The 55,260-nt window shown below is 60.4% G+C and carries 56 protein-coding genes, 1 other RNA gene, 1 pseudogene and 1 riboswitch (2 of these 59 cut by a window edge); of the genes and pseudogenes, 23 read left to right on the forward strand and 35 right to left on the reverse strand.

What is annotated here, in order from left to right; translation table 11 throughout:
• From ACYSTU_RS03575 to rsmI, 6 genes are all read right to left on the reverse strand, one after another.
• A protein-coding gene (locus ACYSTU_RS03575; RefSeq protein WP_174823877.1) for a peptidoglycan D,D-transpeptidase FtsI family protein crosses the window boundary here: on the reverse strand, positions 1-1,068 show its 5' portion. It extends 672 nt beyond the left edge of the window; only the first 1,068 of its 1,740 coding nucleotides appear in the window; it begins with the start codon at positions 1,066-1,068; its stop codon lies off the left edge, out of view.
• A complete protein-coding gene (gene ftsL, locus ACYSTU_RS03580) occupies positions 1,068-1,361 on the reverse strand; it encodes a cell division protein FtsL (RefSeq protein ID WP_016773269.1) in 294 nt (97 codons plus the stop codon). The genes ACYSTU_RS03575 and ftsL overlap by 1 nt, the downstream gene beginning before the upstream one ends.
• Positions 1,358-2,305: a 16S rRNA (cytosine(1402)-N(4))-methyltransferase RsmH gene (gene rsmH, locus ACYSTU_RS03585; RefSeq protein WP_016773268.1), complete on the reverse strand. Its 948-nt coding sequence runs from the start codon at positions 2,303-2,305 to the stop codon at positions 1,358-1,360. Before rsmH ends, ftsL begins: the two co-directional genes overlap by 4 nt.
• Positions 2,302-2,757, reverse strand: a complete 456-nt coding sequence (gene mraZ / locus ACYSTU_RS03590; protein WP_007917012.1) for a division/cell wall cluster transcriptional repressor MraZ — start codon at positions 2,755-2,757, stop codon at positions 2,302-2,304. Before mraZ ends, rsmH begins: the two co-directional genes overlap by 4 nt.
• Before the next feature lie 402 nt (positions 2,758-3,159).
• Positions 3,160-3,513, reverse strand: an RNA gene (gene rnpB, locus ACYSTU_RS03595) — RNase P RNA component class A.
• 73 nt (positions 3,514-3,586) lie between these two features.
• The gene (gene rsmI / locus ACYSTU_RS03600) at positions 3,587-4,492 is read right to left on the reverse strand and encodes a 16S rRNA (cytidine(1402)-2'-O)-methyltransferase (RefSeq protein WP_016773267.1); all 906 of its coding nucleotides are present in this window, start codon (positions 4,490-4,492) and stop codon (positions 3,587-3,589) included.
• A 177-nt stretch (positions 4,493-4,669) separates the two neighbouring features.
• Here rsmI and ACYSTU_RS03605 point away from each other — a divergent pair, with 177 nt between their 5' ends.
• From ACYSTU_RS03605 to ACYSTU_RS03620, 4 genes are all read left to right on the forward strand, one after another.
• Positions 4,670-6,481, forward strand: a complete 1,812-nt coding sequence (locus tag ACYSTU_RS03605) for a penicillin-binding protein activator (protein ID WP_122603712.1) — start codon at positions 4,670-4,672, stop codon at positions 6,479-6,481.
• The gene (locus ACYSTU_RS03610) at positions 6,481-6,843 is read left to right on the forward strand and encodes a YraN family protein (RefSeq protein WP_016773265.1); all 363 of its coding nucleotides are present in this window, start codon (positions 6,481-6,483) and stop codon (positions 6,841-6,843) included. The genes ACYSTU_RS03605 and ACYSTU_RS03610 overlap by 1 nt, the downstream gene beginning before the upstream one ends.
• A gap of 101 nt (positions 6,844-6,944) precedes the next feature.
• Positions 6,945-7,538, forward strand: a complete 594-nt coding sequence (locus ACYSTU_RS03615) for a phosphoheptose isomerase (protein ID WP_008082788.1) — start codon at positions 6,945-6,947, stop codon at positions 7,536-7,538.
• Positions 7,535-8,113, forward strand: coding sequence for a BON domain-containing protein (locus ACYSTU_RS03620; RefSeq protein WP_024014250.1), 579 nt, complete (start codon positions 7,535-7,537; stop codon positions 8,111-8,113). Before ACYSTU_RS03615 ends, ACYSTU_RS03620 begins: the two co-directional genes overlap by 4 nt.
• 47 nt (positions 8,114-8,160) lie before the next feature.
• Here ACYSTU_RS03620 and ACYSTU_RS03625 read toward each other — a convergent pair whose 3' ends face one another.
• From ACYSTU_RS03625 to rplM, 7 genes are all read right to left on the reverse strand, one after another.
• Positions 8,161-8,574: a ClpXP protease specificity-enhancing factor gene (locus ACYSTU_RS03625; RefSeq protein WP_016773263.1), complete on the reverse strand. Its 414-nt coding sequence runs from the start codon at positions 8,572-8,574 to the stop codon at positions 8,161-8,163.
• 16 nt (positions 8,575-8,590) lie between these two features.
• A complete protein-coding gene (locus ACYSTU_RS03630) occupies positions 8,591-9,208 on the reverse strand; it encodes a glutathione S-transferase N-terminal domain-containing protein (RefSeq protein WP_007961620.1) in 618 nt (205 codons plus the stop codon).
• Positions 9,209-9,354: 146 nt separating this feature from the next.
• On the reverse strand, positions 9,355-10,137 hold the full coding sequence (locus ACYSTU_RS03635; RefSeq protein ID WP_024014251.1) for a cytochrome c1: 783 nt from the start codon (positions 10,135-10,137) through the stop codon (positions 9,355-9,357).
• Positions 10,137-11,348: a cytochrome b gene (locus ACYSTU_RS03640; RefSeq protein ID WP_024014252.1), complete on the reverse strand. Its 1,212-nt coding sequence runs from the start codon at positions 11,346-11,348 to the stop codon at positions 10,137-10,139. Before ACYSTU_RS03640 ends, ACYSTU_RS03635 begins: the two co-directional genes overlap by 1 nt.
• Positions 11,348-11,941, reverse strand: coding sequence for a ubiquinol-cytochrome c reductase iron-sulfur subunit (petA, locus tag ACYSTU_RS03645; RefSeq protein WP_007917031.1), 594 nt, complete (start codon positions 11,939-11,941; stop codon positions 11,348-11,350). The genes ACYSTU_RS03640 and petA overlap by 1 nt, the downstream gene beginning before the upstream one ends.
• Before the next feature lie 273 nt (positions 11,942-12,214).
• Positions 12,215-12,607: a 30S ribosomal protein S9 gene (gene rpsI, locus ACYSTU_RS03650; RefSeq protein ID WP_003228056.1), complete on the reverse strand. Its 393-nt coding sequence runs from the start codon at positions 12,605-12,607 to the stop codon at positions 12,215-12,217.
• Positions 12,608-12,621: 14 nt separating this feature from the next.
• Positions 12,622-13,050, reverse strand: a complete 429-nt coding sequence (gene rplM, locus ACYSTU_RS03655) for a 50S ribosomal protein L13 (RefSeq protein WP_003228062.1) — start codon at positions 13,048-13,050, stop codon at positions 12,622-12,624.
• Between the two features lie 244 nt (positions 13,051-13,294).
• On the opposite strand from rplM, the gene ACYSTU_RS03660 reads away from it, so the two are divergent.
• The gene (locus ACYSTU_RS03660) at positions 13,295-14,335 is read left to right on the forward strand and encodes an NADP(H)-dependent aldo-keto reductase (RefSeq protein WP_024014253.1); all 1,041 of its coding nucleotides are present in this window, start codon (positions 13,295-13,297) and stop codon (positions 14,333-14,335) included.
• Positions 14,336-14,491: 156 nt separating this feature from the next.
• Here ACYSTU_RS03660 and ACYSTU_RS03665 read toward each other — a convergent pair whose 3' ends face one another.
• Positions 14,492-15,628, reverse strand: coding sequence for an acyl-CoA dehydrogenase family protein (locus ACYSTU_RS03665; protein ID WP_498996048.1), 1,137 nt, complete (start codon positions 15,626-15,628; stop codon positions 14,492-14,494).
• Between the two features lie 250 nt (positions 15,629-15,878).
• On the opposite strand from ACYSTU_RS03665, the gene ACYSTU_RS03670 reads away from it, so the two are divergent.
• Positions 15,879-16,775 carry a GlxA family transcriptional regulator gene (locus ACYSTU_RS03670; protein WP_162999820.1) on the forward strand — a complete coding sequence of 299 codons (897 nt, stop codon included), beginning with the start codon at positions 15,879-15,881 and terminating at the stop codon, positions 16,773-16,775.
• 196 nt (positions 16,776-16,971) lie between these two features.
• On the opposite strand, the gene zapE is transcribed toward ACYSTU_RS03670, so the two are convergent.
• The 3 genes from zapE to ACYSTU_RS03685 all read right to left on the reverse strand — a co-directional run bounded on the left by zapE (position 16,972) and on the right by ACYSTU_RS03685 (position 20,166).
• Positions 16,972-18,066, reverse strand: a complete 1,095-nt coding sequence (gene zapE, locus ACYSTU_RS03675) for a cell division protein ZapE (protein WP_136492731.1) — start codon at positions 18,064-18,066, stop codon at positions 16,972-16,974.
• A 90-nt stretch (positions 18,067-18,156) separates the two neighbouring features.
• Positions 18,157-19,512, reverse strand: coding sequence for a tryptophan--tRNA ligase (locus ACYSTU_RS03680; protein WP_136492730.1), 1,356 nt, complete (start codon positions 19,510-19,512; stop codon positions 18,157-18,159).
• 24 nt (positions 19,513-19,536) lie between these two features.
• Entirely contained in the window at positions 19,537-20,166 is a 630-nt protein-coding gene (locus ACYSTU_RS03685) for an alpha/beta hydrolase (protein ID WP_498996052.1), read from the reverse strand.
• A gap of 144 nt (positions 20,167-20,310) precedes the next feature.
• On the opposite strand from ACYSTU_RS03685, the gene ACYSTU_RS03690 reads away from it, so the two are divergent.
• Positions 20,311-20,745, forward strand: coding sequence for a Z-ring associated ZapG family protein (locus tag ACYSTU_RS03690; RefSeq protein ID WP_016773251.1), 435 nt, complete (start codon positions 20,311-20,313; stop codon positions 20,743-20,745).
• 192 nt (positions 20,746-20,937) lie between these two features.
• Here the strand turns inward: ACYSTU_RS03690 and ACYSTU_RS03695 are convergent, their stop codons facing one another.
• The 7 genes from ACYSTU_RS03695 to ACYSTU_RS03725 all read right to left on the reverse strand — a co-directional run bounded on the left by ACYSTU_RS03695 (position 20,938) and on the right by ACYSTU_RS03725 (position 31,606).
• Entirely contained in the window at positions 20,938-21,672 is a 735-nt protein-coding gene (locus ACYSTU_RS03695) for a YiaD family glycine zipper/OmpA-like lipoprotein (protein WP_016773250.1), read from the reverse strand.
• Between the two features lie 120 nt (positions 21,673-21,792).
• Entirely contained in the window at positions 21,793-22,437 is a 645-nt protein-coding gene (locus ACYSTU_RS03700; protein WP_024014263.1) for an MBL fold metallo-hydrolase, read from the reverse strand.
• A 60-nt stretch (positions 22,438-22,497) separates the two neighbouring features.
• Positions 22,498-25,233 carry a winged helix-turn-helix domain-containing protein gene (locus tag ACYSTU_RS03705; RefSeq protein WP_498996057.1) on the reverse strand — a complete coding sequence of 912 codons (2,736 nt, stop codon included), beginning with the start codon at positions 25,231-25,233 and terminating at the stop codon, positions 22,498-22,500.
• Positions 25,234-25,408: 175 nt separating this feature from the next.
• Complete coding sequence (locus ACYSTU_RS03710; protein WP_024014265.1) at positions 25,409-26,773, reverse strand: DUF1329 domain-containing protein; 1,365 nt, start codon at positions 26,771-26,773, stop codon at positions 25,409-25,411.
• A gap of 27 nt (positions 26,774-26,800) precedes the next feature.
• Positions 26,801-28,690, reverse strand: coding sequence for a DUF1302 domain-containing protein (locus ACYSTU_RS03715; protein ID WP_110603014.1), 1,890 nt, complete (start codon positions 28,688-28,690; stop codon positions 26,801-26,803).
• Between the two features lie 337 nt (positions 28,691-29,027).
• Positions 29,028-30,710: a fatty acid--CoA ligase gene (locus tag ACYSTU_RS03720; protein WP_073473480.1), complete on the reverse strand. Its 1,683-nt coding sequence runs from the start codon at positions 30,708-30,710 to the stop codon at positions 29,028-29,030.
• Positions 30,711-30,976: 266 nt separating this feature from the next.
• Positions 30,977-31,606: a LysE family translocator gene (locus ACYSTU_RS03725; RefSeq protein ID WP_110603010.1), complete on the reverse strand. Its 630-nt coding sequence runs from the start codon at positions 31,604-31,606 to the stop codon at positions 30,977-30,979.
• A 285-nt stretch (positions 31,607-31,891) separates the two neighbouring features.
• Here ACYSTU_RS03725 and ACYSTU_RS03730 point away from each other — a divergent pair, with 285 nt between their 5' ends.
• From ACYSTU_RS03730 to ACYSTU_RS03740, 3 genes are all read left to right on the forward strand, one after another.
• Positions 31,892-32,857 carry a 2-hydroxyacid dehydrogenase gene (locus ACYSTU_RS03730; RefSeq protein WP_498996063.1) on the forward strand — a complete coding sequence of 322 codons (966 nt, stop codon included), beginning with the start codon at positions 31,892-31,894 and terminating at the stop codon, positions 32,855-32,857.
• Between the two features lie 32 nt (positions 32,858-32,889).
• Complete coding sequence (locus ACYSTU_RS03735; RefSeq protein WP_498996067.1) at positions 32,890-33,888, forward strand: methyltransferase; 999 nt, start codon at positions 32,890-32,892, stop codon at positions 33,886-33,888.
• 39 nt (positions 33,889-33,927) lie between these two features.
• Positions 33,928-34,052, forward strand: a riboswitch (yybP-ykoY riboswitch).
• Between the two features lie 88 nt (positions 34,053-34,140).
• Entirely contained in the window at positions 34,141-34,725 is a 585-nt protein-coding gene (locus tag ACYSTU_RS03740; protein WP_016773243.1) for a TMEM165/GDT1 family protein, read from the forward strand.
• A gap of 157 nt (positions 34,726-34,882) precedes the next feature.
• On the opposite strand, the gene ACYSTU_RS03745 is transcribed toward ACYSTU_RS03740, so the two are convergent.
• Entirely contained in the window at positions 34,883-35,701 is an 819-nt protein-coding gene (locus ACYSTU_RS03745; protein WP_016773242.1) for a M48 family metallopeptidase, read from the reverse strand.
• Between the two features lie 1,339 nt (positions 35,702-37,040).
• Here ACYSTU_RS03745 and ACYSTU_RS03750 point away from each other — a divergent pair.
• Positions 37,041-37,238 (forward strand): annotated as a pseudogene (locus ACYSTU_RS03750) (HAMP domain-containing protein); the annotation flags it as partial.
• A gap of 111 nt (positions 37,239-37,349) precedes the next feature.
• Positions 37,350-38,093, forward strand: coding sequence for a methyl-accepting chemotaxis protein (locus tag ACYSTU_RS03755; protein WP_498996202.1), 744 nt, complete (start codon positions 37,350-37,352; stop codon positions 38,091-38,093).
• Positions 38,094-38,300: 207 nt separating this feature from the next.
• Here the strand turns inward: ACYSTU_RS03755 and ACYSTU_RS03760 are convergent, their stop codons facing one another.
• The 3 genes from ACYSTU_RS03760 to ACYSTU_RS03770 are packed head-to-tail and all read right to left on the reverse strand — an operon-like array spanning position 38,301 to position 39,412.
• The gene (locus tag ACYSTU_RS03760; protein ID WP_024014271.1) at positions 38,301-38,924 is read right to left on the reverse strand and encodes an SOS response-associated peptidase; all 624 of its coding nucleotides are present in this window, start codon (positions 38,922-38,924) and stop codon (positions 38,301-38,303) included.
• A gap of 35 nt (positions 38,925-38,959) precedes the next feature.
• Positions 38,960-39,220 carry a putative signal transducing protein gene (locus ACYSTU_RS03765; RefSeq protein WP_024014272.1) on the reverse strand — a complete coding sequence of 87 codons (261 nt, stop codon included), beginning with the start codon at positions 39,218-39,220 and terminating at the stop codon, positions 38,960-38,962.
• Between the two features lie 9 nt (positions 39,221-39,229).
• The gene (locus tag ACYSTU_RS03770) at positions 39,230-39,412 is read right to left on the reverse strand and encodes a CPXCG motif-containing cysteine-rich protein (protein WP_024014273.1); all 183 of its coding nucleotides are present in this window, start codon (positions 39,410-39,412) and stop codon (positions 39,230-39,232) included.
• Positions 39,413-39,550: 138 nt separating this feature from the next.
• Here ACYSTU_RS03770 and ACYSTU_RS03775 point away from each other — a divergent pair, with 138 nt between their 5' ends.
• Positions 39,551-40,717 carry a 1-acyl-sn-glycerol-3-phosphate acyltransferase gene (locus ACYSTU_RS03775; RefSeq protein ID WP_041479984.1) on the forward strand — a complete coding sequence of 389 codons (1,167 nt, stop codon included), beginning with the start codon at positions 39,551-39,553 and terminating at the stop codon, positions 40,715-40,717.
• A 130-nt stretch (positions 40,718-40,847) separates the two neighbouring features.
• Here the strand turns inward: ACYSTU_RS03775 and ACYSTU_RS03780 are convergent, their stop codons facing one another.
• A complete protein-coding gene (locus ACYSTU_RS03780; protein WP_016770663.1) occupies positions 40,848-41,126 on the reverse strand; it encodes a hypothetical protein in 279 nt (92 codons plus the stop codon).
• Positions 41,127-41,319: 193 nt separating this feature from the next.
• Here ACYSTU_RS03780 and ACYSTU_RS03785 point away from each other — a divergent pair, with 193 nt between their 5' ends.
• Positions 41,320-41,526: a hypothetical protein gene (locus ACYSTU_RS03785; RefSeq protein ID WP_016770662.1), complete on the forward strand. Its 207-nt coding sequence runs from the start codon at positions 41,320-41,322 to the stop codon at positions 41,524-41,526.
• A gap of 349 nt (positions 41,527-41,875) precedes the next feature.
• On the opposite strand, the gene ACYSTU_RS03790 is transcribed toward ACYSTU_RS03785, so the two are convergent.
• Complete coding sequence (locus tag ACYSTU_RS03790) at positions 41,876-42,460, reverse strand: YajG family lipoprotein (protein ID WP_024014276.1); 585 nt, start codon at positions 42,458-42,460, stop codon at positions 41,876-41,878.
• Between the two features lie 205 nt (positions 42,461-42,665).
• Here ACYSTU_RS03790 and ACYSTU_RS03795 point away from each other — a divergent pair, with 205 nt between their 5' ends.
• Both ACYSTU_RS03795 and mqo read left to right on the forward strand, forming a co-directional pair.
• On the forward strand, positions 42,666-42,899 hold the full coding sequence (locus ACYSTU_RS03795) for a hypothetical protein (RefSeq protein WP_016773235.1): 234 nt from the start codon (positions 42,666-42,668) through the stop codon (positions 42,897-42,899).
• Between the two features lie 704 nt (positions 42,900-43,603).
• Positions 43,604-45,112 (forward strand): malate dehydrogenase (quinone), encoded by a 1,509-nt coding sequence (mqo, locus tag ACYSTU_RS03800; protein ID WP_024014277.1) that lies wholly within the window; start codon positions 43,604-43,606, stop codon positions 45,110-45,112.
• Positions 45,113-45,218: 106 nt separating this feature from the next.
• Here mqo and ACYSTU_RS03805 read toward each other — a convergent pair whose 3' ends face one another.
• The 3 genes from ACYSTU_RS03805 to ACYSTU_RS03815 all read right to left on the reverse strand — a co-directional run bounded on the left by ACYSTU_RS03805 (position 45,219) and on the right by ACYSTU_RS03815 (position 46,786).
• A complete protein-coding gene (locus ACYSTU_RS03805) occupies positions 45,219-45,506 on the reverse strand; it encodes a PA4642 family protein (RefSeq protein WP_498996077.1) in 288 nt (95 codons plus the stop codon).
• A gap of 63 nt (positions 45,507-45,569) precedes the next feature.
• Positions 45,570-46,049, reverse strand: coding sequence for a hypothetical protein (locus ACYSTU_RS03810; RefSeq protein ID WP_016773232.1), 480 nt, complete (start codon positions 46,047-46,049; stop codon positions 45,570-45,572).
• 179 nt (positions 46,050-46,228) lie between these two features.
• A complete protein-coding gene (locus ACYSTU_RS03815; protein WP_016773231.1) occupies positions 46,229-46,786 on the reverse strand; it encodes a hypoxanthine-guanine phosphoribosyltransferase in 558 nt (185 codons plus the stop codon).
• Between the two features lie 165 nt (positions 46,787-46,951).
• Between ACYSTU_RS03815 and upp the strand changes: the two genes are divergently transcribed.
• Entirely contained in the window at positions 46,952-47,590 is a 639-nt protein-coding gene (gene upp, locus ACYSTU_RS03820) for a uracil phosphoribosyltransferase (protein ID WP_090286199.1), read from the forward strand.
• Between the two features lie 2 nt (positions 47,591-47,592).
• Positions 47,593-48,867 (forward strand): uracil-xanthine permease family protein, encoded by a 1,275-nt coding sequence (locus tag ACYSTU_RS03825; RefSeq protein WP_027612217.1) that lies wholly within the window; start codon positions 47,593-47,595, stop codon positions 48,865-48,867.
• Between the two features lie 132 nt (positions 48,868-48,999).
• Here ACYSTU_RS03825 and hemH read toward each other — a convergent pair whose 3' ends face one another.
• Positions 49,000-50,025, reverse strand: coding sequence for a ferrochelatase (hemH, locus tag ACYSTU_RS03830; protein ID WP_122507857.1), 1,026 nt, complete (start codon positions 50,023-50,025; stop codon positions 49,000-49,002).
• A 13-nt stretch (positions 50,026-50,038) separates the two neighbouring features.
• Positions 50,039-50,941 carry a TIGR01777 family oxidoreductase gene (locus ACYSTU_RS03835; RefSeq protein WP_498996083.1) on the reverse strand — a complete coding sequence of 301 codons (903 nt, stop codon included), beginning with the start codon at positions 50,939-50,941 and terminating at the stop codon, positions 50,039-50,041.
• A gap of 197 nt (positions 50,942-51,138) precedes the next feature.
• Between ACYSTU_RS03835 and ACYSTU_RS03840 the strand changes: the two genes are divergently transcribed.
• The 5 genes from ACYSTU_RS03840 to phrB all read left to right on the forward strand — a co-directional run.
• Positions 51,139-52,125: an NAD(P)/FAD-dependent oxidoreductase gene (locus ACYSTU_RS03840; protein ID WP_024014282.1), complete on the forward strand. Its 987-nt coding sequence runs from the start codon at positions 51,139-51,141 to the stop codon at positions 52,123-52,125.
• A complete protein-coding gene (locus tag ACYSTU_RS03845) occupies positions 52,122-52,337 on the forward strand; it encodes a TIGR02450 family Trp-rich protein (RefSeq protein WP_016773224.1) in 216 nt (71 codons plus the stop codon). The genes ACYSTU_RS03840 and ACYSTU_RS03845 overlap by 4 nt, the downstream gene beginning before the upstream one ends.
• Before the next feature lie 213 nt (positions 52,338-52,550).
• Positions 52,551-53,513, forward strand: coding sequence for a YbgA family protein (locus ACYSTU_RS03850; protein ID WP_125925720.1), 963 nt, complete (start codon positions 52,551-52,553; stop codon positions 53,511-53,513).
• The gene (locus ACYSTU_RS03855; RefSeq protein ID WP_073473496.1) at positions 53,513-54,454 is read left to right on the forward strand and encodes a MerR family transcriptional regulator; all 942 of its coding nucleotides are present in this window, start codon (positions 53,513-53,515) and stop codon (positions 54,452-54,454) included. Before ACYSTU_RS03850 ends, ACYSTU_RS03855 begins: the two co-directional genes overlap by 1 nt.
• 16 nt (positions 54,455-54,470) lie before the next feature.
• A protein-coding gene (phrB, locus tag ACYSTU_RS03860) for a deoxyribodipyrimidine photo-lyase (RefSeq protein ID WP_136492720.1) crosses the window boundary here: on the forward strand, positions 54,471-55,260 show its 5' portion. It continues 656 nt past the right edge of the window; only the first 790 of its 1,446 coding nucleotides appear in the window; the start codon lies at positions 54,471-54,473; its stop codon lies off the right edge, out of view.

The raw sequence follows: 55,260 nt of genomic DNA on the forward strand, positions 1-55,260 counted from the left end.
GGCGACTTTACTCATGCCGACGTTACTGGAATTGATCAGGATGCCGGTCAGATCGAGCACCGGCCCTTCGGTCTTCGACACGTCTTTGATGGTGTATTTGCCGATCTGCAACGAGCCCGGATACACCTCGACGGTGTCGCTCGGTTTCCAGCGGCCGGTTTCGATCGCCGCGCTCATGGAAATGGCTTTCATGGTCGAACCCGGTTCGAACACGTCGATCATGGCGCGGTTGCGCATCATCGCCGGTTGCAGGTTGCGACGGTTGTTCGGGTTGTAGGTCGGCTGGTTGACCATGGCCAGGATCTCGCCGGTCTTCACGTCCATGATCACCAGACTGCCGGCCTTGGCGCCGTTCTCGATGATCGCGTTACGCAGTTCGCGGTTGGCCAGGTATTGCAGACGCAGATCAATCGACAACGCCAAGGGCTTGCCGGCCTTGGCGTTTTTGGTGACCTGAACATCCTTGATCAGCCGGCCACGGCGATCCTTGATGACTTGTCGTTTGCCCGGCACCCCGGCCAGCCATTCGTCATAGGCCAGCTCGACGCCTTCGCGACCGTGATCGTCGATGTCGGTAAAGCCGACCATGTGCGCGGTGACTTCACCGGCCGGATAGAAACGACGGAATTCTTCGATGCCATAGACGCCCGGCACTTTCAGATCGAGCACAGCCTGGCCCTGCTCGGGGGTCAGCCCGCGCACCAGATAAATGAATTCTTTGTTGGCCTGGGCTTCGAGGCGCTCGCTCAGGGCTTTCGGGTTCTGGCCCAACGCGGCGGCAAGTGCCGGCCACTTCTCTTTGGCCGACTGCATTTCCTTGGCGTTGGCCCACAGCGTGGTCACTGGCGTACTGACGGCCAGAGGCTCGCCGTTACGGTCGGTGATCAGGCCACGGTGCGCCGGAATCGGAATGTGGCGCAGGCTGCGCGCGTCGCCCTGGCCTTTGAGGAAGTCACGGTCGACCACTTGCAGGTCGATGATGCGCCAGCAGATCGCCGCGACCATCAGACCGAGCAGCGCCACCATCAGGCGGAAGCGCCATGGGAACAGTGCGCCTTCGAGTTTCATCATGGCGCCACCATCTTCACGTCAGCCGCGCCAGGGATGTGCATTTTCAGTTGTTCGGTGGCCAGCACTTCGATGCGACTGTGCGCAGTCCAGGTGCTCTGCTCGAGAATCAGCCGCCCCCACTCGGCCTGCGCCTTGTCGCGCACGCTGAGTTCGTTATAAAGGGTGTTGAGCAACTGCCGGTTCCAGTGCGCGCTGTACGACACGGCAATGGCCGAAAACAGCACGCCGATAAACAGCAGCAGCATCAGAAAGCTGCCGCCGGGCAGTGGTTTGGCGAAAAGCTTGCTCACCGCAACTTCTCCGCGACACGCATGACGGCGCTACGGGAACGTGGGTTGGCTTTGAGTTCGGCGTCGGAGGCCGTCTGCGCTTTGCCGTGGATTTTGATTTTCGGTTCGAAGGCGACGTGGCGAACCGGCAGGTTGCGCGGCAGGTTGTCGGCCTCGCCTTTCACCAGCTTGCGCATGAACAGTTTGACGATGCGGTCTTCCAGCGAGTGGAAGCTGATGACCACCAGACGGCCGCCAACTTCCAGCGCTTGAAGCGCGGCGTCGAGGCCGGCTTCCAGATCGCCGAGTTCGTTATTGACGTGAATGCGCAAACCCTGGAACGCGCGGGTAGCCGGGTTCTTGCCCTTTTCCCACGCCGGGTTGGCGACTTTCAGCACTTCGGCCAGATCGGCGGTGCGCTCGAACGGCTTGATGTCTCGGCGCTCGGCGACGGCACGGGCCATACGCCCGGAAAAACGTTCTTCGCCGTATTCCTTGAACACCCGGGCGATTTCTTCCACTGGCGCGGTGTTGACGAATTCAGCAGCGCTGATGCCGCGGGACGGGTCCATGCGCATGTCCAGCGGCCCGTCATTGAGGAAACTGAAGCCGCGCTCGGCGTCATCGAGCTGCGGCGACGACACGCCGAGGTCGAGCAGAATGCCGCTGACCTTGCCGGTCAGGCCTTGCTCGGCAACCACCGAACCGAGCTCGGCAAAGCTGCGCTGCACAACGACAAAGCGGCCGTCTTCGGCCGCTAGCGTTTGCCCGGTGGCAATCGCTTGAGGATCCTTGTCGAATCCGATGAGTCGACCGTCCGGCCCGAGCTGGCTGAGGATCAACCGACTGTGCCCGCCGCGCCCGAACGTGCCATCCAGATAGCAGCCATCAGGACGTACGGCGAGAGCCTCGACGGCTTCGTCAAGCAGTACGGTGATGTGGTTAAAGCCGCTATCAATAGTCACAGGATCAAATCACGCAGTTCATCAGGCATCGCGCCCGGTTGTTGAATAGCAGCAAGGTCAGCGGCAGATACCGCGTTCCATGCATCCTCGTCCCACAATTGGAACTTGTTCAGTTGGCCGACCAGCATCGCGCGCTTATCGAGCTTGGCGTATTCGCGCAAACGCGGCGGAACCAGGAAACGACCACTGCCATCGAGTTCGAGGTCGACGGCATTACCAATCAATAAACGTTGCAGGCGACGGTTCTCTTCGCGAAGCGAAGGGAGTGCGCGCAACTTGGTTTCAATAATTTCCCACTCATCGAGCGGATAGACACACAGGCATGGATCAACGGCATCAATGGTCACGATCAATTGGCCGGAACTGCGCGAATCGAGCTCGTCACGGTACCGGCTCGGCATGGCGAGACGGCCCTTTGCATCGAGACTGATAGCGTTAGCTCCGCGAAACACGTCAGCGTTTCTCCAATTTTTATCGTTTTGAGCTCAAAAAACCCACTTCATGCCACTTTCCGCCACTTGCGCACACTATAGGAATGCGCCCACCACACCGTCAAGGCGCGGATTAAAGGAAAAGCCTTACAGAACGGAGATTTAGCGACGTAAAAGGAGGCTCAACGAGAATCTGACGTGAAGTTTTGGTCAATAACTTGATGCAGCACTGAAAGCTGCGCTCGAAAGTTAAAGTAGTTTGTTAAGAGTAAGATTTTTTCGGTATTACAAAGGCGCTTCGGCTGTTGATTGAAGCAGGGTGGGAAAAGGCTATTACCGCATTTGCCGCTGCCGGAATTTCAGACCAGGCCAGCTGATATTACACAGCCGCGTCTTCTTTGTTTCAAGCAGGGAAAGAAAAAGGTGGAGAGTCGATCTGTAAGCCGGGTTCTGTCTTGAACAGTCATTCGTCTACGATGGCCATCACTGGACATCTTTAGCAACCTACCCGGTCCCAGCGCGGGCCACGCCTTGGGACCCTATTTGGTCTTGCTCCAAGTGGGGTTTACCTAGCCACGAACTGTTGCCAGACGTGCGGTGCGCTCTTACCGCACCTTTTCACCCTTACCGGCGCTTGCGCGCTTAGGCGGTTATTTTCTGTGGCACTTTCCGTAGGCTCACGCCTCCCAGGCATTACCTGGCACTTCGCCCTATGGAGCCCGGACTTTCCTCCCCCCCCTAATTTTCATAGAGGGCAGCGACTGTCCGATCGACTCTCCGCCGCGAAGGTTAACGGCAGAGCGCCGGAAGAACAAGCGCTAAAACCCTCAAGAACGCCATGGGCGACGGCTTACACGCCTTTCTGTTTATCCAGCGCCACCTGATACAGCACGTTTTTGCGCTCGCCGGTGATTTGCGCTGCCAGTGCGGCGGCGCGCTTGAGCGGCATTTCCTCCAGAAGCAGATCGAGGATGCGCATGGCTTCGCTGCTGACCGCGTCCTCCGACTCCGGCGCGGTCCAGCCGGCCACCAGCACTACGCACTCGCCGCGCTGCTGATTGCTGTCGGACTCGACGAACGCACGCAGCTCGCTGAGCGGCAGGCCTTTGAGGGTTTCGAAGGTTTTGGTGATTTCCCGCGCCAGCAGAGCCTGACGCTCGCCGCCAAACACTGCTTCCATATCCTGCAGGCATTCGAGAATGCGATGCGGCGCTTCATAGAAAATCAATGTGCGCGGCTCTTCTTTAACCGCTTCCAGACGCGCCTTGCGTCCGACCGACTTGGCCGGCAGAAAGCCTTCGAAGATAAAACGGTCGGACGGCAAGCCCGCCGCCGACAGCGCCGCGATCAACGCGCAGGCACCCGGCACCGGCACCACGTTGATGCCGGCCGCACGGGCCTGACGCACCAGGTGATAACCCGGATCGGAGATAAGCGGCGTGCCGGCATCAGAGATCAGCGCGACGTTGTCGCCCGCCAGCAACCGCGTAATAAAGCGGCTACCCTCATCCCGCTCGTTGTGTTCGTGACATGCGGCCAAGGGCGTGCCGATGCCGAAGTGCTGCATCAGGCGCGCCGAATGCCGCGTGTCTTCCGCTGCAATCAGGGCCACTTCACGGAGGATTTTCAAGGCCCGGGCGCTGATGTCGTCCAGGTTGCCGATGGGCGTCGCCACCACATAAAGCGAGCCAGCAGCGGAATTCAAAGGACCTGGAGCAGTCAAAGCGCACACCTCGTGATCGGTAAAAGCGGCCATTGTAGCGCGTCATGAGGCTTGCGATGCGCTCCGGCCGAGTGCGGTTTTTCGCCCGGTTGTGCGCTGCCGCAACATTTACTCCAGCTAAATTGACCGATTCACGCCAGTAACATCGCGCCCCGGCCAGTGCTTGGGTACAATTCCACGCTAATTTGATCGAGTATCAGGAACACTTACATGATCGCTTGCCTGCGGCTGTTCACTGCCCTCTGCCTCGCTGCCTTGTTGGCCGCGTGTGCCAGCTCCCCTTCCTCCAGCCTTGGCGAACTTCCACGGACTCCGGACGCCAGCATCGAGCAACTGCTCGAACAGGCTGCCCAGGCTAAAACCCCGGAACAAGCCGCCCTGCTGCGCCTGAGCGCGGCGGACCAGGCTTACCGCCAAGGCAATGCCGGCCAGTCCGCGCAAATCCTGCAACAAGTGCCGGTGGAGCAACTCAAGCCAGGCCAGCAGATTTTCGCCAATACGCTGTCCGCCGAACTGGCCATGACGCGCAATCAGCCGAAAGCTGCGCTGACCGCCCTGAGCCATCCAAGCTTCCAGAAGCTCGGGGAAATGCCGGAAGAGCAGCAAGTTCGTACCGGCACTGTTCACGCCCGCGCCCTTGAAGCCGATGGCCAGACGCTGGCCGCTGCCCGTGAGCGTGTGTTCATCGCACCGATGCTGGAAGGCGAAGCGGCGAGCAAGAACCACGAAGCGATCTGGACCCTGATCGCTTCGCTGCCAACCGATCAATTGCAACCGAACAACACCGACGATCTCGGCGGTTGGATGGCACTTGCGCAAGCGGTGAAAACCGCAGGCACGCTGGAACAGCAACAAGCCGCGATCGACAACTGGCGTGCGCAGAATCCAAAGCACCCGGCGGCGGTCAACCTGCCGCTGCCGCTGACCAAACTCAAGGAACTGGCCAGCCAGCCACTGAGCAAAATCGCCCTGCTGCTGCCACAGGACGGCCAATTGGCGTCGGTCGGCAAAGCGCTGCGTGAAGGCTTCATGGCCGCGCATTATCAGGCGCAACAGGCCGGCCAGAACCCCCCTGCCATCGAGTTCTACGACAGCTCGAAGCTGACCTCGATGGACGAGTTCTATCGCAAGGCCCAGGCTGACGGCGTGCAACTGGTAGTCGGCCCGCTGGAAAAACCACTGGTCAAGCAACTGAGCACTCGCCCGCAACTGCCAATCACCACCCTGGCGCTGAACTACAGCGAAGGCGAACAAGGTCCGGCGCAGTTGTTCCAGTTCGGTCTGGCAGCTGAAGACGAAGCTCGCGAAGTCTCCCGTCGCGCCCGCGCCGATGGCCTGCATCGCGCCGCGATCATGGTGCCGAAGGGCGAATGGGGCGATCGCGTCCTACGTGCCTTCAGCCAGGACTGGCAAGCCAATGGCGGCAGTATCGTTGCCACCGAGCGTGTCGATCAGCCGGTGCAACTGGCCCAGCAGATCGCCGACATGTTCCAGCTGCGTCAGAGCGAAGCTCGCGCCAAGAGCCTGCAGAATGTTGCCGGCACCAACGTCGCCGCGCAGCCTTCGCGTCGTCAGGACATCGAATTCATCTTCTTGGCCGCCACGCCGCAACAGGCCCAGCAGATCAAGCCGACCCTGAACTTCCAGTACGCCGGTGACGTGCCGGTCTACGCGACTTCCCACGTGTACAGCGCCAGCGGCGACGTCAACCAGTACAACGACATGAACGGCATTCGCTTCTGCGAAACCCCATGGCTGCTGGAAACCAGCGATCCGCTGCGCCAGCAAGTAGCTGCGCAATGGCCGCAAGCCAATGGCAGCCTCGGTCGCCTGTACGCCATGGGCGCCGACGCCTATCGCCTGGCACCGCGCCTCGGCCAACTCAAGGCCCTGCCGGACAGCCGCATCGAAGGTCAGTCGGGCAGCCTCGGCATGACCCAGACCCAGCGCGTTGTGCGCCAGTTGCCGTGGGCACAGTTCGTCAGCGGTCAGGTGCAGCGCCTGCCGGACACACCGCGCTAATGCCCGACAGGTCACGCTCGCAAAGCGGCAAGGATGCCGAGCGCCAGGCGCTTGAACATCTGCAACAACAAGGTCTGCGCCTGCTGGCGCAGAACTGGTTATGCAAACGCGGCGAGCTTGATCTGGTCATGCTTGATGGCGATACAGTAGTATTCGTTGAAGTTCGCTACAGAAAAAACACTCAATGGGGTGGCGCGCTCGCCAGTATCGACGAGCGCAAGCAGCAGAAACTGATCTTTGCAGCACAGTATTTTCTTCAGCGCGAGTCGCGTTGGGCCAATTCCCCCTGCCGCTTCGATGTGGTGGCGATCGACAGCCACCCGAATCAGCTGAACTGGTTGCAGAATGCTTTCGACAGTTGATCGCCTGCACCCTGCCCTGTTTTCGTCCGACACATTTTGCTCTTTGCTTTGCCGGCTGCACATTCACGTGCCGAACAGCCGCGCCACTTAAGGTCACACAGATGGACATGCAATCCCGAATTCGCCAGCTTTTCCAGGCCAGTATCGACACCAAGCAACAGGCGATGGACGTACTTGCACCGCACATCGAGCAAGCCAGCCAGATCATGGTCAACGCCCTGCTCAACGAAGGCAAAATGCTCTCGTGCGGCAACGGTGGTTCGGCCGGGGATGCCCAGCATTTTTCTTCGGAGCTGCTCAACCGCTTCGAGCGCGAGCGTCCGAGCCTGCCGGCGATTGCGCTGACCACCGACACTTCGACGATCACCTCGATCGCCAACGATTACAGCTACAACGAAGTGTTCTCCAAGCAGATTCGCGCGCTCGGCCAGCCGGGCGATGTGTTGCTGGCGATTTCGACCAGCGGCAACTCGGCGAACATTATTCAAGCGATCCAGGCCGCACATGATCGCGAAATGATTGTCGTAGCTTTGACCGGACGCGATGGCGGCGGCATGGCGTCGCTGCTGTTGCCCGAGGACGTCGAGATTCGCGTACCGGCCAACGTCACTGCACGTATTCAGGAAGTCCACTTGCTGGCGATCCATTGCCTTTGCGATCTGATCGACAGCCAACTGTTCGGGAGTGAAGAATGACCCCTAATCGCCTTGGCCTTTTGGCCTTGACCCTGTGCCTCGGCATCAGCGGCTGCACCTCGGTGGTGAACGCCAGCCGTGAAGCGCCGATCGAAGACGACCGTGGCACGCGCACCTTCGGCAGCAAGATCGACGACTCGCTGATCGAAACCAAAGCAGGCGTGAACATCGCCAAGGCCGATCCGGCACTGGACAACGACTCGCACATCGTCATCACCAGCTTCAACGGCGTCGTCCTGCTCGCCGGCCAGACTCCGCGCGAAGACCTCAAGGCCAAAGCCGAACAGGCAGCCGCCAATGTCCAGCGCGTGAAGAAGGTGCACAACGAACTGCAAGTGCTGCAACCGTCCTCCCTGCTCGCGCGCCAGAACGATGCGTGGCTGACCACCAAGATCAAGACCCAGATGCTCACCGACGCCAGCATTCCTGGCTCGCGCATCAAAGTCGTGACCGAGAACGGCATCGTCTACCTGCTGGGCCTGCTGACCAAACAGGAAGCCACTCAGGCAACCAATCTGGTTCAGGGTGTGTCTGGTGTGCAGAAGATTGTGAAGCTGTTCGAATACATCGACTGACCGTAAAGGCAGACACAAAAAAGGCGATCCATCCGGATCGCCTTTTTTTATTTCACAACCTTCAAGCTCGGCCGGCCACTCGGGCGTGGTGGCTCGCTGCCCGGTGGCGGCGAGTCGTCATCCGGATCGATGTCTTCCTCGTCGTCCATCGGCAACTCGAGGTCAAACACCATGCCCTGGCCGTTCTCCCGGGCGTAAATACCCAGGATCGCGCTGATCGGCACGTAGAGACTGTGCGGAACACCGCCGAAGCGGCCTTCGAACGTCACCACGTCGTTATCCATGTGCAGATGACGCACGGCACTCGGCGAGATGTTCAGGACGATCTGGCCGTCACTGGCAAAACCCTGTGGCACCTGCACCGCCGGGTACTCGGAGTTGACCAGCATGTGCGGGGTGCAATCGTTATCCACAATCCACTCGTAGAGCGCGCGGACCAGATAAGGTCGACTGGAGTTCATAGCGGCTCCTTAAGCCTTAGCGCATATCGCGTTCGACACCAGACAGACTCGCCTGGAAAGCCTCACGCGCAAACTGGCGCTCCATATAATCAAGCAGCGGCTTGGCCGGCCGCGGCAGTTCAATACCCAGAATCGGCAAACGCCAGAGTATGGGTAATAGGCAGCAATCCACCAGACTTTGTTCCTCACTGAGGAAGAACGGTTTGTCGGCGAACAGCGGCGAAACGCCGGTCAGGCTTTCGCGCAGTTCCTTGCGCGCCACGACCCGTGCGGCCTCTTTGCTCTTGGGATCCAGAATCAGATCCACCAGCCCGCACCAGTCACGCTGAATCCTGTGGATCAGCAGACGGCTGTTGGCCCGCGCCACCGGATAAACCGGCATCAGCGGCGGGTGCGGGTAACGCTCATCCAGATACTCCATCACCACGGTCGACTCCCACAACGCCAAGTCACGATCGACCAGCGTCGGCAGACTGCCGTAAGGGTTCACCTCAATCAGTTTAGGCGGCTGGCGGCCCGCTTCCACGTAAATGATTTCGGCGCTGACACCCTTCTCTGCAAGCACGATGCGCACTCGGTGGGAATAGTGGTCGGCGGGGTCGGAGTAACAGGCCAACCGATTGGTCACGCCCATGGCGATCCTCCTCGCTTGTTGAATTTGTCGGAACCGGAAAAACGCGCGCGCCCAGAGGGCACCTCCCGCAGGGTCTGACTGAGCAGATCCTGCTTTAGCGGAGGCGCCCTTGGGCGCGCGCGATTAACAGCAATGCTTGAAGCGTATCAGTGCACGTCTTTCCAGTATTCACGCTTGAGCAGGTAGGCGAACACAAAGAAGAACGCCAGGTACAGCAAGACATAAGTACCGATGCGCTGATGTTGCAGCTTAACCGGGTTAGCCGAGTAAGCCAGGAAGGTTACCAGATTCTTGACCTTCTCATCGAACTGCTCTTCGTTCAGAGCACCGGACTTCGGCACGATGGTCAACTGATCGCACGCTTCATGGGTCAGCGGCGTGCCGGTCAGCGGATCGTATTGCTTCTTGCCGTCCTCGACGATCTGCACCTGTTTGCAGCCGACAACCTGACGACCTTGCAGGCCGACCAGCACGTTAGGCATGCCGACGTTCGGGAAGACCTTGTTGTTCACGCCCCATGGACGCGCCGGATCTTCATAGAACGACTTCAGGTAACCGTAGAGCCAGTCGGTACCGCGTACTCGCGCTACCAGCGTCAGGTCCGGCGGCGCTGCGCCGAACCAGGTCTTGGCGTCGGCCGGCTGCATGCCGATGTTCATGTGGTCGCCAATCTTGGCACCGGTGAACACCAGCTTCTCCAGCATCAACTCGTGCGGAATGCCGAGGTCATCGGCGACGCGCTCGTAACGCTGGAACTTGGCACTGTGGCAACCCATGCAATAGTTGGCAAAGGTCCGCGCACCATCCTGCAGAGCGGCTTTGTCGGAGACGTCGATATCGACACTTTCCAGTTCCGGACCATGACCCTCGGCAGCAAAAACCAGGGAAGGCAGCGCAGCAAAAATCAGAGCAAGAAATAACTTTTTCATCAGCCAGTCACCCTTTCCGGAACCGGTTTGGTCTTCTCGAGCCGGGTGTAGAACGGCATCAGAATGAAGTAGGCGAAGTACAGGAAGGTGCAGACCTGCGACAGCAACGTGCGCCCTGGTGTCGGCGCCAGAACGCCAAGAATGCCGAGAATCACGAAGGAGATGCAGAACACCACCAGCCAGATTTTGCTCAGCCAGCCCTTGTAGCGCATCGATCTCACCGGACTGCGATCCAGCCAAGGCAGCACGAACAGCACCGCAATCGCCGCACCCATGGCGATAACGCCCAGGAGTTTGTCCGGCACCGCACGCAGGATTGCGTAGAACGGAGTGAAGTACCAGACCGGGGCAATGTGCTCAGGCGTCTTGAATGGGTTAGCCGGCTCGAAGTTTGGTTTTTCGAGGAAGTAGCCGCCCATTTCCGGGAAGAAGAACACAATGAAGCAGAAGATGAACAGGAACACCACCACACCGACAATGTCCTTCACCGTGTAGTACGGGTGGAACGCAATGCCGTCCAGCGGGATGCCGTTTTCGTCTTTGTGCTTCTTGATATCGACGCCGTCAGGGTTGTTCGAACCGACTTCGTGCAGCGCCAGAATGTGCAACACCACCAGACCGAGAATCACGATCGGCAGCGCGACCACGTGCAAGGCGAAGAAGCGGTTCAGGGTGATTCCGGAGATCAGGTAGTCACCACGAATCCACTGGGTCAGGTCATCGCCGATCAGCGGAATCGCACCGAACAGCGAGATGATCACCTGGGCTCCCCAGTAGGACATCTGGCCCCACGGCAGCAGGTAACCCATGAACGCTTCGGCCATCAGTGCCAGGTAGATCAGCATGCCGAACACCCAGACCAGCTCGCGCGGTTTCTGGTACGAACCGTAGAGCAGACCGCGGAACATGTGCAGATAGACGACGATGAAAAACGCCGAGGCGCCGGTCGAGTGCAGCAGACGCAGGATCGAGCCGTACTCGACGTCGCGCATGATGTATTCAACGGAAGCAAACGCCTCTTCTGCCGACGGCGTATAGCTCATCGTCAGCCAGACGCCGGTGACGATCTGGTTGACCAGCACCAGCAGCGCCAGCGAGCCGAAGAAATAGAAGAAGTTGAAGTTTTTTGGTGCGTAATATTTGCTGAGATGGTCTTCCCACATCTTGGTCGCGGGAAAGCGCGCATCAACCCAATCCATGAACTTGCTCATCACGCTTTCTCCGTATCGACGCCAATGACAATCAGGTCATCGGTCTCATAGGAATGCGGGGGAACTGGCAGGTTCAAAGGCGCAGGTTGCGACTTGTAGACGCGGCCAGCCAGATCGTAGTGGGAACCGTGGCACGGGCAGAAATAGCCACCTACCCAGTCTTTGCCCAGATCCGCAGGTGCCACTTCGGGACGGAAGGTCGGTGAGCAACCCAGGTGCGTACAGATCCCGATCAGCAGGAGAATCTCCGGCTTGATCGAGCGTACTTCAGGGTCGACATAAGTGGGTTGCGTGGAGTTTTTGGAGGTCGGATCGGAGAGCTGACCCTCGATCTTCTTGAGATTCCCCAGGATTTCCTCGGTACGGCGGACAATGAACACCGGCTGGCCGCGCCATTCAGCAATCATCTGCTGGCCTGGCTCGATTTTGCTGACATTCACTTTCACCGGTGCACCGGCAGCTTTCGCCTTGGCACTGGGAAACCATGACCCCACGAACGGGACCGCAGCCCCCACCGCTCCTGCAGCACCCACCACGGATGTGGCTGCCACCAGGAAGCGACGCCGGCCTGCATTCACGCCGTCATTGCTCATTCAGTCCTCTCCCATCAGCTTTTTTGGCCTGTTAAATCAGGCGTCTACTAAATAAATCAAATGTTACTTATAAAAATTTTGCCCGAATGGTAATGAAAACCCCCAATTCTGACAAGGTTAATTCCCCGGGGCTCAGCCCCTTAAGCCTTGGAGTATAGGGGGTCTACGGCTGTGGCAAGTTGTCACAACGCAATTCTTTGATAAATCGCAGGCATAAAAAAACGCCCGCTTCCGTGAGGAGGCGGGCGTTCTTTTTTGAACGTGGAAGCGGAATTAACGCTTCGAGTACTGCGGACGCTTACGCGCTTTACGCAGACCAACTTTCTTACGTTCAACTTCACGGGCGTCGCGGGTAACGAAGCCAGCTTTGCGCAGAGCGCTACGCAGGGTTTCGTCGTAGTCCATCAGAGCGCGAGTGATGCCGTGGCGGATTGCGCCAGCCTGACCACTTACACCACCGCCGATCACGGTGACGTAGATGTCGAACTTCTCGACAGTCTCGGTCAGCTCCAGCGGCTGACGAACTACCATGCGGGCAGTTTCGCGGCCGAAGAAGTTATCCAGCGAACGGTTGTTGATGGAGATGTTACCAGTACCCGGACGCAGGAAAACGCGTGCGGTTGCGGTCTTGCGACGGCCAGTGCCGTAATTTTGAGTCGCCGACATAATGAACTATTCCGTTAAATCTTCAGTTCTTGGGGCTGCTGAGCAGTATGAGGGTGTGCAGCGCCCGCATAGACTTTCAGCTTACGGTACATGTCGCGACCCAGTGGGTTTTTAGGCAGCATGCCTTTAACCGCGGTCTCGATCACGCGCTCAGGGGCTTTGGCGATCAGCTTTTCAAAGTTGATCGACTTGATGCCGCCCGGGAAACCGGAGTGGGAGTAGTACATTTTGTCAGTGGTTTTAGCGCCGGTAACACGGATCTGCTCGGCGTTGATGACGACGATGTAGTCGCCGGTGTCAACGTGAGGAGTGTACTCAGGCTTGTGCTTGCCACGCAGACGGCTCGCGATTTCGGTGGCCAGACGACCCAGGGTCTGACCAGCAGCGTCGACGACAAACCAGTCGCGCTTTACTGTTTCCGGTTTAGCAGTAAAAGTTTTCATTCTTTATAGCCTCAGGGGCCGCCTGTAAATAAGACGGCGGATCTTACTGAATAGTGCGTACTTTGACAAGTCAAAGGCAGCCGGATACAGACGCTTTCGGGGGCTCGGGTCGGCGCGTCCGTTCAACGGCAAGATTCTTCGGCGGCGGCGCATCACTTCCACTGCAGAAAGAGGTCGGCAATTATGCAGATTGCGAAAAATTTTTCAACCTGCTTTTATGATTGTTTTGCCCAAGGAGCACCCGATGGACTATCGCCAGCTAGGCCGTACCGACCTGAACGTGAGTGCAATCTGCCTCGGCACCATGACCTGGGGCGAGCAAAACACTGAGGCTGAAGCCTTCGCCCAGATTGAACGGGCCAAAGAGGCGGGGATCAATTTCCTCGACACCGCCGAAATGTATCCGGTGCCGCCCAAAGCCGAAACCTACGCCACCACCGAGCGCTACATCGGCAATTACTTCAAGAGTCGCGGTGACCGTTCCGACTGGATCCTCGCCAGCAAGATCGCCGGCCCCGGCAACACCATCGACTACATCCGCGACAAGAACCTGCGCCACAACCGCCAGCACATCACCGAAGCACTGGACGGCAGTCTCAAGCGCCTGCAGACCGATTACATCGATCTGTATCAATTGCACTGGCCGGAGCGCAGCACCAACTTTTTCGGACAGCTGGGCTACAAGCACAAGATCGAAGCCAACCTGACGCCGCTGGAAGACACCCTCGAAGCCCTCGACGAACAGGTGAAGGCCGGCAAGATCCGCCACATCGGTCTGTCCAACGAGACGCCGTGGGGCACCATGCGCTTCCTCGCTCTGGCCGAAGCCCGTGGCTGGCCGCGTGCGGTGTCGATCCAGAACCCGTACAACCTGCTCAACCGCAGCTTCGAAGTCGGCCTGGCCGAGATCGCCATCCGCGAACAGTGCGGCCTGCTCGCCTACTCGCCACTGGCGTTCGGCTTCCTCTCCGGCAAGTACGAAGGCGGCGCCCGTCCACCGAAAGGCCGTCTGAGCCTCTACAGCCGCTTCAGCCGCTATTTCAACCCGCAATCGGAGGCGGCGTGCAGCCGTTACGTAGCCCTGGCCCGTGAACACGGTCTGGACCCGGCGCAAATGGCCCTGGCCTTCGTGACCCAGCAACCGTTCGTCACCAGCAACATCATTGGCGCGACGACGCTTGAGCAACTGGACAGCAACATTGCCAGTTTTGATCTGAAACTGTCCGATGAAGTGCTGGCCGGGATTGAGGCGATTCACAAGGATCATCCGAATCCGGCGCCGTAACTGACCGCCAAAAGCTTCGCGAGCAGGCTCGCTCCCACAGGTACGGTGATCCCCTGTGGGAACGAGCCTGCTCGCGAAGAGGCCAGTCGGATTACCTCAACAGCGGAACGCGGAGCGTCCCCGGCGGCATTCCCACGCAGAGCGTGGGAATGATCATCAAAGCGACCGCGCAATAATCTCCTTCATGATTTCATTGGTGCCGGCATAAATCCGCTGCACCCGCGCATCCGCCCACGCCCGGGCCACCGGGTATTCCCACATGAAGCCGTAGCCGCCATGCAGTTGCACGCACTCGTCGAGCACTTTGCATTGCAGGTCGGTGCCCCAGTATTTGGCCATTGCCGCCGTCGGCACATCGAGTTTGCCTTGCAGATGCAGCTCCAGGCAGCGGTCGACGAAGACCCGGCCGATCTGGATCTCGGTAGCCATTTCGGCCAGTTTGAAGCGGGTGTTCTGAAAGTCGGCAATCGCCTTGCCGAACGCCTTGCGATCACGGGTGTAATCCAGCGTCCATTGCAACGCCGCTTCAGCCGAGGCCAGGCCGCCGATAGCCACGGTCAGACGTTCCTGCGGTAACTCCTGCATCAGATAGGCAAACCCGGCACCCGCCTGGCCGAGAAGGTTTTCCTTCGGCACGCGCACGTCCTGAAAGAACAGTTCCGAGGTGTCCTGCGCTTTCATGCCGACCTTCTCCAGGCGCTTGCCTTTCTCGAAGCCCGGCGTATTCGCCTCCACCAGGAACAGGCTGGTGCCCTTGGCCCCAGCCTTGGGATCGGTCTTGGCCACCACGATGACCAGGTCAGCCAGAAAGCCATTGGTGATAAAGGTTTTCGAACCGTTGATCACATATTCGTCACCATCGAGCACCGCCGTGGTTTTCACCCCTTGCAGGTCGGAACCGGCGCCAGGCTCGGTCATGGCAATCGCCGTGACCATTTCGCCCGAGACCAGTTTCGGCAGGTATTTGTGTTTCAGCGCCTCGCTGCCGTAATGCAGGATGTACGGTGCGACGATGTCCGAGTGCAGCGAGAAACCGATACCGGTCAGACCCAGACGCCCGACTTCCTCGATGACCACGGTGCTGTAGAGGAAATCCGCGCCGAGCCCGCCGTACTCTTCCGGCAGATGCGAACAGAGCATCCCCGCCTCCCCCGCGTTGTTCCACAGTGCGCGATCGATGTGCCCCTGCTTCTCCCACTGCGCGTGATACGGCACGGCCTCTTTCTCGAGGAAAGTTCGCACACTGTCGCGGAACAATTCGTGTTCGGGGCTGAACAGGGTTCTGGGGATCATGCGGCACCTTTCTTTGTTGTTGGAGGGATACGGCTCTCAGAGACTAAGCCCGACTCCTGCTACGGGACACTGGACACATCCGACAAAAAATAAGACGATCCAGCCGTCTGGTGACCACTTTCCCTTATAAAAACAAAACAAAAGTTGAATTATGTCTAAGCACGTCTCCCCGCCCTTGCGGCGCGTCAGCATCCTGGCCATCGACCGGGTCTTCGCTTACACCCTCATGCAGGCCAAGGATTTTTTCCATGTGGCCAGCCTGCGTTACGGCAAACAACTGGGCCACGGCCTGACCCCGGCGTTCGAAACTCGCTTGGTCAGCCCCGATGGCAAACCGGTGAAAAGCTTCAGCGACGTAGTGATGCCGGTCGACGGCGGCCTGGAAAACGCCGACGTGATCATCCTCCCGGCGTTCTGGGACGATTTCGACACGCTGTGCAGCCGTTACCCGCAAATCCTGCCGTGGCTGCGCGAACAGCATGCGCGCGGCGCGGTGTTATGCGGCGAAGCCACCGGAGTGTTCTGGCTCGCCGAAGCCGGGCTGCTCAACGGTAAGGAAGCCACCACCTACTGGCGCTTCTTCAATGCCTTCGCCGAGCGTTTCCCCAAGGTCTATCTGAATCAGGACAAGCACCTGACGGACGCCGACAATCTCTATTGCGCCGGCGGCACGACCTCGGCCTGCGATCTCTACATCTATCTGATCGAACGCTTCTGCGGCGCGAACGTGGCACAAGCCGTGGCCCGCGACATTCTCTACGAAGTGCAGCGCAGTTATTCGCCGGGACGTATCGGTTTTGGTGGGCAAAAGCTGCATCAGGACGTGATCATCCTGCAGATCCAGCAGTGGCTCGAAGAACATTTCGCCGACAAGTTCCGCTTCGAAGACGTCGCCCGCGAGCACGGCATGAGCATCCGCAACTTCATGCGCCGCTTCCAGACCGCCACCGGCGACAAGCCGTTGCACTACTTGCAACGCCTGCGCATCGAGACAGCCAAGGGCCTGCTTTCGGGCACGCGCAAGAGCATCAAGACCATCAGTTATGAGGTCGGTTACGACGATGCGAGCTTCTTCGCGCGACTGTTCCGCCAGCACACCGAGCTGTCGCCGAATCAGTATCGGCAGCAGTTTCAGCAGGCTGCGTAATCCGGCCTGATGATCGTTCCCACGCTCTGCGTGGGAATGCCGCCACTGGACGCTCTGCGTCCGGCTCGCAAGTGACGCGGAGCGTGGGAACGATCAGTTACTGCGCTTTCGCGAGCAGGCTCGCTCCCACAGGGAAAAACTTCAGCGCATAAAAAAGGCCTGCAATCGCAGGCCTTTTTCGTTGCCGAAACTCCGTTTAAGGCTTGTGCGCCCGCGACAGGAATTCGTGAGATTGCATCTCCAGCAGTCGGCTCAGTGTGCGCTGGAACTCGAAGGTCAGGCGTCCGCCGGTGTACAGATCCTTCAACTCGACTTCAGCAGAAATGATCAGCTTGACGTTGCGGTCGTAGAATTCGTCGACCATGTTGATGAAGCGCCGGGCGATGTCGTCAGTGGTGACGCTCATCTGCTCGACGCCGCTGAGCAGCACGGCGTGGAAGATCTTGCCCAGTTCGATGTAGTCGTTCTGGCTGCGCGGGCCGTCGCACAGTTCACGGAAGTCGAACCAGGCCACGTCGTCGCAGGTGCGCAGAGCGCGGATTTCGCGGTTCTCAATGATCAGCACATCGTTTTCCACCGCCGCCGTGCACTCCGGCGTCAGCGCCTTGAAGCTCTTGCGCAGGCTTTCGTGCGCGGCTTCGTCGAGCGGATAGTGGAACAGCTCGGCTTGCTCGAGGTGACGCAGACGATAATCGACGCCGCTGTCGACGTTGACGATCTCGGTGTTCTGCTTGATCAGCGCGATGGCCGGGAGGAAGCGCGCGCGTTGCAGGCCATCCTTGTACAGGCCGTCCGGAACGATGTTCGACGTCGCGACGAGGGTCACGCCGTTCTTGAACAGCTCTTCCATCAGCGTGCCGAGGATCATCGCGTCGGTGATGTCGGAGACGAAGAATTCATCGAAGCAGATCACCCGCGACTCGGCCGCGAAGCGCTTGGCGATGATGGTCAGCGGGTTCTTCTCGCCGCCCAGGGTTTTCATTTCTTCGTGCACGCGCTTCATGAAGCGGTGGAAGTGCGTGCGGGTCTTTTCATTGAACGGCAGCGCTTCGAAGAAGGTGTCGACCAGGTAAGTCTTGCCGCGACCGACGCCGCCCCAGAAATACAGGCCCTTGACCGGTGCCTGATCCTTTTTGCCAAACAGCTTGCCGAGCAAGCCCGGCTTGTTCTGGTCAGCGGCGATCAAGTCGTCGTACAGACGCTGCAAGTGACGCACAGCAGTTTCCTGCGCGGCGTCATGGAAGAAGTCCGGGCGTTTCAGATCAGCTTGATATCGTTCTAGGGGCGTCATAATTCGTTAGCAAGGCAACAAAAACGGGCCGTCACTGTAGCGACGGCCTGTGGGAATGGCAATCGGCCCTTGGTCGGGTCGTGCCGCCGATCAGTCCTGAGCTGGAGTCAGCGCGACGCGCAACGCCTCGATGGCGGCGTCCCGCGCACCGATGTCGGCAAACGCCGGGCTGTCGCCCACGCACTCACCGGCCAGCCAGACGCTGAAGCTCAGTTCTTCAGTACGCACATCCAGCGGCTCGCCGGACTGCAACTGTTTGGTCGCCTGGCCGGCGGTTTTGCCGTCGGCGAAGTTACGCGACAGCAGCAATTGCTCGCCATCGGCCGCCAGCAGACGGAAACGGAAGCTGCCGTCGTCCTCGCGGAAGCTGACGAAACGCGCGGCTTTCGCGGCTTTTTTCTTGGTAGTCGCGGCCACCTGAACCTGATTGACGAAAGAACGCAGGCCGACAGCTTCGCGCAATTCATTGAGGAACGGCGTGGCCACGGCGCGGGCCTTCTTCGCACCGATCTGCAGGATGTCTTCCAGGTCCGCCGGACGCTCGATCAACTGGTGATACTTCTCGCGCGCCTCGCCCAGCTCGTTGTCGAGCAACTGGAACAGACGATTCTTCGCCTCACCCCAGCCCAGACCACCGAGCAGTTCGCTGCGGAATTCGTCAGCCTGCGCCGGGGTGGCGAAGGCCTGGAACAGAGTGAACAGGTGCGAGTTGTCAGGATCTTTCGCTTCGCCCGGGGCCTTGGAGTCAGTGACGATCCGCGAGATCGCGTCCTTCATCTCTTTGGCGCTGGAGAACAGCGGAATGGTGTTGTCGTAGCTCTTCGACATCTTGCGACCGTCGAGGCCCGGCAAGGTGGCCACGCTTTCTTCGATCAGCGCTTCGGGCATGGTGAAATACTCTTTGCCCTGACCGAACAGATGGTTGAAACGCTGGCCGATATCGCGGGCCATTTCCACATGCTGAATCTGATCGCGACCGACCGGCACCTTGTGCGCGTTGAACATCAGAATGTCCGCCGCCATCAGCACCGGATAGCTGTAGAGACCCATGGTGATGCCGGCATCCGGGTCTTCACCGGTTTCAAGGTTCTTGTCCACCGAGGCCTTGTACGCGTGCGCACGGTTGAGCAGGCCCTTGGCGGCGACGCAAGTCAGCAGCCAGGTCAGCTCGGGGATTTCCGGGATGTCGGACTGGCGGTAGAAGGTCACCCGATCGACATCGAGGCCACCGGCCAGCCAGGTCGCGGCGATTTCCAGACGCGAGCGCTGGATGCGCAGCGGGTCATCGCATTTGATCAGGGCGTGGTAGTCGGCCAGGAAATAGAACGAATCGGCCTGGCTGTCGCGGCTGGCGAGGATTGCCGGGCGAATCGCGCCGGCGTAGTTGCCCAGGTGCGGCGTGCCAGTGGTGGTGATGCCGGTGAGAATGCGGGTACGGTTGGTCATGGGTAATCGCTTGTCAGACTGCAATCAATTCGAGAGACGCGGCAGCAGCAGATCTTTGAGATCGGTCAGCTTGCCGTGAAAAAAGTGTCCGCATTCTGCCACTTTCAGCAGCTCATGGGGGCGCCGGAGTTGTGCCGACCACTGGTAGACCAGTTGCGGATCGATGACTTCATCGGTTTGCGGCTGGATCACGGTCAACCCGCCGTGCTGCGGCAGTTGATCCTGCTCGCCCAGACGCATCACCGCCGGGGCAACCATGAACAGGTGTGCAAGCTGGACGCCCTGGGCTTCGAGACGGCCGCCGAGACTTGCTGCAACAAATCCGCCGAAGGAGAAACCGAACAGGGTCAGCGGCAGATCCGGGTGTTTTTCCCGCAGCCACGCAGCGGCGGCCTGGGCGTCGTCGACTTCACCGGTGCCCATATCGTGCTCGCCCTGGCTGGCGCCGACGCCGCGATAGTTGAAACGCAAGGTGATCAGGCCTGCGTCACGCGCGGTGCGCTGCAGGGTCGAGACGACCTTGTTGAGCATGGTGCCGCCCTGTACCGGGTTCGGATGGCAGATCAGCGCGATGCCGCGCGGCTGCTCGTTATCCAGATACAAAGCCTCAATTTGGCCGACAGGGCCGTCAATCACTACAGGGGTTTCACGCATCAGCAAGGGAGGAACTCCGTGACCTCGAATCGGGTCGACTCGTCTAGCAAATTGTCTGTGCCAATCTATTGCGAGTGAATCGCGGTATACAGCGCAGGTTCGAGCCGTTAACGTAAAGCAAAGCCGTTTATAGAGGAAGGACTCGTGGAACACTCGCTCTTAGTTTGGTTGTTACCGACTCTTGCCCTGGTTGTGGGTGTCGCCATTGGATTCCTGATCGCGCGCGTTGCGCCGAACGCCGCACCGAGCCGTACGCAGCGTCAACTGGATGATATCCAGGAGCGTTTCGACAGTTATCAGAACGAAGTGGTCACCCACTTCAACAGCACCGCGATGCTGGTCAAGAAGCTGACCCAGAGCTATCAGGAAGTGCAGGATCATCTCGCCGAGGGCGCCAATCGTCTGGCCCTGGACGAGCAGACCCGCCAGCGCCTGATCGCCGCCCTGCACGCCGACGCAGCGCAGGCACCACGCGAACGCCTGACGCCACCGCGCGATCAGGAGCCACCGCGTGATTACGCGCCGAAGAGCCCGAATTCGCCGGGCATGCTCGATGAGCATTATGGTCTGAAGAAGTAATCGGGTTTCGCGCCCAACAAAAAGCCCCCGGACAATGCTGGTGTCCGGGGGCTTTTTTGTATCGGCTGATTTTGCGGTGACAACACTGGCCTCTTCGCGGGCAAGCGGGCTTGCCCGCGAAAGGGCCGGCACAGATGACACAAAAAAATGCCCGAATCACAGGACCGGGCATTTCTTCAATCAGGCAATCGCTTACGGATACTGCTGCACCGTGCCTGGCTGTTGCTGCTGACCACCATACTGCTGACCCGGAATAGCCTTCAGGTTGACCTCGACCCGGCGGTTCTGCGCGCGGCCGTTGACGTCACCGTTACTGGCAATCGGGTTATCCGGGCCGGCGCCACGGGCCGACAGGTTGGCACCGCTGACGCCTTGCGAGGTCAGGTAGGTCGCCACGCTCTGCGCACGACGTTGGGACAGGTCCATGTTGTGCTGGCGGCTGCCGGTGCTGTCGGTGTAGCCGACGATTTCGATCTGGTTCTGGTTGAACTCTTTCAGTGAGTTGGCCAGGTTGTTCAGCGGTTGATAGAAGCTGGAAGCGATGTTCGCCGAATCGGTGGCGAAAGTGATGTTGCCCGGCATGATCAGCTTGATCTGATCGCCCTGACGCTGCACTTCAACGCCAGTGTTGGCCATGCTCGCGCGCAGTTTCTTTTCCTGCTGGTCGGCGTAGTAGCCGTAGCCTGCCGCGGAAGCACCGACCACGGCGGCGCCGATCAAGGCGCCCTTGCCACGGTTGTCGTGGCCGATGGCGGCACCGGCAAGTGCACCGGCCAGCGCACCGAGGCCACCGTATTTGGCGGTTTTGCTCATGCCTTGCGAGCCACCGTCGGCCTGACCCTGATTGTCATACGGATTGGGCGAGGCGCAGCCGGACAGCACGGCCACGGCAGTAGCGACAATAATCAAACGACGCGTGGTGAACATGGAGAGCTCCTGGTTTTTTGCATTCTGTGGTGCAGCGGCCACTGATCAATCAATGGACCTGCGCGGGCGTTGGATCATGACAATGCGCAAAAATTCCGCCGCACACCCGTGACAAAAAATTCAGGCACGCACAAACGGGTTCTCACGCATCTCATCACCCAGACGCGTGTCCGGACCGTGCCCGGTGACAACCGTTGCGTCCTCGTCCAGCGTATACAGCCGCTGCTTGATCGAACGCACGATGGTCGCCTGATCGCCACCCCACAAATCCGTGCGCCCTACCCCGCGACGAAACAGCGTGTCGCCGGCAATCAACAGCTTAGCCTCGGAAAACCAGAAGCTCATGGAACCGGGTGTATGTCCCGGCGTGTGCAGGGCCACGCCGCAACCGCAGGCGAGTTCTTCGTCATCGCTCAGCCAACGATCCGGCGACGGCACCGGGGTGTAGGGCACGCCGAACATCTGGCACTGCATCTCCAGATTGTCCCAAAGGAACTGGTCTTCCTTGTGCAGATGCAGGGTCGCACCGGTTTTCTCCTTCATCTGCCCGGAAGCGAGAAAGTGATCGAGATGCGCGTGGGTATGGATGATGCTCACGACTTTCAGGCCATGGGCATCGAGACGCGCCATGATCAAGTCAGGGTTGCCGCCCGGGTCGACGACGATGGCTTTTTTCGTGATTGGGTCGCCGATGATGGTGCAGTTGCACTGGAGCGGGCCGACGGGGAAGGTTTCGCGGATAAGCGCAGGGCTGGGCGTGGTCATGGAAAAATCCTGGACAGGGTCAACGCCGTTGGCAACGGCCGATGGCGAATTTTACCGTCGCTAGAGCAATAACCCCAATGCCTTCGCCCGCGCCACTGCCTGCGTACGCCGCTCGACCCCGAGCTTGCTGTTGATATGGCTGGCGTGGGTTTTCACCGTGTGCAGGGAAATGAACAACTGCTCGCTGATCTCCTGATTGGAACAGCCTTGAGCGATCAGGCGCAGCACGGCCAGTTCGCGGCTGCTGAGTTGTTCGGTAGCGGAGCTTTCCACGGTCGGGCGCGGCGCGGCTGTTGGGAAATGTGTGAGCAATTGCTGGCTGACGGCGTTGCAGGAAAGCGCTTGCAATTGCCCGCGCATCCAGTCGGCATGACTTTTCAGCAGCGCATCGAAAGGCTGGAAGACGCCGCCGGCCGCTGCTTCCAGCGCCTGACTCAACACTTTGCGCGCCTCGGGCTCGCGCCCACCGGACAGCAACAGCGCCACCTTCTGCGTCAACGCCATCACACTGAGCAACTGCCGCCCGGTCCGCTGGCCGTTTTCATGCAACACGTTCAGCCGCCCTTCGGCGAGCATCGGTTGCCCCTGAATCACATCGAGCAGCGCCTGTTGCAGTTCCACGTGCAGTGGCAGCTGTGGATGAAACTCCGGTGGCGCCGCAGCGTTTTCGCCGGTGTAGGTCTGGCCCAATCGTGCAAGCCACGCCTCGGCGAGATCGATGCGGCCCTGGGCCAGCCACAGTTCGCACTTGACCAGGGTGATCATCGCCAGGTAGTAGATCGGCGGCACGTCCCAGATGTGCATCAGGCGTTCGGCCTCGGCGAGTTCGGCGAAGGCCTTGGCGAACTCGCCGCTGGCGCCGTCGAGGCGGGCAATCACGCAGTGGCCGATCAGCACGCTGATGTCGCGACAGGCCCGCGCTTCGCCAATGCCGGCCAGCAGGCGTACGCGTGCGGCCTGCGGCTGCAAACGCATCGCCAGCAGGAAACCTTCATACAACGTCAGCCGCGCGCGCACGGCGTACAGGCGTTGCGGCGACAGACCGCGCAGCCGCTCCAGGCCCTGATGCACTTCATCCAGTGCACGCAGAATCTCGCCCCGCGATTGCAAGACTCGAGCTCTGTCGTAGTGAGCCAATGCTTCGAATAATGGATTGCCGACCCGTTGCGCCAGTTCAAGCGATTCGCGGTTCAGGCCACGGGCGCGCCACAGATCGCCGTCGGCGATCGCCAGATTGGACAAGGTCGACAGGCACATCAGCCGCTGGCCGTAACGCTTGGCCGGCAGGCTCTCCAGCGCTTCACTGCAATAGCGCAGGGTCAGTTCGCGATGGCCGCGTCCGCGAGCGATGATCCCGCTCAATGCCAGCCATTGCGCCAGCATGGATTTCTGCGCAGTGGCTGATGGTGCTGGCAGAAAGCGGCTTAAATGGCTGGCCAGCTCCTCAGCGGCATCGAGCTGACAGGCCAGCCCCAGCGCCCAGCTGTAGAGCACGATCAGCCGAGGCGTGCTGATCAGCAGACTGTCGGGCAAGTCCATTTTCCAGCGCAGCAGCATGCCGACGTTCTGCTCGGCGAGCAGCTGTTCTTCGGACAGGTTCTGTACGAGATTTGCCGCGACATCGAGATGCCCGGCACGCAACGCCTGTTCCACCGCCTCGTCGAGCAAGCCTTGCGCATTGAACCAGCGGCAGGCGCGCAAATGCAGGGTGGCGTTGGGCACCATCGCCTGGGCGATCGGCCGGCTGCGCAACAAGTCAGAAAACAAATGGTGATAGCGATACCAGTGCCCGTGCTCGTCCAGCGGCACCAGAAACACTTGGTGAGCGAGGAGAAAGCGCAGGATCTCGGCGCTGTCATGGGCTTCGCGGACCGCGTCGCACAGCTCGCTGCAAAAGCGTTCCTGCGGAGCGGTTTCGTAGAGAAACGATTGCACTTCGGCCGGCAGGCAATCGATGACTTCTTCGAGCAGATAATCGCGTATCAGCCCTTCGCCGCCGTTCAGTGCTTGCGGCAGCGCGGCATCGTTGCCCGCCTCGGCCACCGCCAGCAGCCAGAAGCGCAGACCGGCGACCCAGCCTTCGCTGCGCTGGATCAGGCTTTCCAGTGCTTCGCCGCGCAGTGAGCTGCTGTGGCGGTCGAGCAAGGTCAGGGCTTCGTCGTGGGTCAGGCGCAAGTCCTGTTCGTGCAGCTCGAGCAACTGCCGCGACAGGCGCAGACGCGCCAGATGCCAGTCCGGGCGCTGACGGCTGGTGACCATCACCAGCAAGCCATCGGGCAGATGATTGAGGAAAAATTGCAGGCAACGATCCAGCACCGGCCCTTGGGCGAGGTGGTAGTCGTCGAGCACCAGCAGCAGCGGTGCAGCAGGATCGAGATGCAGAGCCAGCTCATCGAGCAGACCGTCGAGCCATTCTTCGAAAGCAAACGGCTGATGACGCTGACGCATTTTCAGCAGACCGAGAGCGCCAGCGCCCAACGCAGGAAAATAGTCCTGTAGCCCTTCAAGCAAGCGCCCAAGAAAACGTCCGGGATCACTGTCTCGTGGGCTCAAGCCCAGCCAGAGACTTTGCCAATGCGCCGGCAGGCTTTGACAGAACTCCACCGCCAGCGAGCTTTTGCCGAACCCGGCCGGGGCGCTGACCAGCAGCAACCGACCTCCGAGCCCTGCCTGCAGACGCTGGCAAAGGCGCGGCCGCAAGACATAGCCATCAGGCAGCGGCGGGCGGAAAAAACGCCCGTCCAGTGCTGCGACGGTGATGCTTGCGGGACCCGGAAGTGGGGACAGATCAGTCATGGCCGGCTCTTGTTCGAAGGCGATTGGCGGCGTTGCAGATGTCCGCAGCCTAGCCTTAAACGAAGAGGTAATGAAGGTCACTGCTACAAATGGCTACAAAAAGGCTACAGACACAAAAACGCCCCGAACCGGTCGGGGCGTTTTCACGAGGATGCGGCCTCGGGTTTACGCAGGTTTAGCGAACACCATCCTGACGCAGAGCGGCCGGGGTGAAGTCGCTGGTGGTGGCGGTGAAGCCGAAGTCATACGCCTGCTTCTCTTCGTTCTTCATGCCTAGTGCCAGATAACGGCCGGACTGCAGGTCGTAGAGGGTTTCGAGGGCGTACCACGGCACTTGCTTGTCGTAGTAGTTCTCGGCATGTGCCTCGGCTACACGCCACAGTTGGCCGCGACCGTCATAGTGGTCGATGACCGCTGCCTGCCAGGTGTCCTCGTCGATGTAAAAGTCACGCTTGGCATAGATGTGGCGCTGGCCTTCCTTCAGGGTCGCGACCACGTGCCAGACGCGGCGCAGCTCGTAGCGAGCCAGGTCCTGGTTGATGTGACCGGCCTTGATGATGTCCGAGTACTTCAGTTTCGGATCGTCGAGCTTGTAGCTGTCGGAGGCGATGTACATCTCTTTCTTGCCTTCGAGCTTCCAGTCGTAACGATCCGGCGCACCGTTGTACATGTCGAGGTTGTCCGAGGTACGCAGGCCGTCGGCGGCGGTACCCGGGCCGTCATACGACACTTGTGGTGCACGGCGCACACGACGCTGACCGGCGTTGTAGACCCACGCCGAACGCGGCTCCTTGACCTGATCGAGCGTCTCGTGCACCAGCAATACGCCACCGGCCAGACGCGCCGGCGCAGTCACTTTCTGCTTGAAGTAGAACAGGATGTTGCCCGGGTTCGCCGGATCGTAGTCCTTCATCTTGTCGCGGAACACGAACTGATCCTGGAAGTACACCAGGCTGTACGAGCCGTTCGGTTGCGGCGTGGCCTGGGTCACCAGACGGGTCACGCTGCCGCCGCGATAGCGGGTGATGTGGTTCCAGATCACTTCCACACCGGTTTTCGGGATCGGGAACGGCACGGCGGTATCGAAGTTTTCCAGACCGTTGCCGCCGGACACCAGGTTGGTGCTGGTGGCGTTCTTCTTGATCGCAGCGAACACGTCATCCGGCACGGTGGCGCCGCGATGGGACGGATAGACCGGCATCTTGAAGGTTTCCGGGTAGCGCTTGAACATCGCGTACTGGCCCGGGGCAAGCTTGTCCTTGTACTTGTCGACATCCTTGGCAGTGATGGTGAACAGCGGCTGCTCACTGGCGTAAGGGTTGGACAGGAAGCCCTTGCTGTCGACGCTGCCGGCATTCTTCGGTAGCGGTTTCCAGGCCGGAATCGAACCGTCGGCATTACCGGCCATTTCCGCGCCCATTGGCGTCAGGCTCTTGCCCAGTTTATCCGCTTCGGCAGCAGGCACCGCCGCCATGACACTGGTCGCCAGCAGCGACAGGCCCAGAACACCGGCGTGGAACAGACTCTTTGTTATTTTCATAAATTCGTTCGTCCTGAAATGCAGTGCTTAGAAGTTCACGCCGAAGCTGAGCGCCACGAAGTCGCGGTCATCCACGGTGGTGTACTTGCCGTCGAAGAAATTGGTGTAGGCCAGGCTCGCGGTGTAGGTGTTCTGGTACTCGGCATCGACGCCCAGGCTGACCGCTTTGCGACCTTCCTCGAAGTTGCCGCCAGGGCCTGGCGAGTAACCGCTGACGTCGTGGGACCAGGCCACGTTCGGCTTGAGGTTCACACCGGCAAACACGTCGTTGTATTCCCAAATCGCCCGACCACGGTAGCCCCACGACATCGACGTGGTGAAACCGTCGTTTTCGCAATTGCGGCTGCGGTTGTTCTGCGGCGAACCGGGACCTGCACCGTTGATGGTGCTGTTGTTGAGGATGTTGGCGCAGGTATCGATACCGCCAGTCGCCGGCAACTCGCCCGGACCGTAGACCGGGTCACGGCCATAGCGCTTGTCGGAACGGCTTTCCAGGCCACCGACGTAGGTCGCGCCGACTTCACCGACGAGGGTCAGACGGCTGGCGCCCATGACCTGATCGAAGAAGTGCGTGAAGGTCGTCTGGATCTGGGTGATTTCCTTGCGCTCATAGCCATGCAGATCCTGACCCGGCACGCCGGTCAGCAGCGAAGCGTTGGTCAGCGCGCCGCCCAGCGGACGCACGCCGGCAAACAGGATGTCGGTGGAGTTCAGTTGTACCGGCGCGTTCGGACGGTAGCTGATCTCACCGCTCCACGCCGTACCGGTAGGCAGGGTGGTGGAGAAGCTCAGACCGTAGAGACGAATGTCTTCCGGGTATTCGATGAAGTAATTGGAGTTGCCCGCAACCAGCAGCGGTGCGAGTGCGGCAAAAGGCCCCGGCAGCGCGGCGGCGGTGTTGTAGACCGATTGCGGGGCACCGGTGGCGCTGAAGATCGGCGCACGGCTGTGGTAGTTCATGAAGTAGGCGCCGAACTCGGTGTCGAGTGGCTCGAACATGTATTTGAGGGACGCGCCCCACTGACCGCTGTCACGCGCGTCACGGTCCGGCCCACGGCGCACCAGCACGCCTTCTTGGTCGACGTTCACACCGTTGGCGGCCAACGGCCCCAAAGCGATCGCCGGAATCTGCGAACGCTTGTTCAGTACGCGCAAATTGTTGTCGCAACCGTCGGCAACGATGTCTGGCTGGGAAAAGAAGGTGCCGCAGTTGTCGACGACGGTCTGATCCCATTCCAGTTGGTAGAACGCTTCGGCCGAGAGGTTATCGGTGAGGCTCTGCGACACGTAGAACATGTTGACCGGAATCAGGCCTTCCTTGATCTCGGCGCCCGGACGACGGAACGCGGAGACGTCGATCGGGTTGATCGAGTTGATGCCGCCGCCGATGAAGGTACTTTCACCCCAGCTCACTACCTGCTTGCCCAGACGCACGGAACCCGGCTGATCGGCAATCGCGTAGTTGTGGTAGACGAAGGCGTCGAGGATCTGCCCGCCGGAGGACTTGGCACCCTCTTTGCGGTTGCTGTCGCTGATGTCCTTGAATTCGCGGCTCTCGTCCTTCAGTTCGAAGTCGTACCAGTATTTGCCACGGACGAACACGCCGGTGTCGCCGTATTTCAATTCAAGGTCATGGATGCCCTTGAAGATCTTCGAGAAGGTTTCGCCGCTCTTGAAGTTGGCGTGACCGTCATCGGAGGTCTGCGACAGGCCGCGGCCGCCGTTGTTGACGCCGATGAGGTTCTTGTTCGGGCTCTGAGTAGACCAACTGGCACCGATCGACAGGGACGAGTCGAACTGGCCTTCGATTTCACCGACGTTGAAACTGACGCCGAATGCAGGCCCGGCGAGCGAGGAGGCAAGACTGACCGCCAGAGGCAGTTTCGCCCGGCGCCAGAACTGGTTTACTGAGGTCATCGACGCTACTCCATGTGCATTATTGTTATGGCAGTGAGTACTTTTAAAAACGCTGTGGAGGACCGGGCGCCAGGGCTGCCCGAAATCGTTCCAGAGTTGCTCGCCCCGTTCAGTGCGTGTGCTCCGTTTTCAAAAAGTCCTTGAGCGGACTATAGCCAGCGGGTGGTAGTGCTTGATCCCTCTAAAGTGTGATTTGCAGCCGCCAACCACTCTGGAACAGTCCTTTCGCCAGTCCGACACACGTCGGCACGGCAAGGATGGCTGATTTTTTCGATTTCACAAGCCAAGCGCTTGCTTGGTGGGTCTGGCGCGCCGGTTTCGGCGCGCCAGCAGGCACTTAAAGTGTCGAAAGGAAGGTGCTGTTGTTGGCCTGCCATTCGGTGATGTCGAGGCGGATGCGCTTCTTGTCGAGCTTGCCGACACTGGTCTTGGGAATTTCGGTAACAAGGGCGATCTGACTGGGAATCGCCCACTTGCTCAGGTGCCCCAGCTCGACGAATGGCTTGAGGTGTTCCTTCAGTTCCCGTGCACCGATCACCTGCCCTTCACGGACCACCAGCAAGGCAAACGGGCGCTCGCCCCACTGCGGATCGGCGATGCCTACCACTGCTACTTCGCGTACCGCCGCATGCCGGCTGATGAGGTCTTCGAGGTCGAGGGAGGAGATCCACTCGCCGCCGGTCTTGATCACGTCCTTGATGCGATCACGAATATCGATCACGCCCATGCTGTCGAGCGTGGCGACGTCACCGGTGTGCAACCAGCCACCGGCCCAGAGCTCGGCGCCCTTCTGCGGCTCGTTGAAATAACCTTCGGTCAGCCATGGCGCGCGCAGCACCAGTTCGCCCTGGGTTTCGCCGTCGGCCGGAAGGAAATTGCCCTCGCCGTCGACAATCGCCGCTTCGACCAACGGCCCCGGCACGCCGGCCTTGATCCGGTAAGTGGTGCGTTCGTCCTCGCTGCCGGCCATCAATTCGTCGTTGAGGTGCGCGCAGGACACCAGCGGCCCGGTCTCCGACATGCCGTAAGCGGCTGTCAGCTGAATGCCGCGCGCCTTGGCGTTTTCATAGAGGCTGCGATTGAGCGCGCTGCCGCCGATGACGATTTTCCAGCCGCCAAAGTCGGCACCCTGCGCGGCCTTGGCGTTGAGCAGCATCTGCAGGATGGTCGGCACGCAATGGGAAAAGGTGACTTTCTCCTTGCGCCACAACTCCACCAGATACTCCGGATCGTAACGCCCCGGATAAACCTGCTTGAGCCCGAGCATGGTCGCCACGTAAGGCAGACCCCAGGCGTGGACATGGAACATCGGCGTGATCGGCATGTACACATCGTTGGTGCCGAGCAGCCGTACGCTGTCGATCGAACCCATGATCGTCGCCACGCCGATGGTGTGCAGCACCAGTTGCCGGTGGGTGAAATACACGCCTTTCGGATTGCCCGTGGTGCCGGTTGTGTAGAACGTAGTGGCCACCGAGTTTTCGTCGAAGTCCTGGAAATCGTATTGCGCACTCGCAGCGGCCAGCAGTTGCTCGTATTCGCCGACAAGGTTCGGCAACTCCGCGGTTTTCTCCGGGAGATCGGTCAGCAGCAGGGTTTTCTCCACCGTGGTCAGCTGCGGCGCGATGGCCTGATACAGCCCGACGAACTCGCTGTTGACCAGCACGAAGCGGTCCTCGGCGTGGTTCATGGTGTAGAGGATCTGCTCGGGTGACAGGCGCACATTGATGGTGTGGATCACCGCGCCGATCATCGGAATGGCGAACATGCATTCCAGGTAACGGTGGCTGTCCCAGTCCATCACCGCCACGGTGTCACCCGCCTTCACGCCAGCAGCCGTCAGCACGTTGGCCAGCCGCGCAACCCGCTCGATCAGGGTCGGATAGCTGTAGCGCAACTGGTCGCGGTAGATGATTTCGCGGGTTTTCTCGTAACGGGCGCCGGACATCAGCAGCCGTTTGATCAGCAATGGATACTGGTAGGCCCCATCGGCCGGCGGAATGACCCGAGTCTGCAACATAAGAATCCCTTTTCTGACTGCACGGTGTTGGCGGAGAGATTCGTACTCTAGTGCGCCTGCATGACAGTCAAATCAGCCAAAGGAATGATTTGCAGAGCTGTACAAATGCTAGCTTTGCGCCAGCATTTCGGGCCAAAGTTGAAGAAAACACGACCTGTGGGAGCGAGCCTGCTCGCGAAGGCGTCGGGTCAGTCGACATTTTTGGTGACTGGACTGGCGCTTTCGCGAGCAGGCTCGCTCCCACAGGGATTGATGTGTTCCAGTTCTCAATGCATCTCGGTGAATGCGATTTTCACGCCGAGAGCAATCAGCACGGCGCCCATGGTGCGGTCGAACCAGTGGCCCATGCGGGCGAAGCCGGCGCGCACGCGTTGCTGGCTGAACAGCATCGCCACCAGGCAGAACCAGATCGCCGTCGCCACCGCCAGGTAAACGCCGTAACCGGCCTGCACCGCCAGCGGTGTGTGCGGGTTGATCACCACGGTGAACAGCGAGAGGAAAAACAGCGTGGCTTTCGGGTTCAGACCGTTGGTGACGAAGCCCGAGGTAAACGCGCCCCGCGCGGTACGTACGCCGGTTTCCCGGTGCAAGTCATCAGTGTCGGTTTTCGCCGGTTGCGCGCGCAAGGCCTTGAAGCCGATGTACAGCAGGTAAGCCGCCGCCGCCCACTTCAGCGCGTTGAACAGCACGATCGACTGCGACACGATCAGACCGATGCCGAGCAACGAATAGCCGACATGCAGGAAAATCGCCGAGCCCACGCCCAGCGCGGTCCAGGTGCCGGCGCGGCGACCATGGGTCACGCTCTCGCGCACGACCACGGCAAAGTCCGGTCCGGGGCTGGCCACGGCGAGCAGATGGATCAGGGCAACGGTCAAGAACTCGGTCCAGTACATGGGGGCTCCTTTGGGGCAGCTTGGTCAATAAAAAATCTGTAAAGAACACAGTCCTGTGGCGAGGGGATTTATCCCCGTTGGGTTGCGAAGCACCCCAAAAATTTCTGTCTGGCCCGCAGGCAATGATTTTGCGACTGCTGCGCAGCCGATCGGGGCGGTGCGACGTTTCGCTAAATCCCCTCGCCATGGGGTTATGTGTCCGCTGCGGGATCAGCGTAACGATTTGTTTCATCTGGTAGGCTCGGCAGAGTACGCCCTCCGCTCACAGCACAAAAGGTACAGTTGATGACGAACACGCGCCGCGCGGTATTCCTTGATCACCCTTCGCTGGATCTCGGCGATCTGGACCTCGGTCCGTTGCGCGAATGCTTCAGCGACTTGCAGCTGTTCGCCCAGACTCTGCCGGAACAGGTCAGCGAACGCCTGCACGGCGCCAGTGTGGCGATCACCAACAAAGTCGTGATCGACGCCGCTGCAATGGCTGCCAACCCACAACTGAAACTGATCCTGATCAGCGCCACCGGCACCAACAACGTCGACCTCGCTGCCGCCCGCGCTCACGGCATCACCGTGTGCAATTGCCAGGCTTACGGCACGCCGTCGGTGGCGCAACACACGATCATGCTGTTGCTCAACCTCGCCACACGCCTGGCCGACTATCAAAAGGCTGTGGGCGCAGGCCGCTGGCAACAGGCGAAACAGTTCTGTCTGCTCGACTACCCGATCGTCGAACTGCAAGGCAAAACCCTTGGCCTGCTCGGCCATGGCGAGCTCGGTGGCGCCGTGGCGCGATTGGCCGAAGCGTTCGGCATGCGCGTGTTGCTCGGGCAGATTCCGGGGCGCCCGGCTCGGCCGGATCGCCTGCCGCTGGAAGAACTGCTGCCGCAGATCGACGCCCTGACCCTGCACTGCCCGCTCAACGAGCACACCCGGAACTTCATCGGCGCTGGCGAACTGGCCGCGATGAAGCCCGGCGCATTTGTGGTCAATACCGCTCGTGGCGGCTTGATCGACGAGAAAGCGCTGGCCGACGCTTTGCGCAGCGGCCACCTCGGCGGTGCGGCGACCGATGTGTTGAGTGTCGAGCCACCGACCCAGGGCAATCCGCTGCTCGCCGCCGATATCCAGCGCCTGATCGTCACCCCGCATAACGCTTGGGGCAGTCGCGAGGCGCGCCAGCGTATCGTCGGGCAACTGAGCGAAAACGCCCATGCGTTCTTCAGCGGTGAGGCGCTGCGGGTCGTCAGTTGATAAACTGCGGCACTTTTTTTCAAGGAGCAGTTATGGATCCGCGCAGTGAAGTACTGCTTCGTCAGGCCGAGTTATTCCAGGGTTCGCTGCTGTTGGCCGGCCTGCCCGCCGACGATCTGCTCGGGCGTCTGCCGAATGCGTTCGGCTGGTGCTGGCACGCTGGCGACCAAGCCGCACTGGACGCGCGTTTCGAGGGCCGCAGCCAGTTCGGCGTGAATGTCCCGGAGCGCGAGTTCGACAGCGCTGTGGTGTTCCTGCCCAAGTCCAAGGACCTGACCGACTACATCCTCAACGCCGTGGCGTCGCGTCTGGCCGGGCGTGAGGTGTTTCTGGTCGGGGAAAAACGCAGCGGCATCGAAGGCGCGTCCAAACAGCTCAACCCGTTCGGCAAGCCACGCAAACTCGACAGCGCTCGCCACTGCCAGCTCTGGCAAGTCACCGTGGCCAATGCGCCTGAAGCGAAACCGCTGGAAAGCCTGGCGCAGACCTACGAACTGCCGCTGGCCGAAGGGCCGTTGAAAGTCATCAGCCTGCCGGGCGTGTTCAGCCATGGGCGCCTGGATCGCGGCAGCGCCCTGCTGCTGGAGCATCTGGACAAACTGCCGAGCGGCCATCTGCTCGATTTCGGTTGCGGCGCCGGCGTGCTCGGGGCTGCGGTGAAACGTCGCTATCCGCACAATCAGGTGACGTTGCTGGATGTTGACGCATTCGCCGCCGCCAGCAGCCGTCTGACCCTGGCTGCCAATGGCCTGGAAGCCGAAGTGCTGACCGGCGACGGCATCGACGCCGCGCCGATGGGTTTGAGCGCGATTCTGAGCAATCCGCCATTCCATGTCGGCGTGCACACCGATTATTTCGCTACGGAGAACCTGCTGCGAAAAGCGGCGAAACATCTGAAAAACGGTGGCGAACTACGCCTTGTGGCGAACAGCTTCCTCAAGTATCAGCCGTTGATCGAGGAGCACCTGGGCGTGTGTGCGATCAAGGCTGAAGGCAATGGTTTCCGGGTCTACCGGGCCAAGCGCGGCTGAAAATTTGTTCTTGCCCAATCGGATTTGCCTAGGCAGAATCCGCTCCGTCCTAGGGGAGTAGTCTCCCACGAGCGCCAAGCTCGTCCGGCATACGTCAACATACTTGATCCTCAGATCATGGCGTATGCGACCCAAGCGTCCGCATCAGACGGATCGCAGGGTTTGACAAGACCTATGACACGCACACCTTACCCGGGGCGGGAAGGCTGTACGTGTCATAGCCGTGTCGACCCGCCCCTTAGGAAATCCCTGATGCTGGACTCGCTACTCGTTCCCACCGCTATCGTTGCCTTGGCCGAAATCGGCGACAAGACGCAACTGCTCGCGCTGATTCTCGCCGCTCGCTTTCGCAAGCCCTGGCCGATCATCGCCGGGATTGTCGCCGCGACCCTGGCCAACCACGCAGCAGCCGGTGCGGTAGGCGCCTGGTTCGGCAGTTTCTTCTCCGACGCCGTCCTGCACTGGATCCTCGCCGCCAGCTTCGCCGCCACGGCGCTGTGGACCCTGGTCCCGGACAAAATGGATGACGACGAAGCCAGCACGGCGCGCAAGTTCGGGCCGTTCCTGACCACGCTGATCGCGTTCTTCCTCGCGGAAATCGGCGACAAGACGCAGATCGCCACGGTGATGCTCGCCGCGCAATATCCGGAACTGTGGCTGGTGATTATCGGCACCACCGTGGGCATGCTGATTGCCAACGTGCCGGTGGTCCTGGCGGGTAACTTTGCTGCAGAGAAACTGCCACTGACCCTGATCCGCCGCCTCGCGGCTTCGGCGTTCATGATTCTGGCGATTGTTGCGGTTTATAAAGCGATGCAGAGCAGCGGCTGGGTTTAACCCCGTCTACTGAACTACCCAAAACCTGTGGTGAGGGGATTTGAAGGATCGTTCCCACGCTCTGCGTGGGAATGCCTCAAGGGACGCTCCGCGTTCCAATGGGACGCAGAGCGTCCCGGGCTGCATTCCCACGCAGAGCGTGGGAACGATCATTGGCTCAGGACTTCGGGGCTTTTTCGTACAACGGCATCACCTTCGGAATCGCTGCCTGCAACGCAGCAATGCGGCTGCTCGAGGCCGGGTGAGTGCTCATGAATTCCGGTGGCGCGCCTTCGGAAGCCTTGCTCATCTTGTCCCACAGGGTGATCGCCGCGTTCGGGTTGTAACCGGCGCGGGCGGCCAGTTCCAGGCCGATCAGGTCGGCTTCGTTTTCGTTGGCGCGGCTGTTGGGCAAGGTCATGCCGTAGTTGGCCACGGTGTCGGCCAGTGCCAGGCTGTCCTGACCCAGACCGAACAGGGCACCAGCGCCCTGCTTGGCCATCTCCATACCGTACGCCTTGGACATCGCTTCACGACCGTGCTCGCGCAGGGCGTGGGCGATTTCATGGCCCATGACCGCAGCGATTTCATCGTCGGTGAGTTTCAGGCTGTCGATCAGCCCGGTGTAGAAGATGATCTTGCCGCCGGGACCGCAGTTGGCATTGAGCTCATCGCTCTTGATCAGATTGACTTCCCATTGCCACTGCGCCGCGTCCGGGCGGAAGGTCGGCGCCTGGGCGATCAAGCGGTTGGCGATGGTCTGCACGCGCTTGGCTTCAGGACTGGTCTTGTCCAGCACACCTTTGCTCGACGCCTCGCCGACAGTCTTCTGATACGACTGCGCGTACATCTGATCGACCTCTTGCGAGGACAGCATGCTGAACATGTACTGCTTGCGCTCCACGCCCACGGCACCGCCGCTGGTGGTGTTGACCGACTGACAACCGGCCAGCAACAGCGCTGCGCTCAAAGCACTTACCACTAATGTCTTGTTCATTCAAAAGCTCCCTGAAAACATGAGGCGTATCCTAGGCGGCTAATTGTATCGGCGCCAGATACAACGGACGCATTGCGCGTACATTCACCTATGGCCGCAAGACCTCGTGGAAATTCCTCAAGCGCATTGAATCCGCCGTGCACCGATCCATCAGCGACATCGCGCGGCGATTCCGACCAACGTCTCTCATGGCCGCGCCCACCCCGCCGATAAATCCCTCGCAGTTTGTCCTCTTGCGTGCGGAGCTCCCATGAAGTTCAAGTCGATCCAGTTTTCCGTCGCCGCTCTGGCCGGCGCCATCGTTCTCAGCGTGGTCGCGGCGCTGGTGCTGTACGCGCTGTTCTCGGGCGCTCGCACTCAAGAAATGGTGCAACAGCGCACCCAGGCGCAGTTCGAGCAAGTCATCGAACAGCGCCTGACCTCGCTGGCGCAGACCCAGGTCAGCCAGATCCAGCGCGAACTCGAAGCGCCGCTGCTGATTGCCGGCGGTCTGGTACGGGTCAACGCCTTGCTCGGTACAACCGGCGCCGATGGCCAGCCGCGCCTGAGCGTCAGCCGCGAGCAACTGATCAGCCTGATCAAGGAAAACGTCGAAAAGAACCCGAAAATTCTCGGCACCTACATCGGCTGGGAAAAAAACGCACTGGACCACAATGACGCCGCCTACATCGGCAGCGCCGTGGTCGGTATCGACCCGGCCACCGGGCGCTTTTTGCCGTGGTGGTTCCGCAATACCGACGGCAGCCTGGGCGTGGACAAACTGGCCGACGTCGACGATCAGAAAACCCTGTCCACCGGGGTGCGCGCCAGCGAGTACTACCTGTGCTCGAAAGAGACGAAGAAACCCTGCGTGATCGACCCGGCACCGTACAAGGTCGGTGACAAGATTGTCATGCTCGCCTCGTTCATTGAACCGATCATGGTCAACGGCGCGTTCCAGGGCATCGTCGGCGCCGACCTCTCGGTGAACTTCATTCAGGACATGCTGCTCGCCGCCAATCAGAAGCTTTACAGCGGCGCCGGTGAAATGGCTCTGGTCGGCGGCAACGGGCGGATCGTTGCCTACACCAAGGACTCGAGCAAATTCGGTGAAAAAGTCAGCGACATCCTCGACGCCGAACAGGCCAGCAATCTCGCCAACCTCAAGCGCGACGAGGTCACCTATTCGGTGAATCAGGCCAAGGGCCGCATCGAACTGTACCTGCCGTTCGGCATCGGCCAGACCGACGCACGCTGGACACTGATGCTGCAATTGCCGCTCAACGCGGTCATGGCCGATCTGCAAAACCTCCAGGCCGACCTTGATGCCCAGCGCAAATCCGACACCTTCGGCATGGCCATGGTCGGCCTGATCATTGCCGGCATCGGCCTGCTGGTGATCTGGCTGGTGGGCCACGGCATCGCGCGGCCACTCAAGCAAATGGTCGCCATGCTTGATGACATCGCTCAGGGCGAAGGCGATCTGACCCGTCGCTTGAGCAGCGACCGCAGCGATGAACTGGGCTCGATTGCCAAAGGCTTCAACACCTTCCTCGCCAAGTTGCAGGCGATGATCACCCAAGTGGTGACCTCGGTGCAGAGCGTCAGCGATTCCTCGGAACACACCGCCGACATTGCCATTCGCACCAACATCGGCGTGCAGAAACAAATGGCCGAAATCGATCAGGTGGCGACTGCGGTGCAGGAAATGACCGCCACCGCCCAGGACGTGGCGCGCAACGCCACCCAGGCAGCACAAGCGGCAAGCCACGCCGATCAGGCCGCCAGCCAAGGCATGCAGATCGTGCGCGACACCTCGAATTCGATTGGCGTACTGGCGGTGGAAATCGGCAAGGCTGTCGAGGTGGTGCAGACGCTGGCCAAGGACAGCGAAAACATCAACGCCATCCTCACCGCCATTCGCGGCATCGCCGAACAGACCAACCTGCTGGCACTGAACGCGGCAATCGAAGCCGCGCGCGCCGGCGAGCAGGGTCGCGGTTTCGCCGTGGTTGCGGATGAAGTGCGCAATCTGGCGCAGAAAACCCAGAAGGCCACCGAAGAAATCCAGAGCATGATCCAGCAGTTGCAACAGGGCACCCGCGATGTCGTGCGTGTGATGGAAGACAGCCAGAACCGCACCGACGAAAGCGTGCAGCACGCGGCGAAAGCGGCCGAAGCGCTGGAGACCATTACTCAGGCCGTGTCGGTGATCAACGACATGAACACGCAGATTGCCAGTGCCGCCGAAGAGCAAAGTGCAGTGGCCGACGACATCAACCGCAATGTGATCAACATCGGTCAGGTGGCGAATGAAGTGGCCGGCGGTGCGGATGAGTCGAGTTCGGCGAGCGCCGAGTTGACCAAACTGGCGGAACAGCAGCGGCGGTTGATCAATCAGTTCAAGGTCTGAAAGATCAAGAGCCCCTCACCCTAGCCCTCTCCCTCCGGGAGAGGGGACCGACCGCGATGTCTTGCGCTCTACATCGACCTGGAAAAAAACAGTCGATTATGGATTCACAACAGATCGTTCAGGTCGGTGTATCTCTGAAGCATCCCCCATTCGGCTCCCTCTCCCTCCGGGAGAGGGCTGGGGTGAGGGGCTTTTGATCCACGCAAATCAAGCCGGGGTCAAACACTCCGGCCCGTTCAACTTCGGATCATTCACCAGATTCGCAAGCACCCGCTCGCGCAGCGCCGCCGGTTCACTGGCGAGCAATCCCTGCAAGACATGCAGCGGCGTTTCGGGATCAAGCCAGGCAGCCTGCCCCGCTTCATCAAGAATCAACGGCCGGCGCTGACTCGCCGCCGACTGAGTAATCACCGCCGTACTCAGCCAGACCTGCTCCTGCACTGGATACGCTTCCCAGATCGCCGCGAAAAACAACGAAGAGCCCTCCCCCGGCGTCAACCAGTAAGGCCGCTTGCGCTGGGTGCCGCGCCATTCGTAAAAGCCGTTGGCCGGCAGCAGGCAGCGACGCAGACGCAGCGCCTCACGAAACATCGGTTGCTCGGCCACGGTTTCGGCGCGGGCATGGGCCGGGGTCTTCGACAGATCGGTCAGCCACGGCGGCGTCAGGCCCCAGCGCGCACGGGCCAGCGTGCGCTGGCCATCTTCTTCGGCACGCAGCATCAACACCGAATCATTCGGGGAAATGTTCCACTGCGCCTGCTGATCGGCGGGAAAACCTGGCAGGGCCGCGAACTCGCGGTTCCAGCGAAACAGGGCATAACGTCCACACATGGGGCAACATAACTCTGAATAAAACCAGCGCCAGCCTAACAGACCAGCGTGCCGGGAAAGCTTTCCGGTTCGTCGCCGGGCAACGGCAGCGCGGCATTGTACGCGGTGATCAGCTCGCGGGCGTATTCGGCCTGATCGTTATCCACCGACAGCCAGAGCAGGCCGAAGATCGGCAATTCACCCGCACCGCCCACCAGATCACGGCCGATCAGATGCGCCTCGATCCCCTCACTGGCAAGCATGCCCTTGAGCATTTCGCCCTCCATCAGGTTCGCCGGTTCGTAGATGCGCTGCATACGCGGCCCTCACTCGTTTTCGCTGAAGACTTCCAGATGCCACTCTTCTTCATGTACCTGCAGGACAAAGGTGATCGGACGACAGCACACCTGGCAGTCTTCGATATACGTTTGATCCCCCCCCGACAAATCCAGAGTGGTCTCGACTTCCTCACCGCAATACGGACATTCATACAGTGCATTTTCCAGCATCGCGGTCTCCCCAGTGACTTGTGCGTATAATCGCCGGTCTATTTGCAGGGCTATTTTTGTCTGACTACTTCTCAGACCGTGCCCCGCGGGTTTTCGATCAAACCCTTTACTTACCCTAGCCGTTTCCAACAAGAGAGCATGATGGGCGAATTCGATGCCATCCGACCTTACGACGACAGCGAAGTACCTGCGGTACTGGCAAGGCTGCTCGGCGACAAGGCGTTTCTAGATATCCTCACCCACTTCCGCTTCCCGCGTTTTGCCGGTGCCTTCGGCTGGATGCTCAAACCTCTTATAGCCCATCGGCTGCGTCGTGAGTTTGCCGACGTGAATTCCGTGGCTACCTTACAGGACAAAGTCGAGTTCTACGTCGACCACACCATCGAGCGCGCCACCGACGGCGTGACGTATACCGGTGTCGAGCAATTCAAGTCCGGCAGCGCCTACCTGTTCATCGCTAACCACCGCGATATCGTCATGGACCCGGCCTTCGTCAACTACGCCGTGTACCACGCCGGCCTGCCGACACCGCGCATCGCGATTGGCGACAACCTGCTGCAAAAGCCGTTTGTCAGTGACCTGATGCGCTTGAACAAGAGCTTTATCGTCCACCGTTCGATCACCGGCCGTCGCGAGAAAATGGCTGCGTATCAATTGCTGTCGGCGTACATCAATCACTCGATCCGCAACGATTGCGCGTCGATCTGGATTGCTCAGGCTGAAGGTCGGGCGAAGGACGGCGACGACCGCACCGAGTCGGCGATCCTCAAGATGTTCCACATGAGCCGCAAGGACGAGCCGTTCGGCGAAGTGATCCGCTCGCTCAACGTGACGCCGGTGTCGATCAGCTATGAGTACGACCCGTGTGACCAGGCCAAGGCCCGCGAACTCTACATCCGCGCCACCACCGGCACCTACGCCAAGGCGCCGGGCGAGGATGACGTGAGCATCGCCAAGGGCATCACCGGTTACAAGGGTCGCGTGCACGTGAACTTTGCCGCGCCGATCACCGAAGTGTTCGAGGACACCAAGCAATTGGCGATCGAGATGGACAAGCAGATTCTCGGCGGCTACCGGCTGTTCCCGGTGCATTACCTGGCGTACGCGCAGTGGGCGGATGCCGATCCGCAACTGAATGTGCCGACGGCGGCCGAGGTGTTCCCGGCTGACGAACTGGCCAAGGCGCAGGATGAATGGCAAAGCCGTCTGGACGCCTGCCCCGCTGAGCATCGGCCGTACTTGGTGCTGCAATATGCGACGCCGGTGCGCAACCAGTATCGGGTCAAGGCTGGATTGCCGCTGTAGGCAACAGCTGTGGCGAGGGGATTTATCCCCGCTGGACTGCGCAGCAGGCCCTGTTTTTCTCAGGTAAAAACCTGGGAGCGCTGCGCACTCCAACGGGGATAAATCCCCTCGCCACAGGTTTGCTATTGCTTCAGAAGCGGGTGCTGATCCAGGAGACGATCAAAGCAAGCCCCAGGCAAGCAAAACCAAAACGATAGAAAAACCGGTTCATGCGCAACGTCGCCCAGTCGAGCATCGGCTCGGCATTGGGCTGCGCCTGGCGCTGGGCGGCGAGACTGGCCTGGGCGCGTTGCTCACGGCGGCGGGTCGCGTGCAGCAGCCAGCTGCCCGGAAAGGCCAGCAGCAAGGCCAGCAGGTTGATCAACTTGGCGGGATGGGCGGTAAACAGCGTCATCAAGTGCAGCGACATCACAGACCTCGAACTTAACCGGTGTGGCAGACGCCAGACCGACGACCGCGGCGCGAATTCTACCCAAACCATGGCGCCCTGCCCCAGCCTTTGCGACAAATAACCTGACAATCGACCGATGGCTGCCCTGTGTCATGGCATCGTCACGTGGAGGCTTCACCCTGCGCGCCTCGAAACCCGAATGGAATGCGACATGCTGCACGCGGAAAACCAGGATCGTCTGTACCTCATCACCCCTTACGACGACCAGCAAAGCCTGGTCGGCAGCCTCGCCTTCAACGTGCAGGACCGGCACTGGCTAGTGTATTGCGCGCTGGGCGGGCATCAGCATGCGGACTTGCCCGAGACCGATTTGCTGACCGGAGTGAGCGTGCTCGATTTCTATTCTCAGGCTGCCTGAACGTCAAAAGCACCCTCACCCTAGCCCTCTCCCAGAGTGAGAGGGGACTGACCGAGGTGTTTGCGGTAGATACGCCGACATGAGATACCGCGCCGAACTCAGGTTTTGAAGCACACGCGATCGGCTCCCTCTCCTTGGGGAGAGGGGACTGAACGAGGTGTTTGCGGTAGATACGCCGACTTGAGATACCGCGCCGAACTCAGGTTTTGAAGCACACGCGATCGGCTCCCTCTCCCTCGGGAGAGGGCTGGGGTGAGGGGAATCGATTTCCCATACGACACAAATCTCAGATCCACAAAAAAGCCCGGAACCATCACTGGCCCCGGGCTTTTTCACATTCGCTGCAAACTTACTCAGCGAGCACCTGACCCACGGTCGGGTCCTTGAACAGACGCGTCAGCGCATCACTCAATACATCGCTGACCAGTTTGGTATTGGTCTCCTGATTCGGCGCCATGCCGAAGCGCTGGTCCAGCGACGCACCGTAACGGCCGCTGTAACGGCGGTTGGCGTTCTGCACGTCGGAGCGGAAGGTCGCGCCGATGGTCGCTTCGGTCACGTACATGCCTTCTTTCGGCGACTGGTATTTCAGCTCGGCCAGGGTCACGGTCAGCTGCGGCGCGTTGGGTGCGTTAGTGGTCGGGGTGAAGCCGAGCAGGCGTACGGCGGCTTCGGCCTGGGCCTGCAGCTTGGGCAGGATCTGCTCGCGCTGTACGGTGATGGCGCTGGTTTCCGGGTACAGACCGCCACGGGTGCCGAGGGTTGGCGACGGACGACCGTCGACCACACGCACGATGACAGGCTGGCCGCGACCGACCGCTGGCAGTTGCGTGGTCAGCTTCGGCTCCGGATTCAGTTGTTGCGGGCTGTGGGCGCAGCCGGCGAGGGTCAAACCGGCGACAGTGATCAAACCGAACAACAGGCGTTGCAACATGCTCTTCTCTCCAGAATCAGGCACAAACAGGCCGGCAGTATAGCGGTGGGCCACTGCGCGTAACCAGCGCCGCACAGTGAATACTGCAATGTCAGACAAACCCCGCCGAAAGCGGTTCCTGTCACACATTCTTCACCGTCCATACACCCTGGTGTCATGGCTTGCCGACAAGCTTCAAAACAGTCCTCCTTCAAGGAACTCTGCCATGCGTTATCTGATCTCGCTGTTCGCCCCACGCCCGCTGCATCGCAGCTTCGCCCTGCTCGACCGCAACGGCCGTTGCCAGGCTTTCAAGCAGTGCAGCCTGCAACCGATGGGCGACGGCTGGGTGGAAATTGAAGAAATCCGCCTGACCTGGTTGAACCAGCCGCTGCCCGCCAGCGCCCGGGTCGTACCGCGACAAATGCGCGCACGGGGTCAGGTGCAGTTGAGCATCTGACCGGATGCCTAATAAAAGTCATTAAACACGAGCAACTGCGCGCATTTCTTCGCTACAATCTCCCCCCGATTATAAGGACGTCTCCTGATCGGGCCCCGCAACAGCGTCAATGCGCATGCATCGACATCAAAATCGCCCACAGAGAGCCGCCCACACAGATCGAGTGAAGTTGGCGCGCTTGCCTGTTCTTCCGGCAAAAACCCGCTTTTCGCGAATCTGCAGAGCTGTCATTCGCTCGGCCACCGCGTTGTTTTGCCCTAGCGGGCAGGTGCCAGGCCAAGGCAGCCCTTTTTTGAGGTTCACGTCTTCAAAAGAGCGTGAAAAAAACGGGTTTTCACAACTTCACAAGAGTGTGGCGAGCAAATGAATAGTTTTGCGTCTGAACATGCACCATTAGCGTCTGAAACAGCCCAACGACACAGGACCGGGTATACCTCGAACATCGGAGCCTGAAGCCTGTCCGCTACGGATTTGGTTGCACGAAAACGGATGACTCGACCATAAGTCGAATTGCCAGCCCTGCGTGAAAATGCGTTCATGGAACGCTTGAAACCAGGCCGCACGCATCCGTCGAAGTTGCGAAAAATTGCGAAGATTCGGACATGGCCCACCTGACCACGGATAGCCCGGGCCCACTGACCTGCCCTGGAACGCCTGGCAGCCATGCCGACAATTTGGTGCTGCAGATTTGGGAGACGCGTTAAATGGCGCATAACGAAGCAGTCGACGTAGTTCTGGTAGGGGCCGGCATCATGAGTGCCACCCTGGCCGTACTGCTCAAAGAGCTCGACCCCGCGATCAAGCTGGAAGTCGTCGAGCTGATGGATTCCGGCGCCGCCGAGAGTTCCAATCCGTGGAACAACGCCGGTACCGGTCACGCCGGCCTGTGCGAGCTGAACTACACCCCGCAGGCTGCCGATGGCAGCGTCGACATCAAGAAAGCCGTGCACATCAACACCCAGTTCGAGGTGTCGAAGCAGTTCTGGTCGTACCTGACCAAGAAGGGCACGTTCGGCTCGTGCAAATCCTTCATCAGCCCGGTACCGCACCTGAGTTTCGTTCAGGGCGAAAGCGGTGTGTCGTTCCTCAAGGAGCGCTTCAATGTCCTGAGCAAGCACCACGCGTTTGCCGACATGGAGTACACCGAAGACAAAGGCAAGATGGCAGAGTGGATGCCGCTGATGATGCCGGGCCGCTCGCCGGACGAAGTCCTCGCCGCCACCCGCGTGATGAACGGCACCGACGTCAACTTCGGCGCCCTGACCAATCAGTTGCTCAAGCACTTGAGCAGTGCCCCGGACACCCAGGTCAAATACTGCAAGCGCGTGACCGGCCTCAAGCGTAACGGCGCCGGCTGGACCGTCAGCATCAAGGACGTCAACAACGGCAACACCCGCGAAGTCGACGCAAAGTTTGTCTTCCTCGGTGCCGGTGGCGCGGCCCTGCCGTTGCTGCAGGCTTCGGGCATCGAAGAGAGCAAAGGCTTCGGCGGCTTCCCGATCAGCGGCCAGTGGCTGCGTTGCGATAACCCGGAAGTGGTCAAGCACCACCAGGCCAAGGTCTACAGCCAGGCGGCCGTGGGTTCGCCACCGATGTCGGTGCCGCACCTCGACACTCGCGTCGTCGACGGCAAGAAATCCCTGCTGTTCGGGCCATACGCCGGTTTCACCACCAAGTTCCTCAAGCATGGCTCCTTCATGGACCTGCCGATGTCGGTGCGCGCCGGCAACATCGGGCCGATGCTGGCGGTGGCGAAAAACAACATGGACCTGACCAAGTACCTGGTCAGCGAAGTGATGCAGTCGATGGAACAGCGTCTGGAATCCCTGCGCCGTTTCTACCCGCAGGCGAAAGCCGAAGACTGGCGCCTGGAAGTGGCCGGCCAACGGGTGCAGATCATCAAGAAGGACCCGAAAAAGGGCGGCATCCTGCAGTTCGGTACCGAACTGGTCGCAGCGAAAGACGGCTCTCTCGCTGCCCTGCTCGGCGCATCGCCAGGTGCGTCGGTGACCGTTTCGATCATGCTCGAGCTGATCGAGAAGTGCTTCCCGGCCAAGGCGTCCGGCGAGTGGGCAAGCAAACTGGCGGAAATCTTCCCGGCCCGTGAAAAGGTTCTGGAAACCGATGCTGCGCTGTATCGCAAGATCAACACGCAGAACAACATCGCCCTGGAACTGGTTGAAGAAAGCAGCGAGACACCAAGCTTCGCTTGATCTTGCGGCATAAAAAACGCCCCGTACTCGTTGAGTGCGGGGCGTTTTTTTATGGCCAGGCAAGAACCAATAATCCTGGCTTACAAACCTTTGTAGTGAGGTGGCCTCAGCTGCGAGCCTTGTCGATCAATTCGATGTACTCAACGGCGTTACGCTGATCCTTGATCAGCTCCACAAAAGTCTTGCCCTGCGCGTCCTTACCATCCACGTCGAAACCCGCCGCAACGAAGAAGCCCAGAAAGCGCTCGAAATCATCGATGCGCAAACCGCGATAGGCCTTGATCAGTTTGTGCAGCGACGGCGAAGTGGCGTCGACCGGCTCAAAATCGAGGAACAGCTTGATCTGCTCATCGCCGATCTCGTCACCAATCACTTGTTTCTTATCTTTACGCATTGCCGACTCCAGCTCGCAGACATGACACGGGGCGGGCAGTTTACCCCTGCCCGACCGCCCGGCTCAACGCGGACGAATCGCCCCGGTGTGCAAATCGGCCCAGATATGGCCGTTGGCATAACTGAGGAACTGCACATACACCGTGTCATTACGCAACAGATCCATCACCACGCGGTACTGAGCGAGCGGATAGAACAGCGTCAGGGTTTTGCTTTTGTCATCGTAGGCCGGCTTTTTCAGGCTTTTGCTTTCGCCGTCGAAACTCACCAGCACCTGAGAAATGCTCGCGCCCTTGTTCAGCGATTTGCCTTTGAGGCGGATCAACAAGGATGAGGTGACCGGAATCGGCTGCTGATTGGACTGGCGCTGCGCACCGACCACCACCGAATACTCGCTGACTTGCAGCAGTTGCTGCTGCTCGGGTTCAGCGTCGCGCAGGGTCAGATCGTCCGGCGGCAGGAACTGGCTGTGCATCGGCGCGGCAGACAGCGGCAGGCTGAGAGACAGCAACAGGGCGGCGAGACTGCAGATCAAGAGGCGCATGACAGGCTCCGGGGGGCGGGGCCGAGCACTCTAGCATGGGTAACGCGGATGATCAGCACACACAAAAACAACTGTGGGAGCGAGCCTGCTCGCGAAAGCGGTGTGTCAGTTTTCAATGATGCTGACTGACACGACGCCTTCGCGAGCAGGCTCGCTCCCACAGGGGGCAATGCAGGTTCTTACATGCCTTTAACGGCGTAAATCCCGTTGGCGTTACGCCAGTAGCCCTTGTAGTCCATGCCATAACCGAAAATGTAGCGGTCGATGCATGGCAGGCCGACGAAATCGGCTTTCAGGTCAGGACGTGCCTTGCGGTCGTGATCCTTGTCGATCAGCACGGCGGTGTGCACTTTGCGTGCGCCGGCGTGTTTGCAGAAGTCGATGATCGCACCCAAGGTATGACCTTCATCGAGGATGTCGTCGATGATCAGCACGTCGCGGTCGATGAACGAGACTTCCGGCTTGGCTTTCCAGAACAGGTCGCCGCCGCTGGTTTCGTTGCGATAACGGGTCGCGTGCAGGTAGGACGCTTCCAGCGGGAATTGCAGATGCGTCAGCAGTTTGCCGGAGAAGATCAGGCCGCCGTTCATCACGCAGAACACCACCGGGTTGCTGTCAGCCAGTTGCTCGTTGATTTGTGCACCGACGCGGGCGATGGCCGCCTCGACTTCAGACTCGGTGTACAGGCAGTCAGCCTCTCGCATGATTTGACGGATATGCTCGAGATCAGCGGACATGGCGCTCTCCAGGGGGTTGGCGGAATTGGAAAAGCGGGCAAAGGTACGCATCCCGCGAGGTCGAATCAAGCTCTTATGGACTAACGTACAGAATGTCCTATAGGACATCACCCTCGGATAGATTAATCTAGGCCGGTTTTTTTGCCCGCCGCCGGAGCCTTTCCCATGCCCATCCTCGAGATCCGCCATCCGCTGATCCGTCATAAACTCGGCCTGATGCGCCGCGCTGACATCAGCACCAAGAATTTCCGCGAGCTCGCTCAGGAAGTCGGCGCCCTGTTGACCTATGAAGCTACAAAAGATCTGCCGCTCGAATCCTACGACATTGCCGGCTGGTGCGGCACCGTGTCGGTGGAGAAGATCGCCGGCAAGAAGATCACCGTCGTGCCGATCCTGCGTGCCGGCATCGGCATGCTCGAAGGCGTGCTCAGCCTGATCCCGGGCGCCAAGGTCTCCGCCGTGGGCGTTGCCCGCAACGAAGAAACCCTGCAAGCGCACACCTATCTGGAAAAACTGGTACCGGAAATCGACGAGCGTCTGGCGATGATCATCGACCCGATGCTCGCCACCGGCAGCTCCATGGTCGCCACCATCGACCTGCTGAAAAAGGCCGGTTGCCGCGACATCCGCGCCATGGTCCTGGTCGCCGCGCCGGAAGGCATTGCTGCCGTAGAAAAGGCGCACCCGGACGTGACCATCTACACCGCGTCCATCGATGAACGTTTGAACGAGCACGGCTACATCATTCCTGGGCTTGGCGATGCTGGTGACAAGATCTTCGGCACCAAGCAGAAGGACGCGTAACCATGCAGCAAGAGTTCAACGATCCGCTCTGGCGCACGGTGCTGTCCGGTGCGCAGATGCTGTTCGTGGCCTTCGGCGCCTTGGTGCTGATGCCGCTGATCACCGGCCTGGACCCGAACGTGGCACTGTTCACCGCAGGTCTGGGGACGATCCTGTTCCAGATCGTCACCGGGCGTCAGGTGCCGGTGTTCCTGGCGTCGAGCTTCGCTTTCATCACGCCGATCATTCTCGCCAAGGGCCAGTTCGGCCTCGCCGCGACCATGGGCGGGGTGATGGCGGCCGGTTTCGTCTACACCTTCCTCGGCCTCGCCGTGAAGATCAAAGGCACCGGCTTCATTGACCGTTTGCTGCCGCCCGTAGTGATCGGTCCGGTGATCATCTCCATCGGCCTGGCCATGGCGCCGATTGCCGCGAACATGGCGATGGGCAAGGCCGGCGACGGCACAGAGCTGATCCACTATCAGACGGCGATGATGATTTCCATGCCGGCGCTGCTGACCACGCTGATCGTGGCGGTGTTCGGCAAGGGCATCTTCCGTCTGGTGCCGATCATTTCCGGCGTGCTGGTGGGCTTTGCCATGTCGTTCTATTTCGGCGTGGTCGACACAGCGAAAATTGCTGCAGCGCCATGGTTCGCTCTGCCGCACTTCACCGCGCCCGAGTTCAACTGGCAGGCGATTCTGTTCATCGTTCCGGTGGCGCTGGCCCCGGCGATCGAGCACATCGGCGGCGTGATTGCCGTGGGTAGCGTGACCGGTCGCGATTACCTGAAGAAGCCAGGCCTGCATCGCACCCTGCTCGGTGACGGCATCGCCACCACGGCCGCCGGCCTGTTCGGTGGCCCGCCCAACACCACTTACGCCGAAGTGACCGGCGCGGTGATGCTGACCAAGAACTACAACCCGAAAATCATGACCTGGGCGGCGATCTTCGCCATCACCCTGGCGTTCATCGGCAAGTTCGGCGCACTGCTGCAGAGCATTCCGGTACCGGTAATGGGGGGGATTCTGTGCCTGTTGTTCGGATCGATCGCAGCGGTGGGCATGAACACCCTGATCCGCCACAAGATCGACTTGGGCGAAGCGCGCAACCTGGTGATTGTTTCGGTGACGCTGGTGTTCGGCATTGGCGGTGTGCTGGTCGGCACCGGCACCGGTCCTGATGACTTCGGCCTCAAAGGCATCGCGCTGTGCGCGGTGGTGGCGATTGCGCTGAACCTGATCCTGCCGGGCAATGACGGCTGGAAGAACAAGAAGGCGGATGAGCCGCTGATTTAACCCGCCGCAATGATCGTTCCCACGCTCCGCGTGGGGATGCCTCAAGGGACGCTCCGCGTCCAGTGACGCGGAGCGTCACGGGCTGCATTCCCACGCAGAGCGTGGGAACGATCACTGTGTGAGCGGGCTTGCTCAGAGGGCCAGCGGCGCTCTTTCGCAGAGGGTCGCCAACGCCTTGGCCCATTGCGGGTCGTCGTTCAGGCACGGCACCAGCACCAATTCCTCGCCCCCCGCTTCGCGGAACTGTTCCTTGCCGCGATCGCCGATCTCTTCCAGTGTCTCGATGCAATCGGCGACGAACGCCGGGCACATCACCAGAATCTTTTTCACCCCGCTTTTGGCCAGTTCATCCAGCCGCGCTTCGGTGTACGGCTCGATCCATTTCGCCCGGCCCAGGCGCGACTGAAACGACACCGACCATTTGCCGTCCGCCAGGCCCATACTTTTGGCGAAGGCGGCGGCGGTACGGAAACACTGCGCGCGATAACAGGTCGCCAATACCGCCGGCGAGGCAGTCTGGCAGCAATCGGCGCCCTTGAGGCAGTGATTGCCCGTCGGGTCGAGTTTGCTCAGATGCCGCTCAGGCAAGCCGTGAAAACTCAGCAGCAGATGATCGTAGTCCTGCTGCAGATGCGGACGCGCACTGGCGGCCAGTGCTTCGATGTATTCCGGCTGATCATAGAACGGCTGCAGGATCGACAACTGCACATCGAGTTTCTTCTCGCGCAGCACGCGCCGGGCTTCCTCGATCACCGTGGTCGTGGTGCTGTCGGCAAACTGCGGGTACAGCGGCGCCAGCGTGATCTTCTTATGTCCCGCTTTGACCAGACGCAGCAGACAGGTTTCGATCGACGGCTCGCCATAACGCATCGCCAGATCCACCGGGCCGTGTTTCCACGTCCGGGTCATCTGCTCCTGCAAGCGGCGGCTGAGCACCACCAGCGGCGAGCCCTCCTCCCACCAGATCGAGGCGTAGGCATGGGCCGATTGCTCGGGGCGCTTGATCAGGATCAGCGACACCAGCAACCGCCGCAGCGGCCATGGCAGGTCGATCACGTAGGGGTCCATCAGAAATTGATTGAGGTAGCTGCGCACATCGGCCACCGAGGTGGAGGCCGGAGAGCCCAGGTTGACCAGAAGCAAAGCGTGATCGGTCATGCAACGTCCTATTTCAGAGGCGGCTGGAGAGATCATCCAGAGCCGCGCGTAAATCCGTAAAGCGGAAGCTGAACCCCGCTTCCACCAGGCGTGCCGGCGTCGCGCGCTGGCCGCCAAGCAATAACAGTGACAGCTCGCCGAGCATGACTTTCAGCGCCAGGGTCGGCATCGGCATGAACGCCGGGCGGTGCAACACACTGCCCAGGGTCTTGGCAAATTCGCGGTTGCGCACAGGTTTCGGCGCGCAGGCATTATAAGGACCGCTGGCCTGATTCCGGTGCAGAAGAAAATCAATCAGGGCGATTTGATCGTCGATGTGAATCCACGGCATCCACTGCCGACCATTGCCCAAAGGCCCACCCAGCCCGAGCTTGAACGGCAGCAACAGCCGCGACAAAAAGCCGCCCTCAGCCGACAGCACCAGACCGGTTCGCACCAGCACCACGCGGATGCCGAGGTTCTCGGCACGCAGCGCGGTCTCTTCCCAGGCGATACACAACTGACTGGCGAAGTCGTCGATGCCGGGCGGCGATTGCTCTGTCAGCTCACGCTCACCACCGTCGCCGTACCAGCCGATCGCCGAGCCGGAAATCAGCAGCGACGGTTTCTGCGCGCGAGTTTCCAGCCACGCCAGTAGCGTTTCCGTCAGGGTGATGCGGCTGCTCCACAGCAACGCCTTGCGTCGATGGGTCCAGGGGCGGTCGGCAATCGGCGCGCCGGCGAGATTGACGATCGCATCCAGCGGCTCTTCGCCGAGGTCCTCCAGACGCGAAATTCCGCGCACTTGCGCGCCGCAGATCTGCGCGACTTTTTCCGCGCGGCGACTCCACACCGTCAGCCGATGGCCCTGCTCCAGCCAGTGCCGGCAGAGCTGACGTCCGATCAAACCAGTACCGCCGGTCAGCAATATGTGCATGACATCTTCCTCGCGTGGCGTTTAACCCGGATCACTAGTCTATTTTTATAGGCAGGGATCTTTTCGATCGGGCAGGCTCTATGGTTTAACAATAGGCCAAGCTGTCAGAACGAGAACGCTAGAAGTTATACCAAAAAACAGAATTGTACAGGTTTGATCGACGGCGTAGTCTGTACAGAAAGGTAAACGAGGCCCCTATGACTGTACCTATCGCAATCATCGGCACCGGCATCGCCGGGCTCTCCGCCGCTCAGGCTCTGACAGAGACCGGGCATACCGTTCAACTGTTCGATAAAAGCCGCGGCAGCGGCGGGCGCATGTCGAGCAAGCGCAGCGACGCCGGCTCGCTGGACCTGGGCGCTCAATACTTCACCGCGCGTGACCGGCGCTTCGTCACCGAAGTGCAGCGCTGGCAGAGCCAGGGCTGGGCCGCCGAGTGGGCGCCGCAGCTGTACACCTTCCAGGGCGGCCAACTGAACATGTCGCCGGACGAGCAGACCCGCTGGGTCGGCACGCCGCGCATGAGCGCCATCACCCGCGGCCTGCTCGATGGCCTGGACGTGCAGTTTGCCTGCCGCATCACCGAGGTCTATCGCGGCGAAGAGCACTGGCATCTGCAGGACGCCGACGGCTGCACCCACGGCCCCTTCAGCCATGTGGTGATCGCCACACCGGCACCGCAAGCCACCGCGCTGCTGGCCGCCGCGCCGAAACTTGCCGGCGTCGCTGCCGGGGTGAAAATGGAGCCGACCTGGGCCGTCGCTCTCGCCTTCGAAACCCCGCTGGATACGCCAATCGAAGGCTGCTTCGTACAGGACAGCCCGCTCGACTGGCTGGCGCGCAACCGTAGCAAACCCGGGCGCGACAGCACTCTCGACACGTGGGTGCTGCATGCAACCAGCGCCTGGAGCCGGCAACACATCGACCTCTCCAAGGAAGCAGTAATCGAGCATCTGCACGGTGCTTTCGCCGAACTGCTGCACAGCGCCATGCCTGCGCCGACCTTCAGCCTCGCCCACCGCTGGCTCTACGCCCGCCCCGCTACCGGCCATGAATGGACCACACTGGCTGATGTCGATCTGGGCCTGTACGCCTGTGGCGACTGGTGCCTGTCGGGCCGCGTTGAAGGCGCCTGGCTCAGTGGTCAGGAGGCTGCACGTCGCTTGCACGAACACCTGCAATGAATCGCATCAATCCGCGCAAATTGCTGCTGTCGAAGTGGACAGCAGCCCATCCGCAAAATCGCGAAAAACATTTTCTGGTCACCGAACTGATCCGCGACGAGGAAGGTACGGTGCTGGAAGTTGAATTGCAGGCGGTGCTGACCCAGCGTAGCGAGCGGCTGGATTGGCAGGTGCTGAAAGACAGCAAACTCTGGTTACTCGGCTGGAAATAGATTTCCCTTGTGGTGGCGAGCCTGCTCGCGAAAGCGCTGTATCAGATACAAATTCCTTTACTGACCCACCGCTTTCGCGAGCAGGCTCGCTCCCACAGATCAACGCCGCACAAAAATCTTATACAAATCATTTGACTTGTACATCCATCGATCTATGCTGAGGAAAAGTTGTACAGAGATAACTCTCTGTACAGGTATAGATTCGAGGTGCTCATGTCTACTGCTTCCCTGTCCAAGCCGAAGATCGCCATCAGCGCCTGCCTGTTGGGCGAAGAAGTGCGCTACAACGGTGGGCACAAGGAATCGCGGCTATGCAGCCGTACCCTCACCGAATATTTCGATTTCGTCCCGCTGTGCCCGGAAGTCGCCATCGGCATGGGCATTCCCCGTGAGCCGATCCGGCTGGTCGGCGACCCGGAGCAACCCGAGGCAGTCGGCACCGTCGACCGGACCATCAACGTCACCAGGCCGCTGGCCGCATACGGCGAGAAAATGGCCGCCGAGTTGCAGGACCTGTCCGGCTACATCTTCATGCAGCAGTCGCCCTCCTGCGGGCTGGAAAGGGTCAAGGTCTATCACGACAACGGCGCGCCAGTGAACGGTGGCGGACGCGGCATCTATGCGCAGGCATTCTGTGCCCAACATCCGGATCTGCCGGTGGAAGAAGCCGGGCGCCTCAACGATCCGGTGCTGCGGGAGAACTTCATCACCCGTGTCCTGGCCTACAGCGCCTGGCAGCAAGTGCTCGCCGAGGGCCTGAGCCGCCGCGCCCTCACCGAATTCCATTCGCGCTACAAGTACCTGCTGATGGCGCACAACCCGCTGCAATACAAAAACCTCGGCAAGATGCTCGGCAATATGGCTGACAGCGATCCCGCCGAGCTCGGCCCGCGCTACTTCAGCGAGCTGATGGCCGCGCTGAAGAAATGCGCCACGCGCGGCACCCATTGCAACGTGCTGCTGCACCTCAGCGGTTATTTGAAACAATCGCTGAGCGCCGAAGACAAACAGGAAATGCAGCAGATCATCGGCCAGTACCGCCAGGGCATCGTGCCGCTGGTGGTGCCGTTGACGCTGCTCAAACACCATTTTCGACTCCATCCGGACCCGTACATCGCGCAGCAGGTTTACCTGCAGCCGCATCCGGAAAACCTCAGTCTGCGAAACGCGATCTAATGAACGATAAAACCGACAGCAGCGCCCGGGAAGACCTCGGCGCCGACTTCAAGAAAGCCCTCGACGAGGGCTGGTTGCCGATTCGCGAAGTCGCGCGGCAGACCGGCGTCAACGCCATCACCCTGCGCGCGTGGGAACGTCGCTACGGCCTGGTGGTGCCCCAGCGCACGCCCAAGGGCCATCGACTGTATAGCGCTGAACATGTGCAGCGAATCATGGCCATCCTCACTTGGCTCAACCGTGGCGTTGCGGTCAGCCAGGTCAAGCCACTGCTCGATGCGCCGCAGGCCTTCACGGAAACCGTGGAAAACGATTGGCAGCGTCTGCATCAGACCTTGCTGTCGGCGGTCACCGCGCTTAATGAACGGGCGCTGGATGACAGCGTCAATCAGGCCATCGCCTTGTATCCGCCACGGACGTTGTGCGAGCAATTGCTGATGCCGCTGCTGGCCGAGCTCGAACAGCGCTGGCAGGGCCAGTTCGGCGCACAGATGGAACGGACGTTTTTCTTTTCCTGGTTGCGCAGCAAATTCGGCGCACGCATCTACCATAACAACCGCCAGCTGCATTCGGCGCCGCTGCTGTTGATCAATCATTCCGACCTGCCGCTGGAGCCACATCTGTGGCTGTGCGCATGGCTGATCAGCAGTGCCGATTGCCCGGTGCAAGTGTTCGACTGGCCACTGCCGGCCGGTGAACTGGCGCTGACCGTCGAGCATCTGCAAGCCCGTGGCGTGCTGCTGTATTCGAGCAAAGCCATGCAACTGGCGCAGCTGCCCAAGCTGTTGGCGAACGTCAATTGCCCGACCTTGATTGCTGGCCCCACGGTGCACATTCACCACACCGAGTTGTCCGCACGCACCGCCCAGACTGCCGATCTGTTCCTGGCTGAAGATCCGCTTGCCGCACACCAGGCGCTGCTCGAGCGCGGATTGATTTGATGATGGGTTTAATCACATGCAACTGATCTGGCTGCGCAGCGACTTGCGCCAACATGACAACACCGCCCTCGCGGCCGCCGCAGCGCGCGGCCCGACTGTGGCAGTGTATCTGTTGAGTCCGCAGCAATGGCTGGAGCACGACGATGCGCCGTGCAAAGTGGATTTCTGGCTACGCAATTTGCGCGAACTGAGCCAGAGCCTCGGCGCGCTGAACATTCCGCTGTTGATTCGCAGCGCGCCGCACTGGGATCAGGCGCCAGCAGAACTGCTCAAGCTGTGCCGGCATTTGAAGATCGAGGCGGTGCACGTCAACGAGGAATACGGCGTTCACGAAAGCCGTCGTGATGAAGCCGTGGCCGAAACGTTGCGAGCCGAAGGCATCGAATTCCACAGTTACTTGGATCAGTTGCTGTTCAAACCCGGCACAGTGCTGACCAAGACCGGCACCTACTTCCAGGTGTTCAGTCAGTTTCGCAAAGTCTGCTACGAACGCCTGCATCGCTCGATGCCGGCACTGGTCAAGGCACCCGGCAAGCAGGCCGCGCTGGATATCGCCAGCGATGCAATTCCCGAGGCGGTCAAAGGCTTCGCCACGCCGAGCGAATCCCTGCGCGCCTTGTGGCCGGCCGGCGAGCAAGAGGCGCGGCGCCGCCTCGACACCTTCACCGACGCGCAGATCGATTATTACCGCAGCGAACGCGACTTCCCGGCCAAACCCGGCACCAGCCAATTGTCGGCGTACCTCGCCGCCGGGGTGATCTCGCCACGCCAGTGCCTGCACGCTGCACTGCAAAGCAATCAGGGCG

Source organism: Pseudomonas glycinis, assembly GCF_054871425.1.

Coding starts and splice junctions, on each gene's coding strand:
- ACYSTU_RS03755 (WP_498996202.1), top strand. CDS start 37,350: ATGGCCGAAATCGATCAGGTGGCGACTGCGGTGCAGGAAATGACCGCC.
- ACYSTU_RS03770 (WP_024014273.1), bottom strand. CDS start 39,412: ATGCTGGAAAATGCACTGTATGAATGTCCGTATTGCGGTGAGGAAGTC.
- ACYSTU_RS03780 (WP_016770663.1), bottom strand. CDS start 41,126: ATGTCGCTGCACTTGATGACGCTGTTTACCGCCCATCCCGCCAAGTTG.
- ACYSTU_RS03805 (WP_498996077.1), bottom strand. CDS start 45,506: ATGCGTAAAGATAAGAAACAAGTGATTGGTGACGAGATCGGCGATGAG.
- ACYSTU_RS03835 (WP_498996083.1), bottom strand. CDS start 50,941: ATGCACATATTGCTGACCGGCGGTACTGGTTTGATCGGACGTCAGCTC.
- mqo (WP_024014277.1), top strand. CDS start 43,604: ATGGCGCATAACGAAGCAGTCGACGTAGTTCTGGTAGGGGCCGGCATC.
- ACYSTU_RS03775 (WP_041479984.1), top strand. CDS start 39,551: ATGATGGGCGAATTCGATGCCATCCGACCTTACGACGACAGCGAAGTA.
- ACYSTU_RS03840 (WP_024014282.1), top strand. CDS start 51,139: ATGACTGTACCTATCGCAATCATCGGCACCGGCATCGCCGGGCTCTCC.
- ACYSTU_RS03850 (WP_125925720.1), top strand. CDS start 52,551: ATGTCTACTGCTTCCCTGTCCAAGCCGAAGATCGCCATCAGCGCCTGC.
- ACYSTU_RS03660 (WP_024014253.1), top strand. CDS start 13,295: ATGGACTATCGCCAGCTAGGCCGTACCGACCTGAACGTGAGTGCAATC.
- ACYSTU_RS03720 (WP_073473480.1), bottom strand. CDS start 30,710: ATGTTGCAGACTCGGGTCATTCCGCCGGCCGATGGGGCCTACCAGTAT.
- ACYSTU_RS03825 (WP_027612217.1), top strand. CDS start 47,593: ATGCAGCAAGAGTTCAACGATCCGCTCTGGCGCACGGTGCTGTCCGGT.
- ACYSTU_RS03855 (WP_073473496.1), top strand. CDS start 53,513: ATGAACGATAAAACCGACAGCAGCGCCCGGGAAGACCTCGGCGCCGAC.
- ACYSTU_RS03725 (WP_110603010.1), bottom strand. CDS start 31,606: ATGTACTGGACCGAGTTCTTGACCGTTGCCCTGATCCATCTGCTCGCC.
- ACYSTU_RS03680 (WP_136492730.1), bottom strand. CDS start 19,512: ATGACCAACCGTACCCGCATTCTCACCGGCATCACCACCACTGGCACG.
- ACYSTU_RS03815 (WP_016773231.1), bottom strand. CDS start 46,786: ATGTCCGCTGATCTCGAGCATATCCGTCAAATCATGCGAGAGGCTGAC.
- upp (WP_090286199.1), top strand. CDS start 46,952: ATGCCCATCCTCGAGATCCGCCATCCGCTGATCCGTCATAAACTCGGC.
- rplM (WP_003228062.1), bottom strand. CDS start 13,050: ATGAAAACTTTTACTGCTAAACCGGAAACAGTAAAGCGCGACTGGTTT.
- ACYSTU_RS03620 (WP_024014250.1), top strand. CDS start 7,535: ATGACCCCTAATCGCCTTGGCCTTTTGGCCTTGACCCTGTGCCTCGGC.
- ACYSTU_RS03695 (WP_016773250.1), bottom strand. CDS start 21,672: ATGTTCACCACGCGTCGTTTGATTATTGTCGCTACTGCCGTGGCCGTG.
- ACYSTU_RS03765 (WP_024014272.1), bottom strand. CDS start 39,220: ATGCAGCGCATCTACGAACCGGCGAACCTGATGGAGGGCGAAATGCTC.
- ACYSTU_RS03610 (WP_016773265.1), top strand. CDS start 6,481: ATGCCCGACAGGTCACGCTCGCAAAGCGGCAAGGATGCCGAGCGCCAG.
- ACYSTU_RS03740 (WP_016773243.1), top strand. CDS start 34,141: ATGCTGGACTCGCTACTCGTTCCCACCGCTATCGTTGCCTTGGCCGAA.
- ACYSTU_RS03700 (WP_024014263.1), bottom strand. CDS start 22,437: ATGACCACGCCCAGCCCTGCGCTTATCCGCGAAACCTTCCCCGTCGGC.
- ACYSTU_RS03605 (WP_122603712.1), top strand. CDS start 4,670: ATGATCGCTTGCCTGCGGCTGTTCACTGCCCTCTGCCTCGCTGCCTTG.
- ACYSTU_RS03685 (WP_498996052.1), bottom strand. CDS start 20,166: ATGCGTGAAACCCCTGTAGTGATTGACGGCCCTGTCGGCCAAATTGAG.
- zapE (WP_136492731.1), bottom strand. CDS start 18,066: ATGACGCCCCTAGAACGATATCAAGCTGATCTGAAACGCCCGGACTTC.
- ACYSTU_RS03630 (WP_007961620.1), bottom strand. CDS start 9,208: ATGGGCGTGACCAATCGGTTGGCCTGTTACTCCGACCCCGCCGACCAC.
- ACYSTU_RS03760 (WP_024014271.1), bottom strand. CDS start 38,924: ATGTGTGGACGTTATGCCCTGTTTCGCTGGAACCGCGAGTTCGCGGCC.
- ACYSTU_RS03640 (WP_024014252.1), bottom strand. CDS start 11,348: ATGAGCAAGTTCATGGATTGGGTTGATGCGCGCTTTCCCGCGACCAAG.
- ACYSTU_RS03635 (WP_024014251.1), bottom strand. CDS start 10,137: ATGAAAAAGTTATTTCTTGCTCTGATTTTTGCTGCGCTGCCTTCCCTG.
- ACYSTU_RS03785 (WP_016770662.1), top strand. CDS start 41,320: ATGCTGCACGCGGAAAACCAGGATCGTCTGTACCTCATCACCCCTTAC.
- ACYSTU_RS03665 (WP_498996048.1), bottom strand. CDS start 15,628: ATGATCCCCAGAACCCTGTTCAGCCCCGAACACGAATTGTTCCGCGAC.
- ACYSTU_RS03625 (WP_016773263.1), bottom strand. CDS start 8,574: ATGAACTCCAGTCGACCTTATCTGGTCCGCGCGCTCTACGAGTGGATT.
- ACYSTU_RS03730 (WP_498996063.1), top strand. CDS start 31,892: ATGACGAACACGCGCCGCGCGGTATTCCTTGATCACCCTTCGCTGGAT.
- ACYSTU_RS03795 (WP_016773235.1), top strand. CDS start 42,666: ATGCGTTATCTGATCTCGCTGTTCGCCCCACGCCCGCTGCATCGCAGC.
- ACYSTU_RS03745 (WP_016773242.1), bottom strand. CDS start 35,701: ATGAACAAGACATTAGTGGTAAGTGCTTTGAGCGCAGCGCTGTTGCTG.
- ACYSTU_RS03715 (WP_110603014.1), bottom strand. CDS start 28,690: ATGACCTCAGTAAACCAGTTCTGGCGCCGGGCGAAACTGCCTCTGGCG.
- ACYSTU_RS03845 (WP_016773224.1), top strand. CDS start 52,122: ATGAATCGCATCAATCCGCGCAAATTGCTGCTGTCGAAGTGGACAGCA.
- ACYSTU_RS03735 (WP_498996067.1), top strand. CDS start 32,890: ATGGATCCGCGCAGTGAAGTACTGCTTCGTCAGGCCGAGTTATTCCAG.
- rsmI (WP_016773267.1), bottom strand. CDS start 4,492: ATGGCCGCTTTTACCGATCACGAGGTGTGCGCTTTGACTGCTCCAGGT.
- hemH (WP_122507857.1), bottom strand. CDS start 50,025: ATGACCGATCACGCTTTGCTTCTGGTCAACCTGGGCTCTCCGGCCTCC.
- ACYSTU_RS03710 (WP_024014265.1), bottom strand. CDS start 26,773: ATGAAAATAACAAAGAGTCTGTTCCACGCCGGTGTTCTGGGCCTGTCG.
- rpsI (WP_003228056.1), bottom strand. CDS start 12,607: ATGTCGGCGACTCAAAATTACGGCACTGGCCGTCGCAAGACCGCAACC.
- ACYSTU_RS03790 (WP_024014276.1), bottom strand. CDS start 42,460: ATGTTGCAACGCCTGTTGTTCGGTTTGATCACTGTCGCCGGTTTGACC.
- ACYSTU_RS03810 (WP_016773232.1), bottom strand. CDS start 46,049: ATGCGCCTCTTGATCTGCAGTCTCGCCGCCCTGTTGCTGTCTCTCAGC.
- ACYSTU_RS03615 (WP_008082788.1), top strand. CDS start 6,945: ATGGACATGCAATCCCGAATTCGCCAGCTTTTCCAGGCCAGTATCGAC.
- ACYSTU_RS03705 (WP_498996057.1), bottom strand. CDS start 25,233: ATGACTGATCTGTCCCCACTTCCGGGTCCCGCAAGCATCACCGTCGCA.
- petA (WP_007917031.1), bottom strand. CDS start 11,941: ATGAGCAATGACGGCGTGAATGCAGGCCGGCGTCGCTTCCTGGTGGCA.